Below are 55,856 nucleotides of genomic sequence, written 5' to 3' on the forward strand. Positions count from 1 at the left end.
GGGGTCGACATGACCATCTACACCCTGCGCAACATGGTCGAGCGCTGCTTCAACAAGCTGAAAAACAGCCGTCGGTTGGCAACCCGCTACGACAAAACCGCAGACAGTTTCCTCGGCTTCGTAGACGTTGCCTGCATCAGGCTATGGCTTCGCCATTTGTCAACATGACCTAGCGCTTATGATAGTCTTACTTGACTGCTATACTGCGGCTCTGATCCATGCAATTCCAGCCGATTGCGACGGGCCCGTTTATGAATAAGAATAAGACGTTCGACCTTTTGGAGCGATCCCATTTTCTCCCTTAACCCCTTTTCCCCCATCCCGGCTAGTCTGTGTGCAGGTAGCAGCAGGAAGGTAGGAAAGGTAAAAAAGGTATTAAGGGGGAAAAGCTATATTACAATGACTTAGCTATAGGGGTTATGCCCCTTATTCCCCCTTAATCCCTTTTGTCATTCATCTGAAGCATCAAACAGGTCGATCAGCGTGTAATAGGTGGCGGATCGGCCGTTTGTGGTAATCGTTTCAGAATGGATACGGGGCGGCGACTCTCGTTGCAGCGCCTCAACTGCCTCCTTGACCTGCTTCGCGTTCAGGTTCTTCCGCTGATACTTGTTCGTCACCTTGTTCGCCAGATCGGTATGGCTGACGCGCACCCCGCCCATTGCGTTGATCGCGGCCACCAGTTCATCGCGCAGTTTCTGAGCCTTCAACGCCTCCTCTGCCTGCTCGCCACTGGAGAAGACGAAAAGCACAGTCGCCTCCCAATAATCCATCCACGCATCGGCGGCGTTCAGGTGATCAACGTCAATGCCCTTCTCTCGCTTGAGAAGGGCAAGCAGGGCTAGGGAGCCCGCCGGGCCTATCTCCAGCCATGTCTGGACCGGGTTCCGCAGGTGGACGATGGCAGTGATGATGTGCCCGGCTATCCAGCGCCGTCGCTGGTGCAGGAAGGCCCTGAGCGTCACCGGGGCCTCCTCTTGCGTCACGGACGGGATGAAGGCAGAGCGGTGGCCCAGGATTGCCGTCGCGGGGGGCTAGTGTGGGACGCCCGGCTGCCCATATTGTCATTGCCACCCGGATCTGATGCCTGGCGTGGCTGTCTTTGCACCTGGTGCTGAGGGGCGAAGTCTCCGGCGGGCGTATTTGGCGGTGGTGTTTGGCGGGCGTGTTTGAGCCGGGATGAAAGCACATTCTCCCTGGTGCAAATACACAGAATCCCTGGTGTAAATACACAGATCAGCCCGGTATGGACCGGTCCTTGCAGATATTGGGTAAAATGGCGCGGTTGACGGGGCTCGAACCCGCGACCCCCGGCGTGACAGGCCGGTACTCTAACCGACTGAGCTACAACCGCGCTATCATCCCTGTTCGCATCCGGAAAGCAAGTGGCGCGGTTGACGGGGCTCGAACCCGCGACCCCCGGCGTGACAGGCCGGTACTCTAACCGACTGAGCTACAACCGCGCTTTTGGTCTCTTGCTTTCCCGGCGAACCGGGCGTGGGGGGCTAGATACCTGGGGCTGGGGTCCCCGTCAAGCGGCGGATTGAGGAAATTTCACCATCAGCCCCGCCGCCCGCCTTTTTCCGGCAAAAGTCACTTTTCCGGCGCCGGAATGAATTCGTGATCATCCTGCGGCGGCAGCCGGAAACGGCCATGCGCCCAGTCGCCGGCGCGCCAGGCCTCTTTCGCCGCCTCGATCCGGTCTTTCGACGAGGCCACGAAATTCCACCAGATGTAGCGCGGCCCGTCCATGGTGGCGCCCCCCAGCAACATGATCCGAGCGCCCTGATCGCCGGCCTTTACCGAGACCTGATCGCCGGGGCGGAAAACCAGCATCCTGCCCGCCCCGAATACCTGGCTACCGGAAATGACCTCACCCGTCAGCACATAGACACCCCGGTCTTCATGGTCATCGGGCAGCGGAATCGCGGCGCCGGGCGCCAGCACCGCATCGGCGTAGAAGACCTCGGACGGCATATCGAGATCCATCCGCGCCCCCCAGGCATGGCCGAGGATGAGGCGCACCTGTTTGCCCTCGCCCTCCAGCTCGGGCAGGCGCGATTTGTCGACATGGGTAAATCCGGCGGGGTCATCCTCGCGGTCTTTGGGCACTGCAAGCCAGGTCTGAAGCCCGAACATCGACAGCGGCGCGCGGCGGGCTTCGCCATCGGTGCGCTCGGAATGGGTGATACCATGGCCGGCCATCATCCAGTTCACCGCGCCCGGCTCGATCCATTGATCGGTGCCGAGGCTGTCGCGGTGATGGAGACGCCCCTTCAGCAGATAGGTCACGGTGCCGAGGCCGATATGAGGATGCGGCCGCACGTCGATTCCTTCGCCCGTCAGGAATTCGGCCGGCCCCATCTGGTCGAAAAAGATAAACGCGTTTTCCTCACCATAGCAAGGAATGCTGCGAATACGGCAGAGAAGTTGCATCGGCCGGGGCAATAGAGGCTAAAGCCCGATCGGGGTGGCATCCAGTCTTCAAGCATGCGGATCAGGCAGCCTACGGCAATGTCGTCCGCCACGTCCTGCTCATGGATGAATGTCACCCCGGTGCCTTTCAGCACTGCCATGCGGGCAGTTGCCGCTTCCCCACCGGCCTGTCGGCCGCAAACTAAAGCGCATAAAGCGATTGAAGCAGTGCAAGCCCGGCAGCACGGTCAAGCGCGACCCCAAAGCTTGTCGGGTCAAATGCGTCATCCTTACCGACCAACACCACGTATGATCGCAGGTCTTCCTTCAACCTGCATTCCCCAAGTGGCGTGTCGTTTGAGGTGAAGATCGCCTGTATCCGAGCGCTAGACAAGGATTTTCTGCCGCAAGCGGCACCTGCGGTCGCGCAGACTGCTGGATCTGGACGGATCAGACCGCGAAGCCGCTGTTTCCTTGCCCAGGGGCGGCGTTTTTCAGCGCAGCGGACAGATCTGTCCAGCCGCTTTCGTTCAGTTTGAGCGTGGATCGCGATCATGCGCATAGCGGTGGCGCTCGCAATCGGCGGATAGCGGCGAGGATGGCGCGTACCATCGTGCCGGTGACAGCGACCTCGGCCAGCTGGAAGGTGATGGTGCGGGCGTGACGGACCACACGTGCCCCGATCTTGATCAGCTTCAGTTGCAGGCTGGTCAACGACCAGTCGGCCATGGCCTCGGGCAGCTCGATGCAGCGCAAGAAGGTGGCCAGGTTGTACGCCAGGGCGTGCAGTTGCAGCCGCACCTCATTGTCGCGGAACTTCCGGCACGACAGCCGCGTCCAGCGAAAGGCGTATTTGCCCTCTTTGATGTGCTGCTCGGCGGTGCCGCGCTGGTTGTAGAACCGCACCACCCAGTCCGGCTCCATCGGCAGGTTGGTGACGATGAAGCCGACACGCGGGAACAGTTCGCCCGGATGCCATTCGATCTTGGCGATCACCCGGCGTTCCTTGTCCCAGGACGCCGCCTGATACTCGAATTCCTCGAAGAACCGCTTGACCTTGGTCAGTGACGGCCGCCCGACAGGGCGCGTTAGCCGATGCGCGATCTTGTCCTTGAGGACCGCGTTTGCGGGCAGCCGGATGGCGTAGAAGAACCGCGCTTCTTCCAATCGCTCATAGATCGCCGGGATCGCGTAGGCAGCATCGGCCCGGAAGAACCTGCCACCAAGGTCGCGCTCCGCGTAGCGCGCAATGACGGGGTCGAGAACATCACGCCAGCCATCGGCGCTGTGGACGTTGCCATGGCGCAGGGCGCAGCGTTCCAGCATCCCGAACTGGTTGAACAGAAAGTTGGGGTGATAGCAGCTACAGTCGAAATGGCCATTCCAGGCAGACCCTTCCTGGTCGCCATGGGTCGGGCTGACCGAGCTGTCCATGTCCAGAACGATGTACTTCAGCCCGTTACGGTCATGGAACCGGTCGATCCATTGCCCGTTCAGGTCGGCCAGCGCGGCACGGTTCCCGGCCAGAGCCAGCGTCTCGGTCTCGAACCGTCCCATCTGCGATGCCGAGGCCGCTTGTGCATCGACCGCTCTGCCGCCGACAACTTGGCGCATGACCGGATCGCAGGCGAGACGGTTGGCGTCGTTGACATCCTCGTATCCGGCCAGCCGCCCAAAGACTGATTGCCGGAACAGGCCGTCGAGCCGATGGACCGTGTTCTTGCCAGAGCGAGTATCGCGCAGCGCCGCTGACGCCAAATCGGACAACCCGAGCGCGTCATCAAGCTCGCGCATCACCAGAAGGCCGCCGTCGGAACTGAGCTGCGTGCCGCGAAATTCCAGCCGCACGCGAGGGTCGAAATCCACCCGATCTGCCCGTTGCAAGCCCGCACCCTCTGGGTGATCCATGAAACGCGCCCCTCGCAGCCTTCAACACCATGTTTTATATAGGAAATATAATGGTCAGGACAGCGAAATCAGCGCCTTACTTGGGAAATGTGGGATAAAAGGTCCGACCATCTGCCGCTCGACCGAAGGGAGCGCGCGGCGCACCTCGAACCCGCCCAGATCGCGTGCGCGCGGCACGATGACGGAGGCAATGGAATCGACCTGATCGCCGACAGGGATCGAGGGGTCGAGGGCGGGGTTCCAGCTCATGGCTTGCCTCCTGGGTCTGGTATGATGGTCAGATGCGGTGGTCTGGCGGAATTGCGGTTGGGGGCGTTTCGGCTCCGCCCCGCCTGGTCTCAGAGCAAAGAGTAATCACCTTCCCGCGCCGTTTCACCCCCGGCAAGCTGCGGGAGGGCTGTTCACCCATGCACATCAGCAAGGTTTTTCCGGTCGGGTCATGCAATTCACCGCAGGGCGGGCCAGTCATACCCGCGAGAAAGGCTTGCACCCGCGCCGCGACCGCGTTACGCCCCCGCAAAGGCGGGCGGTTAGCTCAGTTGGTAGAGCGCTTCGTTTACACCGAAGATGTCGGGGGTTCGAGTCCCTCACCGCCCACCATGTTTCCGAGCGTTTTATAATATATTTTACAGTATCTTAGAGCCCCCCCTTCGGGCTTCTGGACATCTTCGGAAATGCCCAGAAGATGTCACGCGGTCACCGCGCGGTCACCGGATTTCGGGACAGGGTGGGCAACCTGGTCACCCGAAATCCGCCCGTCACATCGCGAATCCCATCCCGTTTTCAGCGCCCCCTCCGGTTGAACCCAAGCTGGCATTTGTGCCATTGATCTGATCAAGCTTGAGATGGTGCTTTTATGGAAGTTTTTCTAATCGTTATTCTAATCGGTGCTGTGGCTGCGCTGAAGTTTTCCGGAGGCTTCAGAAAGTCGGGCGGCTACCGTGGCGGGTATAACCGATACAACAGGCGCTCGGACCAGCCAGCTTCGTGGCAGGACCGTCAGAGGCCCGCTGACGGTAAGGTAACGGTCGAAGAACAACTGTCGGCGCTCAGAGCAACCAACATTTCCGCGCGCCGCCCGATCAACAAATCTGCCTACCGCATCCTCGTGATGATTGAGCGCACGCTGAAAGCCGAGGCACCAAGGGCGCGCGTGATGGCAGAGGTTGGCATGGGGGCCTTTCTTTCCACACGAGGCGCAGTCGGCCTGACGACACAGGACAAAATGGCTTTTGGCGCATTCAACGCCAAGCGCGTCGATTTCCTCGTGATCGACGGCTTTGGCGAACCATGCTTTGCTGTCGAGTATCAGGGCAGCGGCCATCATGTTGGTGATACGGCTGCAGCGCGTGATGTACTGAAACGCGAGGCTTTGCGGCTTGGAGGAGTGGAATTGGTCGAGATCCACGCTCACACAAGTGAAGAAGAGCTGCTCGCTCTTCTCACTGGGGCGGTTCGCCGCATGAATACACGCCCGAAGGCCAGAGCCACCGCATAAGTAAACTCACAGGCTGAGCACCAGGTTGACGCGCAGAACCGTGTCCGTGCCTTCCCCGACTTTCGCCAGCGCCGCCACGAAGTCGCGCAGGCCGCTGCCCGTCTTCGGCGCAGCATCGCCTTCAATCTGCCATTCGACAAGCTGCGGCATTGCCAGGGTCACCGTGGCCCAGGTCGCACCGTCGGATTTGGTCTTCGTCATTGTTACGGCTCCTGCTCTGTCTTGATTTATGCCGGAAAATTAGCAGGTTGCCGGGATGGAGCACAAAAAGGGCCAATGCGGTTTGCCGGAGATATGTGGCAGTTCAGGGACAATGGGCTGAGGATGGGGCTCCCCCTCATGCATGAGGCCCTGCGGTGCGCCTACACTGGCTACACGCGCTACACTTGACGGCTATGTCAGCTATGCGGGACAGAGCGGACGGTCGCGCTTTGTGATCGTGGCCACTATCGCAGAATTGAGCTATCCCACGCGATAGCCAATGCAAGACGGAGGTAGGAACTTGGCAGAGCGCTTGACCACAACGACTTTTGAAACGAAGCGCTTCAACATGAGGGCGATTTTGCGTTCCGATGCTAAAGCGCTCTTCGGCACGTTTTCCGACGAAGCTCAGTGCCGATACATGTCTCAGCCACATTTTACGTCGGTTGAGCAATTGGCCGATTGGCTGACTGATAGTGAATGGCCAGGGCGAACATGGGTCGCCATAGACAAGTTAGACGGATCCCTCGCAGGTCGTTATGTCGCATCTCCTGGGCGAGATGATGGGGTTCTGGAACTGGGATATGTGACCACAACTGGTCGGCAGGGTCATGGTGTGGCGACAGAATGCATGACTGCATTGGTCGATCATCTATTTATGGAGGGGGGGGTTCGCCGCCTCTATCTCGAAATTGATGCTGAAAATCTGGCATCGGTTCGACTCGCTGATCGCTTGGGGTTCACATGCGAAGGTTGCCTGAGGCAGCACGAAATAACCCACAAAGGTCTGTGCGACATGCTGGTATATGGCCTTCTGCATACCGAGTGGTTGAACCAAACCTTGCAACAATCGAATGGCTGCTAAGGGCTCAAACCACCATCCTCACCCCATTTCCAGCAGTCGCCCCGCGATCCCGTCGATCCGTTGCCTTTGCGCCAGCGCGTCCAGCCAGTCCGCCGGAATGCTGTCGACACCGTAGCGCGCCCCTGCAATCTGGCCCGCGACTGCCCCGGTCGTATCGGCATCATGGCCGAGATTGACTGCGGTCAGCACGGCATCAGTAAAGCAGCTGCTGCGCTCCACGGCCCAGAGCGCCGCTTCCAGCGTATCAAGGACGAAGCCGGTTGACGGCGGCTCGGTCTCGCTGTGCCGCCGGGCCACGCGCTCGTGGATTTCAGGACAGATCTGGATCGGGACCGTCTCAAGCGCCTCGGCAATCGCGACATCCCATGCCTCGCCCGCGATCAGGCGCGCGATCAGGCGGGCTGTGAAGGCGCAAGCCCATTTCGACAGTTCCGAGGCATGCGTGGCACGGCTTTGCGCTGTAGCGACTGCTCCTGCGTCCCAGTGATCCCGCCAATGGCGGATGGCAGCCGGTGCGACCCGCATAAGCGCGCCATTGCCATCCGAGCGCCCGCCCGGCATCGGCGGCGCAGGATAATCGCCCGTGCGACGGTATTCGCCCAGTCGGTAAAGCGTGTACTGGCCGATGCCGACCGCTTTGCCCGTGCTGCTGTTATCGCCATGCCCTGCCCAGCGACAAAAGCGGTTCAGCATGTCAATCACGTGAAACTCGCGATGCGCCAGCAGGGATTCCGCGAGGCAAAGCGCCATCGCTGTGTCATCGGTCCATGCCCCGGCTGGCAGATCGAAGCGCCCGCCCGCCTGCATGCCGGTGACCGGCGGGAACGAACCACGCGGCAGAAATTCCACCGGTGCGCCGAGCGCATCGCCGACAGCAAGGCCGAGCAGCGCGCCTCGCGCGCGGTCAACAACATCGGTCATCAGTGCCACCATGTTTGTTCAATGCTACTTAAAACACTCGCGCGTAATCAGAGGTGATCTTTGCGGCGGCGACGCGCTGCGGCCAATGAAGCACGATGTTCTTTCATAGCCAAATTGCGCTCCCAATTTTTTTCGGCCTGCCTTCTCTCGTATGCTTCAATCTCGCGCTGTCCGGCCAGATAGTCTGGACCGTAAGGCGGAAGACTATGCTGACGCCGATAATTATCTCTCCACTGCTCTAATGCGATTTGTTTTCTTCGCTCCACTGCAATGCGCCGGGAAGCTTTCTCATCCCGTAATTTACGCTCGGTAAGTTTGCGTCTGTACTCTCGTCCTTCGCGGCGTTGATTGGGCGTCCATTCGATTTCTCCCCAATCTACCCACATGAAGACAAGAAAAACGACTACGATAAGAACGATAAAAAGCATTCCAACTCCTTTACTCGCTCACCGATGCCTTGTGTCGAATTGGGTGATCCCGAGATTTGTCTGGCAGGTGGTGCTTGCCCGTGCCCCGGGAGGATAGCCTGACGCGTAGACCGGGCGGTAAACCGGGGCAGTCACTGCCTGCTGGTGCAGATCGCGCATGGCATTTTGCTGCATCGCCAGCAGCGCGCAGGCTTCCCGGATCCCAGAGCGGCAGGCCTTGACCGGGTCACCGGGCAACGGCTTCCGCTCGACCGGCGGGAAGCAGCCCGACAGGGCCACAGTGGCACCGATCATCAGGTATTTGATAGCCTTCATGTCGGTTTACTCCAAAAATCAGAACTTCACTTCAATTATCTAGGAAATTCAAAGCACAGTCGATTTATACTGTCAATCTATGAAGCCTAATCCGCATCATGGACAGCGATCTCAAACACTTCATCGCCGGGCAGGTCCGCACCGCCCGCAAGGCGCGCGGCATTCAGCAGGCGCGGCTGGCCGAGGCCATCGAGCGCACAGCCGAGGCTATCTCGAATATCGAACGGGCGAAGTCGCTCCCCGCACTCGACACGCTCATGGCGATTGCGAAAGCGCTGGAGGTGCCGCTGCGGGACTTTTTCCCGGAAGGTGATGCGGTCGAGACCAAGAGCCCGAACAGGATGCGGCTGGAGGCCGAGGCCACGGCGCTGCTGCGGGGACTGAGCGATGAGCGCATGAAGATCGCGCTCAGCCAGTTGAAAGCTTTGGGCAGCGCGTGAGGCAGCGCTGAACAGACCTTGACAGCTTGCGTGATTAAAATGAACATTTAGAGAACATACTACCTTCACACCCTGCCGCAGTTCAACTTTGGAGTCGCCCGAATGTTGAAATATATCTACCCGGACGGAACGCACTGCTATCGCGCAATTCATTCTGCTCACGCGGTTTTTCGGAATCCTGAGGGCAAGCTGATCGCGAGAGCCGAGAAGGCTGACCGCTCAGGAATGTATGAGTTCGAGATAAAGGGATTTGAGATATTGGGGCCGGGAGTGGTCTACGACTGATTAGCGCTCAGCGCGCCAAATCAACGCTCCTGACCTGCTTCCCGAGGTCACAACGCCCCCGGTTCGACACATCCTCCTGCGACGCTACACACAGGCGCGCGGCGGGGATGGGGGTATGCATCCACTCTATCAGTGCGCCCGCCCCCGGTATCCCCCTGCTGCATTGCCCATACCCGCGCGGCAGGACTAGGGGGGATGCCCCGGCCTCACGGTGCCACTGTGACCCGCCAGCGCCCATTGGCAAAGATCCCGTCGCAGGCGAGGCACCAGTCGATATAGCCGATCTCGATGCCGAGGATCGCCTCAAGCCGGGCGGCGGGGAGGTCGATCTCGTCGCCGCTCATGGTATCGGTGACACGGTATCGCCGGGGCGCGGAGAGGACCACCGGAGCGCCCTCCCCGCCTGACCCAGGTATGGACCCCGCCCGCATCAGCGCAGGCCCCCGGAGGCCGCGCCATAGGCCTCGTCGAGCAGCTGCAACGCGCCTGCGCCGCCGCGCACGGCTTGGGTATAGTGCCCCAGCGTCACCGCCGGATTGGCATGCCCGGCCAGTTTCGCCACCAGCCCGACCTCGACGCCCTGCGCCTGCAAGGTCGAGACGAAGGAATGCCGGGCACTGTGATGCGTCACATAACGCGCCCCTGCCGCCTTCAGGCCGGGCTGCCAGTATCGCCGCAGGAAATTGCTGTAGAGGATCGCGGAACCGCTTCCCTCGGGCCGCTGCGGCCATGCGCGCTGATGGCCGGGGCCGCAGAAAACCCGGTACAGACGGCCCTCGCGGCGCGGGCAGATCAGCTTCCATTCTAGCAGCATTTTACGCAAAGTCGCGCAGATAGGGATCTCGCGCTCACCGGCTTCCGTCTTCGTCGCAAGCGTCATGCTGCCATCGCGCTCCTGCACCCGGCGAATCTGGATCACTCCGGCGTCGAGATCGACATCCTCCCACAAGAGGCCCAGCTGCTCAGAGGCCCGGACGCCGGTCAGGAAGGGGAAGGCATAGAAGATGCCGCGCGCGGGGTCGGTCTTGGCATGGTCGAGCAGCTGGGCGACTTCTGCGGGATCCAGGATCGACTTTTTCGGCTTCTGCTTCCGGCGCACCAGATTGCTCGGCATCTTCGGCACCGGGACGCCAAAATCCTCCTCAGCCAGCGCGAGGATCGACTTCAGCATGCCCTTGACCTCCTTCGCGCTGAACTCGCCCACCTCCTCGCGCAGCATTGCATGCCAGGCCCGGATTTCGGCAGTGGTGAGCTCGCTGAGCTTCTTCGCGCCCAGCATCTGCAAGACCTTCGCATCGCGATGCGGCTTGACGCCGGTCGCGGTGAACACCGCCCGCTCTTTCGGGCTGCCCTGCAACAGCGGCCCGGTGATCAGGCGGCACAGGATCGTATAGGTCTTGCGGGTCTGGGGCTTGATGTCGGGGGTCTTGACGCCCAGCCAGTGGGCGACCGCCTCGGCCACGGTCGGATTGGCATTCGGATTGAAATAGCGCTGGCCCTTCATCGCGGCGACAATCCGGTCGCGCTCGGCCTCGGCCTCGGCTTTGGTGGCGAAGGAAAGACGGCGCTTTTTGCCGGTCTCGGGGCAGAGCCAGTTGACGGAATGGAGGCGCTGGCGCTGGACCTTGCCCGAGGCGAGCGGGCGCTTGCGGTTCCAGATGCCGAGCCGGACGGTGGTATCGGTCATGGCGGTGTAAGTCCTTGATTGCGGGGCGACTGATCTAAGGAAAACACGCCCGAAGATGTCGCACAATTTATTGAAAACACTCGTGAATATGCGCAGCGGTGACCCTGTGATGACCGCGCACCAGGGCGCGACCGAAGGTGAATGGCAGGCGGGAGGCCGGAAGAGGCCGGAGAGGCATTCCGAGGCCCGTCACAGGTATTCTGGCGGCTCAGCGAGGCCTGTCAGACGGGCCTCAGGGCGACCGGGAGGGCGAGACGAAGGGTGATGTCGTGGGGCTGGATTCCATCGCCATCGACGAAGATGTCAGGGCAGCGGCAGGGCTGAGCGCCAGGGCGACGGCGACACCGCGATCAGGCGACGCCGCCGCCTTCGGGCTCTGATACCCCCCATAATGGTCTGCATGGGGGGCAGGACTGTCGGCAATCAGGGACCCGGAAACACGGGCGCGCGGCAACCGAACGGTGTCATCCTGCCAAGTGCAGATCATGTAGATCGTGTAGATCCGGGCAGACCTCTGGACATGGCCCCGCCCTGATCGACGGCGGGGCCATATAGCGGTCAGAACGGCGGCAAATCCTTCTCCGGATCACCGAGTTCACGCGCCAGAGCAAGACCGGCATCGGAGAGCCGCAGATTGATGATCTGACCGTTTGCGGTGCGCGGCCCGTCATCCACCTCAAGGCCGATTTTGCGCATGCTGGGCTTAAGCCGCTCGATCTTCGACGACAGCGCCGAGGGCGAGGCAGGCAGGCCCTTGCCATGATTACGGCCACGGGCATGCAGCAGGTCGAACAGCTTCCCGAAACGACCGCTGAAGGCGTTGTCAGGCGCATCCAGCAACATTTCCAGCAGGGCAGCCGTCAGCGTGTCATTCACAACCGATTGCGCCATCAATTGCTGCTGCACTTTTTCAAGCACCTCAAAGATTGCACCCGTCTGGAAGCCGGTGGCCGGTTCCGCCGCGAGCAGCCAGTGCGCGGCATCCGCCATTCGGAAGGTTTTCGGTGCCTCCACCTCATTGATGCGCTTGAGCGCCATCGACACGCAGTCATAAAGATAGCCGAGGAAGCCCGGGCTGAGCCGGTCAAGAGCTGCCTGCATTTCACGCTCGGTCTTCCGCTTTTCCGGGCTGATCGCAGTCAGATTGAGCGGGATCGAGCGATCCTGCAAATCTGCGCGCGGCGCGTAGTTGCCGATGCCGTTGAGGATCACCGGACGGCGAAAGACAAACGTTTTTTGCTCATCATCGGTATAGAGCTTACGCGCCGAAAACGCCCCGCCGGTGGCGATGGTGCACAACATATCGGATTGGTCGGGGCTCAGATGGGACAGATTCTCATAGTTCAGCAGCCACTGCCCCTGTGCGTTGATCGCCATATCCTGTTCGCTGCGCGGCATCCGCAGCTTATCAGCGACATTGGGGTCAATGATATCCTTCACAAGCTTGGCCGTATTCGATTTTCCGGACCCATGTTCACCGTGGATCTGCAAGACAAAAAACGGCCCCATCGGATTCAATGCGCTGATACAGAACGCGATCAGCAGGCAGAAATTGACCTGATCCATCCCGAGGAGGTTGCGGAGCTCCTCGGAATCAAAGCCATCTTCCGGTTGCGGCAAGGCCCCAAACGTCCCGTGCGGGCGAATGAAATTCACCGGCACCTCATCCGTAACCGAGTACCCGTCGGCATTGATCCTGATCGCCCGGTTGGTCTCATCACCGAGATCAACGTAGACCTCACCTTGATACCCGGCGACACGGATATGAACCTGCTCGGTCGGGCTGTCGAAGAGCGCCACCGCCTCAAAGTGATCCAGTGCCTCACTGATCGCGGCGCTGGCAGGCGGCTTCCCTGTCTTCCGGAAGTACTGGCGACGCAAATAGCCTCTCAGCGCGTCGCTTTTGACAGGATGGATCATTTGACCACCACCTTTGCCGGGGATCGCACAATAAGTCTCGCCCAGTGAGGTGCGGAACAATCGCATTCCGGTACTTTGAACCGCATCGATGATCTGTTCGGACTGCTTTTTATCACCATCATCAGAGCCGCCACCGCGCAGGTGGAGGCCTTTTGCGACGCCAGAGCGCACCATCTCCGGAAATTCCTTGCCGAGATTACCGGGGTAGTCTTCCGGCAGCAGGCTAATGCCGCTGCCGCAAATCAGATCCTCATCCTGCGTAACAGGCAGGAGTTCGTTTACGAATTTCATCCCCGGCTCATGCGCGGGCGACCCTGCCGTCAGCGCCAAGGCATTGGGGCTGACCAATATCTTGGCCAGCAGGTTCAGTTTTACAGTTTTCATGTTTTCAGACCTCGATGATCGGAAGGTTTTCAATCCCGACCGAAAGCAGCGGCTCGCCAATCCATTCATAGGGGCGCTCCGTGCCGGGGTGGATCGTTGGCGGAATGACGAGGGCACAGCCCTTGCCGAGCAGTTCGCCGACATGGACTTTGCTGCCGTCCGAAGCCTCGATGTCGAAGGCAATTTTAGCCTTCTTCATCTCGCCCCGGATGCGAACAAACCAGGCCATGCCACGGCTGCCAAAGCGACCGCAGCGCGGATTACCCAGCATGAATTGAGCCGCGCGCACGAAGCGGTCGTCATCAATATCGAGCGCAGCAAGCATCGTGCCATCGGGCAAAACCGTGCCGAGGCGCAGGCAGAGCCCCTGATCCGCATATTTGGCGGCCCATTTCTCGTAGATGTCCGGCGGCAGTTCCGCATCCGGCTTGTTCCAGTCCTTCACCTTCGGACCTTTGGTGCCGGGCGTGACGGGGCGGGGTTCGAAACCCGCCTCCTTGTAGGCCCGGTATTCGCTTGCAAAGATCATGGAGGTCACGGCTGCGCCTCCCCGCTCTTCGCGATGGCAGCCAGTACCTCAACGGGGCTGACCAGCAGGCGTTTGTTGAAGACCGCGTAGCTGGGGATGAGACCCAGTTTCACGGCACGGCGCAGAGCATGCGCTTTGATCCCAAGCTGCGCGGCAGCCTTCGGGATCGTCTTAAGTTCACAGGATGATTTCATCATCTGAGCCTCAAACTGAGGCGGAGGCGGAACAAAGCACACGCCCCCGCAAAATTGCGACGGAATGCGCTTCAGCCAGAGACGATGAGCGTCTGTGGTCGATGGTAGCTACCAAAGCTACCCGGGCCGGCGTAGTTGACCAAATTTGACGTATTTAAAGCTTACGTCTGGATGCAGCTTTTCTAGAGCCCTGGCGCGGCTACCGCAACACTACCCCCGTGAGGCACGGATGCAGGGCAACATATTGACGGCCCATTGTCAAGCTGTCCAGATTTTGTGTGCATGATGGATAGGTCGGCATCCCGAGCTCCGCCCGCGCCTACATCGCCTACACTGCCCGCACTTACACGGCTCCACATCGGCCCAGTCTCACGGAAGCACGGTGAAGTCGTGAGCCGAAAATGACGGCGATGTAGGCGATGTAGGCAGTGGAGCGGCTGGGTATGTGAGGCACATAGGGCGGAAAGGGCCCGACGGCGGTACGGCGTGTCGCCCGCAGCAAACCTTAGAAGGCAGTCATCTGAGCGCGGTGCAGCGATCACTCTGCTCCGAGCATCGTGACGGGCGGAACGGCGCAACGAGCGGCCCCATGGAGTTCTTCAGCACCCTGTTAAAAAACTTAGGCTAACCGCAGCCGGGTGCGAGTTAGATCGAGTTTCGAACAGGGATCGTATTCGTGCGAAAACCGCTCCAATCGGTACTTATGATAGGGCCAACTGATCTGAGTGCTCGGCGACGGCATCTTCCTCGAACTCAATGCCCTGACATGGCACCCATGTCCCTAACGATCCTGACTAAGTGATGCGCGGTGTTCAGTTCCCGCCAGCCAGTCGCGTCGCCGCAGGTATCGGTTAGCCCTTCTGCGTTGCGCCACACACGGTCGTCCGCAAAGGAGAAGCCCCTGCCGCTGTACTCCTTCCACTCAATGATCTGCTTGCAGAGTTCCGCCTGAGTGACCGAAATAGACGCGTCTTGATAAACTTGCAGAAAGCGTTTCAACTGAACAGTGTATTGCCCGAGCCCTGACCGGCTAGTCTATGATTTTGAGGTGCCACAGATGCCGCGAGACAAACACTATCAATTTAACTTGCGGCTTCTCCGCCCCGGTCGTACCGCCAACACTGCCTTCGGGCCGAGCTTTTCCCCCGGAGAACCCCGCGAACTCGAACAAAGACCTTGGGAGGGGATTGAAGGCGCATCTCTTTATGTTGGTCAAATATACAGTAATCCACCAAGTTGGGCTGATTTTATTCGAAACCAAAGCCCTGACCTCCCCGCCGATCTTTTCGCCAGCGGTGCAGGCGCTGTGCTTTTCGTTCCTAGCGGAGGCAGAATACTCGCCATCTGTTTTGGCCACGTTCACATAGCATTAAACGACGACGCATTCGTCAGGCAGTTTGGGCTGAAAGTCACGCTTAATTCGGTATCTCGAGAGCATTTGCGAAGCTTGGACACAGCCACGCCGGATGCCGTGACGGTTCAAAAGCGCGTTCAAACCAGTAAGGACAGTGACTTGCAGGCCTTCGGTGTCGATATGTATCGGGACCTCGCTAGAGTTGCGGCAGGTACTCCTAAGAATAGAGATTTTGCGCAGTTTGTGGCCGGCAAAGACGCTCTGAAAATTGTTTCCAAGGACAAACCTGACGAGTTGCAACTACTCTGCGACAGAGTACTGGAAATGTACCTCAGGGACGATTATAAAACGGACTTCTCTTGGATAGACCGCATGCAAGTAGTCTCTGAGAAGGATGTGATCACGCAACTGGACGCAAAACTGTTTGAAGCGTTGGCCAAGTTGCGCGCAGGTGAAGGTGCGGACCTTCACATGTCACCGCCTGAAATTGTGGATTACACTGAGGGAAATCAGCTTCATTATAATGGTTTCGGAAGCAACGGCACAGATTTTCAGAGTTTGTCAATTGATGACTACATTGGCGAATTGAACCGTTGTCAGTTCGAGGGAGAGGTCTTTGAAATAAAAGAGAATCACTACATTTCAGCCAAGAAGAACAATGAAGAGAAATTTGATCAAAAATGGAAGATCTATGATTGCTTTATTTTTGAAACCTCACTCAGAGATGGCGGCAACGCAAGGCACTACGTTCTGTTCTCTGGATCGTGGTACTGTGTCGATCAGGACTTTAAAGTCGAAGTTGATGCGGCGTTTGACGCCCTTGAGAAGGTGAATATCGTAGGGGCAACCCTTTGCTTAAATGAAAGAGATCTGATTGAAAGCCTTGTAAATTCGAGGAATGATCTCCTGAAGCTGGACCAGGAAAAGATTAATCCGAAAGACGTAAAATACGGAAATCTTGAGCCTTGCGATTTTTTTTCCGCGCGACGTGAATTTATCCACCTAAAAGATGGGCACTCTTCAGGATCAATTAGCCACCTCTGGTCCCAAGGAGTTGTGAGCGCAGAAGCGTTCATATCCGACCATGACTTCAAGGTGAAGCTAAGGAGAATTGTAAAAAGCGAGAGCGATAAGAAGGCATCTGGCATCGCCTTTGAGGAACTCTTGCCCATGGCAGCTCAGAAGCCAGTCAGAGCTGATTTTAAGGTGGTGTATGGCATTATGCGGAAGCCATACAAAGATGGCACCTTGGGTCTGCCGTTTTTCTCCAAGGTAAGCCTTCAAGCCGCCGTTAGAAGATTGGAGGAGTTTGGAATTCCTGTGGCAGTGGAACTCATTCAGAAACCTGCTTCAGACGGCGATACCGCTGGAGACGAGTAGATTTTCCCCTTCAATGGCCCCCTAGGCTCCAGACTCATTAACTCTTAAAGCCAGAAGAGGACGGTTGCGGCGAGTGCGATGGCTGAGAGGAAAACGATGGGACACCTGTCGTGAGCCGTTTGGCCACGCGCCTCCAGTCCTTGAGTCTTCCGAACATGATCTCGATGCGGTTTCGACGTTTGTAGCGGCGCTTATCGTATCGAACTGTCTTCTTGCGGGTTTTCCTGCCCGGGATGCAGGCGCTTATGCCCTTGTCTTTCAACGCATCTCTGAACCAATCGGCATCATAGCCCCGATCCGCCAGCATCCAGTCTGCCTTTGGGAAGCTGCGCAGCAGAGCAGCGGATCCGCTGTAGTCGCTGACTGGTCCGGCTGTGACGAACAGGCTGATCGGGCGGCCTTGCGCATCGGCAACGGCATGCAACTTTGTGTTCATGCCGCCTTTGGTGCGGCCGATCAGCCGTCCGAGCCCCCCTTTTTCACCCGCAGGCCCGAGGCCGTGCGGTGCGCTTTGAGGCAGGTCGCGTCGATCATCAGGTCTTCGGAACGGCTGCCTCGGAAGCAAGCCCGTGCATCATCCGGGCAAAAAAACCACGGTCACTCCAACGCTTTCCGCGGTTGTAGAGGGTCTTCGCGGAACCATACTCCCTCGTAGCATCTCGCCACCGCAACCCATTGCGATTCACAAAGATTATGCCGCTCAGGATACGACGATCATCGCCGCGCGGCTTACCGTGGCTTGTGGGAAAGAATGGTGAGAGCCGCGCCATCTGCGGGTCTGTCGGTCAGAACAGGTTGCTCATCAGAAAGGTCTCATCAGACTCTCTGAAGCACGACAAAGAAGGGCAATCAATGGGTCCTGACCCTTCGGAGCTCTAATCCGCCATGCGCGGTGTGGCTACTGACCGCGCACTAGGCGCCAATGTTCCTGCCTTCGCATCGAACCGCTCAAAGTGGCTCTTGTCTTGTTTTTTAGGGGCCTGCCGATATTTCCCCTGCAGACTTTTCGATGCCTATTTTTGGTCATGTCGAGGTAAATCCATTCGGGGAAAAATTGACGACATGGTCGAGTACATATGTTAATCATTAAGATTCCGGCCAGTACCTCTCACACCAATCTTTGGTTTCCTTCGAGAGAGCCCATGGCATGGATTTCGGACCACAGGGGAACTTATCCAAGGCCCCAACAGTATCTTGAGAAATGGAATGCACCTTTGATTTAGCAATATAGAAAACCAACTCTGGATACATGGCTCCGGGCTCAAAAACACCGTTGCAGCCGTCTATTCGGTTTTCGTGCATGCGTTTCGTTTCGGGATCTCCGCGCCTCGGAAAGCAGGGTCTTTTGTATACTGCGATATTTCGGTGGGTCAGTTTCTCAAGTGTTTCGCGCGCTCCATCATGAAATTGATTAACCAGACTTGGAACAATGATGAACCCGTCAGGGGTGGATGCGACTATGCCGCCAATAATGTATTTTTCGCCGAGGCTGATGACGCTTGTTTGGCTTGATATGTAATAGTACCTTTGCGAGCCGGCGAAAAATATCAGCAGCGTTGCGAATCCGAATGTCAACGCTGCGATGGGCTTTCTTGAAACTCCTTCTCCACGATTTTCGTGATAAAATACAAGTGCAAGCAGAAAAACACTCAGTACTAAAAAAATATAAGCTAGGGAATCTAATCCCATAAAGAATACCAAGAATGATATTAATGATATGATCGATGCGAGCACGCGCGAAACAGTTTCATTGCCGAAGATATACTTGGCAGGACTGCATGTGCCAATGAATGTGAGTGACGCAAAACTTATACGGAAAACGATTGCTATCGTTGCTATGCTTATTGCTGCATGAAAGAATACATCCGACATGCTTCCAACGGACAGAAGCCCCCTCAAGGAGCGAGGTATTTGAAAATAGTATCCGAATGAAAAAACTGTTATGGCGCCGAGTAATACGCTTGCTCCCCGCAGGGCGTCCTTTATGTTCTCTGGAATTTTCTGCCATATCGTAAGGATGAATGCTAGCAGTCTGGAAATTGAATTTTCCATTTCTTCCTCCGATCTGTTGCTCTGAATAGCAGTTATACAGTTCACTCGGATTCCAACTGTGTTCAAGTGTTGCTACTGTCCGAACCGAATACTTTGGACTTCTTGGTGATGTCGCGTTGTCGCTGCGGTGCATCGACCGTCCGCTTCCGGGCATGCGGCAACGCAGCATAAGTCGAGTCCGACTGGCGGTTTTGGGCCGTTTAATGCGCATGAAACGCTCCCGCACCTCCTCAGATACTCGCTTCCCAGTTTCTCCCGCGCGCAACTACGCGCAAAACGGTAACCCGGTCCTCATCAACCCTAAAAGCAATGGTCAGGCGGCGCTCAAAACCGATGATACGCAGATCGGGACGAATATCAGTGCGAAGGTGCCCCCTGTCCGAGCCCATACCGAGACGTTGGCAGAACGCTTCCACCCGTTCGAGATACGCCAGGGCGACAACCGGGGATGCTTCGTCTGCGACCCAATCATAAAGCGCCCTAAGATCCCCGGCGGCTTCCGGGGCAAAGACGACCTGACGCTGCTTCACGAGCGTTCGGCCAGCGCCTTTGCATGGCGCTCGCGGATGGAGCCAAATACCTCAGTCGCCGAAAGGGCGCGGCCCGGATCAGCCTCCATTGCGTCATAAACCGGAGCGACCTCTTCGCGGAGCCAGCGCTCAACGGCAGCATTTCGCTCCTGAAGCGCCCGCAGACCTGCACGGACGACCTCGCTAGCCGAAGCATAGCTGCCAGAGGCGACGAGATCGTCGATGAAGGCGGTATGCTCAGGTGGCAGGCTGACAGTGCGCTTTTCGACGGTTGCCATGAAAGAAGCTCCGATATGGTATGGCAAATTCATACCACAAACTGACAACCATGTCATCTGCCTCATGCAGCATTGGCTCACCCGGTCACCATCCGGTCACCTGCACGAAACTGAACCATATTCGACCGCTTCGCACCAAAGTTAACCTTTGCGCTGCGCGGCTGCCCGATTTTCCGCTGTTCAGTTTGCTTTGCTCAGCTTGAATCTGGTGTCATTTCCTGCGATGCGGTGACAATCCAATTTGTGGCTTTACACCGAAGATGTCGGGGGTTCGAGTCCCTCACCGCCCACCATGTATCCCATTGAAATCGCAAAAACCACTTGCATATCAAGGGTTTTGTCCGCTTCACTGTTACAACTCACGTTACAAACGGGGCTGTAATGGCAGGCAAAGTTCGGCATCTCGTGGACCGCGATGGGCGCTATTTCGCCCGACTCGTGGTCCCTAAAGACCTTCGGAAGGCTGTCGGGAAAACCGAACTTCGCGCCCCTCTGGGCGGCGACTACCGGCAAGCCCTGAAACTGCTGCCGGGCGCGGTGGCGCAGCTTCAACACCAAATTGCACAAGCCGAACGGCAAGCGGTTCCGGCGAACAGTGCAGCCAGCCCGGCCCGCTATCCGCTGGCACCGGATCAGATTGCGCTTTCGCACTACCACCAGCGAATGGCCTTTGATGATGAACTGCGGAACGATATTCGTCACTCCTTCGGGTTCGTGGATGAAGTGCTTGTGCAGCGCCTGCGCGATGCAATGGCCGGGAGGGCCACGGAGGCGGAACTGAACGCACTGATCGGGGCACGGCTGGAGAGTTTCCGCGCTGCTGGCAACCTGACCGCGCTTCCCGGTTCCGACGAATGGCGGCAGATCGCCCGCGCCTTGTGTGTGGCTGAATATGAGGCGCTGGCGCGTGTTGCTGAACGCGATGAAGGCGACTTCACCGGGAAGCCGGATCACCCTTTGCTTATGAACGCAAAGCTGAGGCAACCCCATCCCAAGCGCCTGCATCCGACCCGATGCCGCTTGCCCGGTTCTTCACCGAACTGTTCAGCCGCGCCACAAGCTGGCTGCACTGGCCCCCGTCCGAGGTCTGGAACGCTTCTGTGGCCGAGATCGTCACGGCGCTGGAAGCGCAGGCCGAACGCGAACTGCGCCTTGCAGGCATCCCATCCGACAAAGCCAAGCCCGACGAGAATTATACAGCCGAGCGCCTGCGCCAGATCGAGGAACAGGACCATGACCCTGCCTTTGACCGTGAGGCGCTGCGGGCATTTAAAGCGAGGCACCAATGAGAACGATTCACCTTCACGGCAGCTTGGGCCGTGAGTTCGGCCATAAGATCAGGCTGGCGGTTGATACCATCCAAGAGGCGATGGACGCGCTGCAAGCGAACTTCCCCAAGTTCTTCAACACCATCCGCAAAGGTCACTTCCGGGTGATTGTCGGAAAGACACAGAAGAACGGCTTGGAACTGGATGAGGCCATGTTGCCGGGCTTCAAACTTGGCACCCAAGACCTGTTCCTGATCCCGGTTGTCAAAGGGTCCAAGCGTGGCGGCGTGGGTAAGATTATCGCCGGTATCGCGCTGATCGGTCTTTCTGCCTTTGGTGGCGCTGCCCTTGCTGCGCCCTTGCTTGCCGGTGGCACGACCAGCCTTGGCACCATCGCGGGCGCTTTGGGCACCAGCATGTTGCTTTCCGGCGTGGCGACCATGCTGGCCCCGGAAATGAAGGCCGAGGAAACCGAAAAATCTTTCACCATGACCGGCCCGCAAACCACCACCCGCGAGGGCGGTATCATCCCCATTGCCTATGGTGAGGTGATCACCGGCGGCACCATGATTAACGGGGCGCTGAGTATCCAGCACCGCGAGGAAAGCGCCAGCAACGGCGGGCTGTTTGAGAAGTTCCTCGGGAAGTCGCAGTAATGCCAGCGCCGCCCCGCCTCTGTTCCTGCGGCGCCATTGTTCCGGCTGGTGATCTTTGCGCCTGCCAGCGTGACACCATCCGCGCCCGCAAGCGCCGCCATGACGCCAAGCGCCCGAACAGCCGCCAGCGCGGCTATACGCGCCAATGGGAAGCCCTGCGGGCCGAGTTCCTGCGCCTGCACCCGACCTGCGCCTTCTGCGGGGCCGGGGCTGAGGTTGTGGACCATATCCAGCGCCACCACGGCAGCGTGGCGCTGGTGATGAACTGGAACAACCTGCAAGCCCTGTGCAAGCGCTGCCACGATTCCGAGAAGCAACGCCAAGAGCGGGCCAATGTCGGAACGTGACCTGTGGCAGGAAGTGCTTCGCGCAACGGTTGATGATGCTATTCTTGGCCCCGCATCGGTGGAAAAGCCAATTCAAAAGCGCCGCATCTGTAAAGAGGCGCGTGAATATCTGACGATCGCAAGCAAAGACCTTTATACGGTATGCTTTCTTGCTGGCCTTGATTCAGAGGCAGTTATTGACCGGATGAGTCGCAGAATTGCAGAAGCACCATCTATTGATGAAATCGCAGGAAGTCGCCGCAAATCCCGTGCTGTAATGGTAAAACGCATTACAGAGCGCAAGGGAAGGAAGAAGGCCGCGACATACACATTCAACGGTGAAACCCTCACCGCAAGAGAATGGTCGCAAAAAACGGGCATCCTTGCTTCCACTATCTCGGGCCGAATTGATTCCGGCTGGCCCGTATCTGATGCCCTGACATTATCGGTTGGTGATGGAAGGCGCAGAAGTGTCAGGTATTCCAATGTGCGAAACCAGCCGAGGCGCACCCGATCAGACGTTAGAACCTACACCCATAACGGCGTAGCCCTTACGCTGAATCAATGGGGTGAGCGCCTGAATATCAACCCTCAAACACTGCAATCCCGTCTCCGGGCAGGCTGGACTATGGAAGAGACCTTTGGAACCTCACGCGAGTAAGGGCTTGCCCGCATTGGACAGGCTGCCTCTGTCCGTGAGCGTGGCCGGCTGCCGCGCCTCTTTACCCATGAGGGCCAGACCCTTACCATCCGGCAATGGGCCGAGCAGACAGGTATCAAACAACAGACCATTGAGAAGCGGTTGCGTTCCGGATGGCCTGTTGCTGATGCTCTTACGCCCGGTGACAATCGTGGAAGGCACAAAAAGGGCTGGCCGGTGGAGGATGTGTTGCGGGTGGCGTGAAAGTTCCTAATTGACCGACACTTCACATGGATATTTCCCGAAGGCGTTGTTCAAGGTAATTATCTATATTAGGTCTGTTTCCATCTCGAATCATTTCAAGCATGTGAATAATATCTGAGTCTTCAAATACAATCATATATCCTCGACCATCAATCGCCGTATCCTTGCATCCGGCAATTATCCTTTCTCTGTTGTCCATGGAACGGCACATCAAAATTCCGAAGAAACCTCTTCGAACGTTGAACCGGCCTTGAAGCTGATCAAGCTCCGGGTTTGCTAAGTTCTTCGTGTAATTTTTGCACTCGACAAAGACTGACTGAGCGCGTGTCTGAGGCGCTTGCAATCTCCGAAAAAAGAACCCTGAATCGGACGAATTATTGTAAACTATATCAACTCTTTTTCTGCCATCATGTATTTTCGCCTCCCGAACAGGAGCCGAAATTTCTGGATGAAATATGAATGTTAATAGGCCGATGCAAAGTCGGTGATATATATCTGCATTTGCATCGCCGACGGGTATTTCTCCCAGTCTGTCAATTAGAGCCTGCGAAAAAGCCGACTCGTTAAATCCTTCATCAAGCTGCGAGTTTTCGAGCGGGCCTTTCGCCCCTTTTAAGTTTTTATATCGCTCCAGAACTTCCGGATGATCCCTCACAAAATCTGCCAAGTCGTCCTTTATGAATGGGTGAACTTCCTTCACTGACTTTTTGGTTACGCGCCTGCTGCCGTTCTTGAAAACCTCAACAAGCGCACCACCAGCATTAAGATACTAGGCCTGCAGAAACTCTAACATGTAGTGGTTGTAGAATTCTTGAGAGTCCAAGCTTAGTCTATATCGCACGGCAGCTTTGGGGACTAACAGAATAGGCTTTGCCCCGTGATGTGCAGACTCAAAGGAGAAGATCGCCAATTCAATTCATCTGGGTTCCAGATCGGTCCAGTTGCTCTGGTGATCTGCACCGGAATGTCAAGTAAATCACACTATTGGCGTGTGTATTCTGCAAGTGCCCCTCTTATAATGTTGGTGGTAAGATCGGAAATGGTATCTCGACCCACGCCATGTATGAATAGCTCGGCTTCTGATATATCTTCAAGAAGCCCGGTCTGATAGGCTCGACTGCGCACCAATGCTCCCGCTAGAAGTGCGGCTCGGTCATCACCGACACCTGCACCTCGCGGTCGCCCTTGAGATTGGCCTAGTCTCGTTTCATTTGGTTCTCGCAAATGACCAAGAAGATGGTCCACTCGCCGACGGTTATCTGCGCGAAGCTGGTTCAACACCTCTGAGAAGAACGAGCGGATAAGATCGCCACATGTAGCAGACCAATCATCATCTCGAATCTGTATTGCGTATGGACAAATATAAAGCTGCGTATCGGTGTTGAGTTCGACATCAACGAAGTCGAGTTCTGCTTGTGTCAGTCCTAAACGAAAGTGCTCTGAGAACTTCGGCATCTACACCCCTTGCGTAATACTCGCAACCCAAACGGGTTTTCCTGATTCGTGCAAGCCTATCGAAAATCGCGAACGGATGTGGGAGGGGGTATCCCTAAATATCCGCCCCTTTCAGGGAACCGGCGTGTGGTCCTTCGCGCAAGATACGCCGGAATATAACTTTTCACGATTCACACGCCTGACGGGTAGTGTTATATTATAACAGTTGATGCTGTTATGAGTGCTGCCATGTCCGTTCCCCTTGCCCTGATCCGGGCGCATCTGAATCTTGACGACGACCGCGACCCCGAACTTCTGACCCATTACGCCAATGTCGCGGCGATGTGGGTGGCGGCTTATACCGGCCAGCCCTTCACCGCTGACAACGCCCTGATGGTGCAGGCCGCGCTTCTCTTGGTGGCGCACCAGTATGAGGCCCGCGAGGCTGTCACCTTTGCCAACACCTATCAGCTTCCGTTCGGCGTCCATGATCTGCTGTCGCCTCTGAAAGACCGCGTGACGGGCTACCGGCCCGAGCCGGAGGCAGCATAATGGCCCGCTATGTCCAAGGGTCTGATGCCCTGAAACGGAAGCTGGCAGCGCTTCCTGCTGCTGTCGCGGCTGCCCTGAACCCCGCCCTGAAACGCTCTGCCGAGGAAGTGGCAGCCGATGCCCGGGCCTTGGCCGAGGCATCACGGCGCACCGGCAGCCTTGCGGATTCCATTGATGCCACCGGCCCCGGCGAGACAACGCCAGCCTATGCCGCCAACGGTGGCAGGCGCACCGCCGAGGACGGGCAGGCTTTCGTCACCGCTGGCAGCCCTGACGCCCGCCACGGGCATCTTGTGGAGTTCGGCACCAGCGAACGCCAGCACAAGGACGGCACCAGCACCGGCACCATGCCCGCCGAACCGTTCCTGCTGCCCGCGTGGCGGCTGAACATGACCCGCGTGAAGAACCGCCTGCGCCGCGTGATCCGCTCAGAGGCGAGGAAGGCGGCAGGCCAATGATCTTTGATGCCACGCTTTCCCTTCAAACGCTGATCGGTGACATGCTGGCTGCTGATCCCCGGATCATCGCCCATGTCGATCCGGTGAACATCCGCGCCGGTTCGATCCGGCCCGATAACCTGCCTGCAATCGTCCTGGCACCCGCCCGCGTGTCCTTCCTTGGTCATGCTTCGGGCGGCTATGTCATGGCCGAGGTCCGCATGATGCTGCACCTCTGGGCCGTGGAGGATGGTTCCACGGTGGCGCAGGCGGTGGCTGGTGCTGCGATGCTGGCGCTTATGGATGCACCCCGGCCTGATGGCTTCGCCATTGACAACTGGCAGCGCCCGGAATTGGTCTGGATGCGCGACCCTGCGCCAGAGCGCACCTATACGCATGGCACGATTGCCTTGCGGGCGGTGCTGCGGTGGAGGGCCGAGTGATGCAGGCTGGTAAACTTCAACACGCCATTGAACTGCAACGCCTTTCGGAAATCCTGCATTCCTTTCAGACACCCCGCGCGGCACAAATGCCGAAGCCGGCAGCGCCACCGAAAGCGGCGATTTCGCGCGTGGTCGGTGCCCTGCCCTGTCCCGGTGACTGCCCCCTCGGTGACTGGCCCGCCTCGGTGATTGACCCCGCCCGCACCAATGGATAGGGACTTGCGCGACAATGAGCAGCCGGAACCGGAGAGGGCTTTCAGCATGGCACAGGGCAGCACTGCGGGCAGCACCACTCCGCAAAGCTTTCAGGAAATCATCCTGCGGCTGCAGAATTACTGGGCCGACAAGGGCTGTGCGATCCTGCAGCCCTATGACATGGAGGTCGGCGCCGGCACCTTCCATCCGGCCACCACGCTGCGCTCGCTTGGCACCAAACCCTGGGCTGCGGCCTATGTGCAGCCCTCGCGCCGCCCGACGGATGGCCGCTATGGCGAGAACCCGAACCGCCTTCAGCATTATTACCAGTATCAGGTCATCATCAAACCGAGCCCCGCAAACCTGCAGGAACTGTATCTCGGCAGCCTGAAGGCCATCGGGATCGACCTTGGCCTCCATGATATCCGCTTTGTGGAAGACGACTGGGAAAGCCCGACGCTTGGCGCCTGGGGGCTGGGCTGGGAGGTCTGGTGCGACGGGATGGAGGTCAGCCAGTTCACCTATTTCCAGCAGGTCGGCGGCCATGACTGCAAACCGGTCTCGGGCGAGCTGACCTATGGTCTGGAACGCCTTGCCATGTATGTGATGAATGTCGGTCACGTCATGGATATGCCCTTCAACAGCCCGGACGCGCCGATCCCGCTGACTTACGGCGATATCTTCCGCCAGACCGAGGAAGAATATTCACGCCATAATTTCGACGGCGCCACCACCGGGATGCTGTTTCGTCATTTCGAGGATGCCGAGGCCGAATGCCAGCGCCTGCTCGATTTCCCGGCCCTGGACCCGAAGACCGGCAAGACCATCATCATGGCGCATCCGGCCTATGATCAGACCATCAAGGCGAGCCACCTCTTCAACCTGCTCGATGCGCGCGGCGTGATTTCCGTGACCGAACGTCAGGCCTATATCGGCCGCGTCCGGGCGCTTGCGAAGAAATGCGCGGATGCCTTCCGCCAGACCGAAGCCGGTCGCGATGCGGCAGAGCCTGACGCGGTTCCGGCCTGATGCGCGATGGCCTGTTTTCCGACAGCCTCTGGCCCGAGCCTGGTATCGCAACCGGCCGGCGGGGCGGGGCCATGCAGGATCACCGCATGCTCGGGGCCAGCGGCAGAGGGCAGCAGCGCCCGGATCAGCAGCAGGCGGACATGCCTGCGGCAACCGGCACGACCCTTGTGGGTTTTCAGTTCACCGACCGTCCCCAGGTGAAAGACAACAGCCCCGCCGCCGCAGGTTTCCTGTTTCGCGATGAGGCAAAGACCGCGCCGGAGCGGCGCCTCCCGGTCCCGCCCCAGGCTTTAGCCTGGCCCAAAGATATCTGCCGCGATGCGCAGACAAGGGGCCGGCAGCGCAGCGTGTTGTTCAGCCATGACAGCGGCCCCCGGGTCAGCCGCTATCAGATTCCTGCCGGATCCCCCCCGGCACAATACCCCCTCCATCACACAGGAGATGCGGAGTGAATGTCGGTAAAATCGCAGCGGGAGGTCTTCTGGTGACAGGTCTGGTCGCAGGCGTCCTGATGTATTGGCTCCAGGTCTATGCCTTTTATGAGCCGGTGGCCTTCGGCCCGGGTGAGACCGAGATCCGGCTGACGCCGCTTGGATCGGAACAGCCCGAGGTGATCGTTGCGGAAAATGTCGAGGGGATCGACGCTGAAAGCTCGCCTTTGCGTTTCCGCGCCTGTTTCACCACGCCGCTGTCGCAATCCATGCTGACCGAGACCTACCGCATCTATGACAAGCCGGTGCCGCTGAACGGGCCGGGCTGGTTCTCCTGCTACAAAGCCGATGAGATCGGCCATGCGCTGGAAACCGGCGAGGCGCTGGCCTTTCTGTCAGAGACCGGCATCCATCCCGGCGTCGACCGCGTGGTCGCCGTCTTCGCCGACGGGCGTGCCTATGCCTGGCATCAATTGCAGCCCGAGACCGCCGAAGGTCCCTGACGCCTGCCCCTGACATCGGGACCTTGCCGGCGCATCTCCAGCCGTAAACCGGTGCCTTTTCTGCCTTGTTTGTTGCACATCAACTGTCGATAGTGCCGCCAACTACAAAGAAGCGAGCAGCGAAATGTCAGATCAGTCCACTTCGGAAGGCGATAAACAGCGCCGCAAAGAAGAGAAAAAAGAAGGGAAATTCGCCCGCGCCCGTGCCGCCGCCGAAGCCTCGGCCGGTGGACAACTGGAGCTGCGCGACGGCTATGCCCTCTACCAGTATCCCGATTACGACACCTATCGCGAGGTGCAGTCGCAGGGCAACAAGGCCAAGCTCAAGGCGCAGTTTGTCCGTGAAAGCCATATTCAGCTTCTGGCCGATATCGTGCTGAAAAATGCGCCAGAGCCGGATTTCGGCCTCTGCCACGGCACCAGGCGCGGCGCCGAGCAAAGCTGGTTCCGCACCCATCTGGGCAGCAAGGCGCGGGTGATCGGCACCGAAATCTCGGACACCGCGACCCAGTTCCCCGACACGCTGCAATGGGATTTCCATGATGAGAATCCCGACTGGGAAAGCCGTGCCGATTTCGTCTATTCCAACTCCTGGGACCATGCTTTCGATCCGCTGAAAGCCTTTGGCGCCTGGATCAAAAGCCTCAAACCCGGCGGGCTTTTGCTGCTGGACCACACGCGCGGCCATTCACCCAAAACCGCCGATGCGCTTGATCCTTTTGGCATTTCCCTGGAAAAGCTGATTTCGATGATCACCGAGGCCTTTGGCGATCAGGGCGAGATTCAGCCCGTCTTCGACTCTGGCAAAGTGAACCCGGAATATGCTGCCTCTGTTGTGATCTTCCGCAAGAATGGTTAGGGACTGCGGCACTGACAAAACACGGTGCCGCCATGCCAGACCTGCTGATCGAACTGTTTTCCGAGGAAATCCCGGCGCGGATGCAGGCCGGTGCCCGTGAGGCGCTGAAAAAACTGGTGACAGATGGCCTTGTCGAGGCCGGTCTCACCTATGGCGGCGCCGGGGTTTTCTCGACGCCGCGCCGCCTGGTGCTGGCGCTGGAAGGGCTCTCGCCCGCCAGCCGCCCCGTCAGCGAGGAACGCAAAGGTCCGAGAACCGATGCCCCCCAGGCCGCGCTGGACGGTTTCCTGCGCTCGACCGGGCTGAGCATCGACCAGCTGGAAAAACGGGCCGATAAAAAGGCCGAAGTCTATTTCGCCGTGGTGAAAAAGCCCGGCCGCCCGGCGGCGGAGATTGTCGCCAAAGTGCTGGAAAGCACGATCCGCAATTTCCCCTGGCCGAAATCCATGCGGTGGGGCGCAGGCAGCCTCCGCTGGGTGCGCCCGCTGCATTCGATCCTCTGCATCCTCTCGGATGAATCGGGCGCTGGCATTGTGCCGCTGACGGTCGGCGGCATCCCCTCGGGCGATACCACGCGCGGCCATCGTTTCATGGGGCCGGAGGCCTTCACCGTCACCTCCTTCGAGGATTACGCCGCGAAACTGCGCCGCGCAAAGGTGATGCTCGACCAGGCCGAGCGCGAAGAGGCCATCGCCCATGGCGCGAAGAACCTCGCCTTTGCCGCCGGTCTGGAGGTGGTCGAAGACCGCAGCCTGCTCACGGAAATCGCCGGCCTTGTCGAATGGCCGGTGCCGCTGCTGGGCCAGATCCCCGAGGCCTTCCTCGGCCTGCCCGCCGAAGTGCTGCAAACCTCGATGAAGGAACATCAGAAGTTCTTCTCGGCCCGCAACCCGAAGACGGGCCGGATCGAGGGCTTCATCACGGTAGCCAATATCGAGACCCCGGATGATGGCGCGACCATCCTCGCCGGCAACCTGAAAGTGCTGACTGCGCGCCTCTCGGATGCGCGTTTCTTCTGGGAAAACGACCTGCGGGTGGCGAAGACAGGTATGGCGGAATGGGCCGAGGGTCTGACCCATGTGACCTTCCAGTCGAAACTCGGCTCGCAATCCGACCGCATCAACCGCATCGCAGCGCTGGCCCGCGAGATCGCGCCGCTGGTCGGTGCCGAACCCGATCAGGCCGAACATGCCGCGCGCCTCGCGAAACTCGACCTGCGCTCGGCCATGGTCGGCGAATTCCCCGAGCTGCAAGGCGTGATGGGCCGCTACTACGCGCTGGAAGCAGGCGAACCCGAAGCCGTCGCCAACGCCGCCCGCGACCACTATTCCCCCCTCGGCCCCTCCGACGCCGTCCCGTCCGAGCCGGTCTCCGTCGCCGTGGCGCTGGCCGACAAACTCGACACCCTGACCGGCTTCTGGGCCATCGACGAAAAGCCCACCGGCTCCAAAGACCCCTTCGCCCTGCGCCGCGCCGCCCTTGGCGTGATCCGGCTGGTGCTGGGGAACGGAGTTCATCTCGACCTGCTCAATATCCTCGACAACCAAATCACCCCTTGGCTCCTACATGAGCATAATCGGGAGATTTGGGAGCAGCAAAACTACGAGGACCAGATCGCAAGATACTTGGGCATATCTCGCGAATTCCTGGACGAAACGATGCGCAAGACGGGTAGGATCAGAAATAGCGAAACCCATCCCGAGGAGTTCAGAGAGATATTTTCGACGATAAACTGGGGTGAAATTGACCTGTTTTCGAAGCAATCCCGTGACCTCCTCGCCTTCTTCCACGATCGCCTGAAAGTCTTCCTCAAAGACCAGGGCATCCGCCATGACGTGATCGACGCCTGCTTGGCCATGCCCGGGTCAGACGATATCACGCTGCTCGTCAAACGCGCCACCGCCCTCTCGGACACGCTGAAAACCGAAGACGGCAAGAACCTTATCCAGGGTTACAAACGCGCCAACAACATCCTCACCCAGGCCGAGGCCAAAGACGGAGTAGAATATTCCTTCGGCCCCGATCCGAAACTGGCCGAAACCGATCAGGAACGCGCCCTCTTCACCGCTCTCGACCAGGCCGAGGCCAAAATCGCCCCCGCGATGAAGGAAGAAGACTTCGCCACCGCCATGCAGGCCATGTCAAAACTGCGTGCCCCCATCGACGCCTTCTTCGACACCGTCCAGATCAACGCGGAAAACCCGATCATCCGCAGGAACCGCCTCAACCTCCTGCACCGGATCCGCGAAATCTGCTCCGGCACCGCCGATCTGACCAAAATCGAAGGCTGACCCCTTCCTCTTGACCCAAATACTCCCCGGGGGTGCGGGGGCGGGAAGCCCCCGCCCCGGCCGGCCAGAGATCACACCGCTTGCACCGTGGAAAATCCGGCCTATTCTGCCAGCCGTGCGAGGAGTGCTGCAGTGCAGAAACAAGTAAAGATCACCGCCTTTTCGGAAATCACCCCTTCCGCCCCGGTCACGACCGAGGAACATGGGTGGAAAGCCAAATGCCTCCAGCGCCTCGTGCGGCTGGACCTGCCGGTGCCGCAATCGGTTGCCCTGCCCGCCAGCACCATCCGCGCCCTTGCGCAAGGCCAGGCGGTCGATGCCGGCGCCATCCTCTCGCATTTCGGTTCCGGAACCGGCGGCGCGCTGGTCTCGGTCCGCGCCTCGCCCGCCAATCCCGACTGGGGCGGGCCGGCCACCATCCTCAATATCGGGCTGAACGCCGCCCGTCATGCGAGCCTCGTTGAGACCCATGGCCGGGACGCCGCCGATGCGCTCTGGTGCCGCTTCATCCAATCCTATGCGATCCATGTCGCCCGGCTCGATCCGGATATGTTCGAGGATGTCCCCCCCGGCCCCGATGCGCTGCGCGAGCTGCGCCGGCTCTATGAATATGAGACCGACGAGCCCTTCCCCGAAGACCCCGCCCGCCAGCTTTCCGAAGTGCTGCGCTCGATGGCCCGCGCCTGGGAGGGCACCTCGGCGCGCCTCTTGCGCTCGGCCAAAGGGGCGCCGGAGGACGCCGCCCTAGGTCTTGTCGTGCAACAAATGGCGCAAGGGATCGGCCAGGGCATTTCCGGCTCGGGCGTGATCCAGTTCGTCGATTCCGTCACCGGGCTCAGCCGCGTCACCGGCCGTTATCTTGGCCAAAGCCAGGGCCGCGACGCGCTGGCCGCCCGCGAGGCGCTTTACCTGACCCGCGACCCGCGCGGCCCCTCTCTGGAGGAGGAAGCGCCTGGAATCATGCTCGAACTCGTCCGCATGGGCGCCGCCTGCCGGGTGAAGCTGCGCGAAGAGATGCAGATCGAATTCACCGTCGAAGACGGGCGGCTTTCGGTGCTGGATGCGGTGCGGGTTGCGCGCTCGGCCCGGGCCGGGCTGAAGATCGCCGTGGCCCTGGCCGAAGACAGCGTGATCCCGAAATCCGAGGCGGTGCTCAGGGTTGAGCCCCGTGCCCTTTCGGAACTGCTGCACCACCAGGTCGATCCGCAGGGCTTGCGCGATGTGATCTCGAACGGCATTGCCGCCTCGCCGGGGGCTGCGACCGGCCGCCTCGTCTTCACCTCCGAGGCCGCCCAGGCTTCGGCCGCCAGAGGCGAGGATTGCATCCTGGTGCGCCGCGAGACCGCGCCCGAAGACATTCGCGGCATGCATTCTGCGGTCGCCGTGCTGACCGAACGCGGCGGCATGACCAGCCATGCCGCAGTGATCGCGCGGGGCCTTGGCCTGCCGGCCGTGGTCGGCGCCTCTGATCTGCGCCTTGACGGCAAGGACAAGAAACTGACTGCCCGCGATGGCCGCATCTTCCGCGAGGGTGATATCGTCACCATCGACGGCTCGCGTGGCGAGGCGCTGGCAGGCGCCGCCGGGATGCTGCCGCCGGCGCTGGATGAAAGCTTTCACCAGCTGCTGACCTGGGCCGATGAATTCCGCGATATCGGCGTGCGTGCCAATGCCGACACCCCCTCTGACGCCGCCACTGCGCGCAAGTTCAATGCCGAAGGCATAGGGCTGTGCCGCACGGAACACATGTTCTTTGACGAAGACCGTTTCACCGTCATGCGCGAGATGATCTTCGCCGATACGAGCGCCGACCGCGCCTCGGCGCTGTCGCGGCTCCTGCCGATGCAGCGCGAGGATTTCCTGCAGCTTTTTGAGATCATGCAGGGCCTGCCGGTCTGCATCCGCCTGTTTGACCCGCCCTTGCACGAATTTCTCCCCGCCACGCGGGAGGGGCTGCGCGAACTGGCCGAGGCGCTTGACCGCCCGCTTTCCGAGGTCACCCGCCGCGCCGAGGCTTTGCGCGAGGTGAACCCGATGCTGGGCATGCGCGGCGTGCGGCTGGGCGTGGTGCTGCCCGAGATCTACGACATGCAGGCCCAGGCGATATTCGAGGCCACCATCGAGAGCGCCAAGCGCGGCGCGGTGGTGGTGCCGGAAGTGATGATCCCCCTTGTCTCGGCCAAACGCGAGGTCGAGCTGGTGCGCACCCGCATCGACGCGGTCGCCGCCGCCGTGCGCACCCGCGCCAAGGCCGATTTCGACTATAAGCTTGGCGTCATGGTCGAGACCCCGCGCGCCTGCCTGCGCGCGGGCGAGATCGCGCAGCATGCGGGCTTTCTGTCCTTCGGCACCAATGACCTGACGCAGATGACTTACGGGCTGTCGCGCGACGATGCCGGGCGCTTTATGAACACCTATGTGCAGCAGGGCGTCTTCCCCGAAGACCCGTTCCATATCCTCGACCAGGACGGAGTCGGCGAACTTTTGCTGATTGGCGCCGCGCGGGGGCGGGAAACCCGCCAGGACCTCAAACTCTCGATCTGCGGCGAGCATGGCGGCGACCCGCTTTCGATCGCCTTCTGTCGCCTGGCGGGATTCGATTACGTCTCCTGTAGCCCCTACCGTGTGCCGATGGCGCGACTCGCAGCCGCCCATCTGGCTCTTGGGGACCATGTGGATAACTGAAATCAAACCACAATATCATGTGGTTGTCGCGCGTTGTTAAGGAACTGGATGCAATTTGTCGGCATTAATCCGCCGAGCTCAACGAATATCTTGTGACCAATTCGCAACAATACTGGACCGATGGTCCGTGATTCGCCTACTCAACCCGCTTGTCGACCGGTGGCGGCCACAGTTTTGGCCAAAGCCGCGTTTTTGGTGCCCAACGGTGTCTGGTTAAATCCACGCTTGGGGTAACAGAGCAGGAAGCCGAATATGAAACGCTCAGGGAATGTGCTGGCAGCGGTCGCCGTGACCGCCACCGTCGCCCTCACCCAGATGGCTGCCCCGATGGCAGCCCATGCAGATGTCACCCGCAGTGACATGAACAAGCCCCGTCTGACCATCGCGGATGAGATGGGGCAGATCCTCGGCAGCGAGAAATCGCGGCTGAACGCGTTTTCCGGCCAGCCGATCGGCACGCCGAAAACGGTGGCGAAAGCCGCCGCTGCGTCTGAACCGGCCAGCAAGGTCGTGACGAGGAAAAAGACCGCGAAAGTGGTGCGCCCGGGCGAGAGCCCTGCCCCGGCAGCAGCCAGCGCCGACCCGGTCCCGGTCCCGACCGAAACCCGCAGCGTGGTCAAAGCGACCGCCGCCGGCAATGTCCGCGTGATCGAGGAGGTCGTCTCGGAAACCGTGGTCGACACGCCCGAGGGCCGCAAGATCCGCCGGGTTATCAGGAAAACAACGGTTAAAACCACCGCCGGCTCTGGTATGGTGGAAACCGCCAGCGCAGTGGCGCCGCAGCCGGCAGCGCCAGCGCCCGACGCGTCGCGCCTGCGCTATGACATGGGCTGGCTCATGGCGCAGCCGGTGGCGCAAAGCGGCCGGGAATGGCAATGCCTGACCGAGGCGATCTATTTCGAATCGCGCGGAGAAAGCCTAAAGGGCCAGTTCGCCGTGGCCGAAGTGATCCTGAACCGGCGCGACAGCGGCCTTTACCCGGCTTCGGTCTGCGGCGTGGTGCGCCAGGCCGGCGGCGGCGGCTGCCAGTTCTCTTACACCTGCAACGGCACGTCCACGACAATGCGCGACGGCGATGCGCGCGAGGTGGCGGGCCGCATCGCCTCGGTGATGCTGTCCGGCGCGCCGCGTGATCTGACGGCGGGGGCGACCCATTTCCACACCCGTGGCGTGAAACCCTCGTGGTCGAAACGCTTCGCCCAGACGACGGCCATCGGCTCGCATCTTTTCTACCGCCAGCCGGGCGTGCGGGGCTGACCCCATCCGCCAGGATGCGGCAGAAGTCTTTTTCCTGATGGTCAAAAGGCTTGGGATCGGCGTGCGGGGCTGCTAGGGATTTGCCTCAGGCAGTTCTGCCGCCCGCGCCCAGCCACCGGAAGAGGCCGCATCACCATGACCACCAGCGACAGCGCCCTCGCCTTCGCCCATCCGCAGGAACGCGCCGAGGCCTCGGCCAGCGCCGATCCGCGCGACCGGATCAGCCTGCGGGACCATATCGTCGAGGCCGATATCGGCGCTTTCCAGAAGGAACGCGGCCATAAGCAGCGGCTGCGCTTCAACATCGTGATCGAGGTGCGCCCGACGCCGCAGCCGCTGGAGGATGATGTCGACCGCATCCTCTCCTATGACCGCATCACCGAATCCATCGCGACCGAGCTTGCGACCGAGCGGCTGAACCTGCTGGAGACGCTGGCCGAACACCTGGCCGAACGGCTTCTGGCCGAGCCCCAGGCGATGCGCGCCTTCATCCGGATCGAAAAGCTGGATGTCGGACCCTATGCGCTTGGGGTCGAGATCGTGCGCTCCAGGGCCGAGGTGCCGGTCAGGGACGGCGAGGATGCGGTGCATCCGCTGGTGGTCTTTTTCGACAATGCGATGATCCATGCGCCGGATCTGTCCGCAAAGATCGACGCCGTGCTGGCGCCCGGTCAGCCGGCGATCTTCTGCGTGGGCCTGCCGGACCTGCCCCGGCCGCAGACCGGCCACCGCCCGACGCAGCACCGCGTCGATCTTCTGGCCATTGAACAGAATGCCTGGGTGCTGGCCGCCCGCGATCCGCGCTGTGTGGTGGTATCGTCGAGGACCGAGATCGACTGGGCAATCAAACGCGGGCGTTCCGTGGTCTGGGCGCCCTCGAAACTGGTGCTTGACGCGGTGGATGGCCCCCAGGCCCGCGACCCGGTGGCGCTGGCCTTGTGGCTGGCCGAGGAAATGGCGGCCTCGCGCCTCGTTCTTCACGGCGATGTTTCAGTTCCGGCGGGAAGCCGCATCCCGGCGGTAAAGGGCTGACGCCCCCGCTTGTCAAATCAGGGGCTTCGGGGGCAGAACCCGCAAACCCTTTTGCGGAGCCCTTGATGCCCTTGCGCCTGCCCGAGCCCGACCAGATCCTGCGCCCGCTGCCGCGCAGCGGTGTGACAGCAGGCGGCGTGTCCGCTCAGCCGCTGGCCGGGTCGCGGCATCTGTGGTGGAACTCGGCCAGCCTGCTGGCCCGCGGTCGCGCCACCGAGGAACGGCCCGCCCCTCTCACAGGGACCACCCGGCTGGCGATCAGCGCGCCGCGCGCCGATTTTTGCGGCCTCAGCCTCGACCGGCCCCGGATCATGGGGATCCTCAACCTCACCCCGGACAGTTTCTCGGATGGCGGCCGCCACAACGCGCCCGAAGCGGCCGTCGCCCGCGCGCAGGAGATGATCCGCGACGCCGAGATCCTTGATATCGGAGGCGAAAGCACCCGTCCCGGCGCGCAGGAAGTGCCGGTGGAAGAGGAAATCGCCCGCACCGCACCGGTGATCCGCGCGCTGCGCGAGGCCGGGATCACCACGCCGATCTCGATCGACACCCGCAAAGCCGCCGTGGCCGAGGCGGCGCTGGATGCCGGCGCCGATATCGTCAATGACGTGACCGCTTTGCGCTTTGACCCTGATATGGCGGCGCTGGTCGCGAGCCGGGGCGTGCCGGTGGTGCTGATGCATTCGGTGGCCACGCCCGAGACGATGCAGAAACACGCGGTCTATGAGGATGTGCTCTGGTCGGTGCGCGACCATCTTTACGAGCGCGTCGCGGCGGCGCTGAAAGCCGGGATCCGGGCCGGGAACCTGATCCTTGATCCCGGTATCGGCTTTGGCAAGACCACTGCGCATGACCTGCGGCTGCTGCGTGAACTGGCGGCGTTCCATGATTTCGGCCTGCCGCTGCTGCTGGGCGCCTCGCGCAAGAAATTCATCGGGGCGCTGACCGGGGCGGCGACACCGGCCGAGCGGGTGACCGGATCGGTTGCGGTGGCTTTGCAGGGCGCGGCGATGGGCGCCCATATCCTGCGCGTCCATGACACAAGAGAAACCCGGCAGGCCCTGTCCATCTGGCAGGCCATCCAGGGCAATTACGACGAGGCCTGAGGGTGTGACGCCAGAAGGTGAGAAGCCTGAGTGCGAGGCCCGGAAACGAGGATTTACCATGACGAAAAAGCTTTTTGGCACTGACGGGGTGCGGGGCCGCGCCAATACCTGGCCGATGACGGCCGGGATGGCGCTGAAGCTCGGTGCGGCTGCCGGGCGCTATTTCCGCCGCGACGGATCGGCGGCGCATCGGGTGGTGATCGGCAAGGATACGCGGCTTTCCGGCTATATGCTGGAAAACGCCCTGACCGCCGGGCTGACCTCGACGGGGATGAATGTGCTGCTTCTCGGCCCGGTGCCGACGCCGGGGGTCGGGTTCCTGACGCGCTCGATGCGCGCCGATCTGGGGGTGATGATCTCGGCCAGCCACAATCCGCATGAAGATAACGGCATCAAATTCTTTGGCCCGGACGGGTTCAAGCTCTCGGATGAGGCCGAGGCCGAGATCGAAGCCATGGTCGAGGGGGAGATCCAGCTGTCCCAGGCCAGGAATATCGGGCGCGCGAAACGGATCGAGGATGGCCGCGGGCGCTATCAGGAATTCGTCAAGACCTCTTTCCCGGCGGGGCTGCGGCTTGACGGGCTGAAAGTGGTGGTCGATTGCGCCAATGGCGCCGCATATCGCGCCGCGCCCGAAGTGCTGTGGGAGCTGGGCGCCGAGGTGATCCCGGTGGGTGTCTCGCCCAATGGCACCAATATCAACGAGAACTGCGGCTCGACCCATCCTCAGACCGCGGCCGAGGCGGTGATCACCCATGGCGCCGATCTGGGCATCGCGCTGGATGGCGACGCGGATCGGGTGATGATCCTTGACGAGAACGGTGTCGTCGCGGATGGCGACCAGTTCATGGCGCTGCTGGCCAGCCGCTGGGCGGCGGATGGGCGGCTCAGGGGGGGCGCGCTGGTCGCAACCGTGATGTCCAATCTTGGGCTGGAGCGGTTTTTGGAAGCCCAGGGCCTCAGGCTTGAACGCACCGCCGTCGGCGACCGCTATGTGGTCGAGCGGATGCGCCAGGGTGGCTTCAACCTTGGCGGCGAGCAATCGGGCCATATCGTGATGACCGATTACGCCACCACCGGCGACGGGCTGGCGGCGGCTTTGCAGTTCCTCGCCGAGATGGCGCGCTCTGGTGAAAAGGCGTCAAAGCTGGCACATCAGTTCGAAACCGTGCCGCAGCTTCTGAAGAATGTCCGCTATACCGCAGGCACGCAGCCGCTGGAGGATGACCGCGTCAAAGCCGTGATCGCCGCCAGTGAGCAGCGCATCAACGGCAAGGGGCGCATCCTGATCCGCAAATCCGGCACCGAGCCGCTGATCCGGGTGATGGCGGAATGCATCGACCCCGGCCTTTTGACCGAAGTGGTCGATGAGATCGCCGATACGGTGGCAAGCCTGGGCTGATCTTTGCGGGGGCGCCTCGCCTCCGGTCTGCCTGACTGGTATTCGCGCCCCCTTTGCGCCAGGGTGGCGGCGGAATACCGGACAGGAGGTCAGGATGACCCTTTTCACCCCGCTGCGCGCCGCGCTCTTTGCCACTTCCCTGCTGACGCCGGGCCTTGTCTTCGCCGAAGGCGAGCGCCCCGAGACAGTCATGCTGGGCGAGTATGAGATCGGCACCCGCGACAATGCCGATTTTGGGGCAGATCTTACTGCCAATGGCGAGGTTCTGCTGTCCAGCGGGCTGATCTTTCTGGATGGAACGGTCGAGGTCGCCGGCCAGACCGTGGTGACCGGCCTGGCCGGGCCCGGCGGCAATGCCTGCGATGGCACCCCCTTTGTCGTCTCGCTGAAAGACGGCAAGCCCGTCGCCGACGGCCCGGTCGACAGCTGCCGCTGGTTCGAGATGACCCTGCAGCCCGATGCGCTGATCTTCCACACCGATGCCTTCCCCGGCACCCCGGCCGAGATCTGGACCTGGACGCCGGTTTCCGGCCTCACCGAGGCCAGCCCGGAGGAATTCACCCCCAAAGCCGGCCAGGGCTGGGAGGATTTCGGCAGCCTTGCCGGGGCGCATCCGGTCGATGCGCTTGGCTTTGCGCCGGTCTATCAGGAAATGCGCGCCGGCATGAACCCCGGGGACTGGGACGGCCTCACCGCCATTCTCAGCGGGCTTGGCTCGGGCGATCTGGTGGAGAAGGGATATCGCGGCTCGGCCTGCACCAAATTCGTCTGCGAACAGGAATGGGCGGTTCTGTGGATCGACCAGGCCAGCCAGAAAGCCTTTGCGATGTGGAAAGCCGAGGCCGATGAGATGCCGAAAACCTGGCCCGCCGATCCCGGCGGCTGGCCGGACTGGGTGGGCGAGGATGCCGCCGCCTCGGCCACAGGCGCCAACTGATGCAAAAAGGGCCGGAGCAATGCTCCGGCCCTTTTCAGCCCTGGCACCCCGTTCAGACCTCTTTGCGGCCCGAAGCGATGATGCAGATCAGCGTGATCACCGAGGCCGCCAGCAGGTAATAGCCGACATAGGCCATGCCGTAATGCGTCTGCAGCCAGGTCGCGGCATAGGGCGCCAGCGAGGCACCGAAGATGCCCGCAAAGTTGAAGGTGATCGACGATCCGGTATAGCGCACCTTTGTCGGGAAGGGCGCCGCCAGCGCCGCCCCGATCACGCCGTAAGTCAGCCCCATCAGGAACATGCCCAGCGTGACGAAGACATAGATCGAGCTTTCATCCGCAGCCGAACCCTGCATCAGCGGCCCGAGGAAGAACGAGAACACCCCGATCAGCACCGTCACCACGATCAGGAAGCTGTAGCGCCCGACGCGGTCAGCGATCTTGCCCGCGATCGGGATCGCGATCCCGAAGATCACCGAGCCGAAGATCTGGATCAGCAGCGCATCCTTGAACGGAATGCCCAGCGTCTTGATGTTGTAGCCCAAAAGCCAGGCCGAGCAGATGTAGAACAGCACAAAAGTCACCAGCGCCACGAAGGTGCCGAGGAACAGGCTGCGCTTGTGGTTTTTGAACACCTCGGCGACCGGCACCTGAACGCGCTCTTCCTTCTCGACCGCTTTGGCGAATTCCGGGGTTTCCGAGATCGACATCCGCACCCAGAGACCCAGCACGATCAGGAAGATCGAGGCAAGGAACGGCAGGCGCCAGCCCCAAGCCATGAACTGCTCTTCCGAGATGAAGTGGAGCAGGATCCAGAAGAAGCCCGATGACAGGAACAGGCCCACCGGCGCGCCCAGCTGCGGGAACATGCCATACCAGGATTTCTTGCCCTCGGGCGCGTTTTCGGTGGCCAGCAGCACCGCACCGCCCCATTCGCCCCCAAGACCAAAACCCTGACCAAAGCGGCACAGCGCCAGCAGCAAGGGGGCTGCCACGCCGATCTGCGCATAGGTCGGCAACATGCCGATGATGACGGTCGAGACGCCCATGGTCAAAAGCGCCGCCACCAGCGTCGCCTTGCGGCCGATGCGGTCTCCGAAATGGCCGAACACGATGGCGCCGAAGGGGCGCGCGAAGAAGGCGATGGAGAAGGTCGCGAAAGAGGCCAGCAGCGCCGTCATCGGGTCAGAACCCGGGAAGAACAGCGCCGGGAAGACCAGCACGGCGGCGGTGGCATAGGCGTAGAAGTCGAAGAACTCGATGGTGGTGCCGATCAGGCTCGCCAGCAGCACGCGGCGCGGCGAATTCTTCGGCCCTTCGGCGGCGCTTGCGCCGGCCAGAGTGGTGTCAGACATGTCTCAATCCGGGTAATTTTGTTTCACAGGCGGCTCGCTTTTCGCAATCCGCGCCAGGTGGTGGCGGTAACGGTTTGTCAACATCTGTTAAAGGCGCAAAGCGCAGGTGACTGTCCGGGTTGCGCGGCGCGCATGGCTCGCCCCCGATCCGCCGCAGGCAGGCACAGGCAGGCTCCGGCAGGCTCGGGCAATCCGACCCTATGGCCATGATCACCGCGTCAACACAAAGAGCGCGGCCAACAGGATAAAGGTCACGATAAAGGCGATATCCCCCGGCGGAGGGGCGGCGGCCCACCATTCCGGAAGAAGGTGGCCCGGAAAACCATCCTGCATTCCCGCGCTCCTCCCGTCTGACACCAAAGGCGGCAGCGGCCAATCCGGCCCGAGACGGAACGTCTCGGACTGCACCTCAAAGCCCAGCCCTGCGAACAGCCGCGCCAATGCGATATTTCCGGCCCAGACATCCGCGGTCAGATTGGTTGTATCCTTCGCCCCGGCCAGATCCACCACGCTTTGCACCAGGACGCGACCGATTCCCTGCCCGCGAAACTCAGGCATCACCGCAATATCACAGATCACAATTTCAGCCCTGGCCCCGCGATGTGAGCTGGCACGAAACCAGATATAGCCGGGAAAGCGGTCCTCATCAAAGGCGGCCAGGATCTCGCGGCTTTCGGCCAGGTCATTGCCCTCTTCACCCAGGAAACTGCGCAAGATCCCCGGAACAAAGCTGGTTTCATACATATCGAGCGCAAAGGCCCAGGGGCTGGCGGGCCAGATGCTCTGCCATCGTCAGACGGCACAATGCCAGTATATCCTCGGCCACCGATGCGGTGGCGGGCCTGATCGGTGGCGGCAAGGCGCTCCCGTCCGAAAGAAAAAGGGCGCCGGATCTCTCCGGCGCCCCTTTGGTCTGCGATCAGTTGCGGGCCTTGTCGACCATTTTGCCCTTGGAGATCCAGGGCATCATCTCGCGCAATTTCGCACCGACCTTCTCGATCTGATGCTCGTCATTGGCGCGGCGCGAGGCTTTCAGCGTCGGCTGCCCAACGGCATTTTCCAGCATGAAGTCGCGAACGAACTTGCCTTGCTGAATGTCTGCCAGCACTTCTTTCATGCGGGCCTTGGTCTCGTCATATTTCAGAATGCGCGGGCCGGTGACGTATTGGCCGTATTCTGCGGTGTTCGAGATCGAGTAATCCATATTGGCGATGCCGCCTTCATAGATCAGGTCGACGATCAGCTTCACTTCGTGCAGGCACTCGAAATAGGCCATTTCCGGCGCGTAGCCGGCTTCCACGAGGGTCTCGAACCCGCAACGGATCAGCTCGACCAGACCGCCGCAGAGCACGGCCTGCTCGCCGAACAGGTCGGTTTCGCATTCTTCGCGGAAGTTGGTCTCGATCACGCCCGAACGACCGCCACCGATGGCCGAGCAATAGGACAGGCCGATTTCCAGCGCCTTGCCCGATGCGTTGGTGTGAACGGCCACGAGGCAGGGCACGCCGCCGCCTTTGGTGTACTCGCCGCGCACGGTATGGCCCGGGCCTTTCGGCGCCATCATAATGACGTCAACGCCGGCTTTCGGCTCGATCAGGCCGAAATGCACGTTCAGACCATGGGCGAAGGCAATCGCCGCGCCTTCACGGATATTCTCGTGAACGTATTTCTTGTAGGTTTCAGCCTGCAGCTCGTCGGGCATGGTGAACATGATGACGTCAGCCCAGGCAGCCGCTTCGGCAATGCCCATGACCTTGAGGCCTTCGCCTTCGGCTTTCCTGGCCGAGGGCGAGCCGTCACGCAGCGCGACGACAAGGTTTTTCGCACCCGAATCGCGCAGGTTCAGCGCATGGGCATGGCCCTGGCTGCCATAGCCGAGGATCGCCACTTTCAGGTTCTTGATCAGGTTCACATCGCAGTCGCGATCATAGTAAACGCGCATAACAGCACTCCCTTGCTGAAGATGGCGGCAGAATAGGAATATTTTTTGCAGGCCGCGTTCAAAATTCACCCCGATCAATGCTGGATGAATATTTTCATTCTCAATTTTACCAATATGTGAAATGATCATGCGATGACTGTGACACTTGACGATACCGACCGCCGCATCCTGCGCCATTGGCTGGCCGAGCCCGATCTTGCCCGGGCCGAGCTGGCGACGCGCGCCGGCGTGACGCAGGCAACGCTCTGGCGCCGGGTGGAGCGGTTGCGCGAGGCCGGCATCCTGCGCGGTGAGACGCTGGTGATCGACTGGCGCGCGCTTGGCTATGAGGTGGAAGTGTCCCTGCGCTTCACCCTCGACAAGACCGATCCGCGCGCCTTTGACGATTTCACAGAGGCCGCCCGCGCCGTGCCAGAGGTGCTGGCGATCGAGACCTTCCTTGGCCGTGTCGATGTGCGGCTGAACGTGATCGCGCGCGACATGCTGCACTGGACCGAGGTTTACCGGGAAAAAATCCTTGCCCTGCCCCATATTTCAGAAGTTGATGCGCTGATGCTGATTTCTACCATCAAGGATGACAGCGCATTGCCGCTGTAATGCATCATTCTTCACACAGGCTTAACCCGATCCCCCACAGAATGACATTTTGAAACAGGAGACCTTTATGCTCGGATCCGCCCTTCGCATCGCGCTTTGTGCCCTTGCGCTTCAGATCCCTGGCATCGCCGCGGCAAAGATCGGGGTAAAGCTCGGCGCGCCCTGGGATGGCAAATCCGTCCCCGCCGGGCAGCAATGCGCGCTTGATGGCGGCAAGGGCGGCACCCCGCCGATGCAGGTAAGCGGGCTGCCGGAGGGAGCTGCGATGGTGGTGCTTTCCTTCAACGATCAGAGCTACAAGCCGCTGTCAAAGGGCGGCGGGCATGGGCAGATCGGCTTTGCCGTCTCGGGAAAACAGGCCAGCCTTCCCTCGGTGCCGGGGATGACGAAAAAACTCCCGGGCGGTGCGACGGTGGTAAAAAAGGCAAAATCCAAAGGGAAATACGCCTCGCCCGGATATCTTCCGCCCTGTTCCGGCGGCAAGGGTCACAGCTATACCGTCGATGTGACGGCGCTGGATGCCAAAGGCAAAGCGCTTGAAAGCGTGACCATCGGCATCGGGCGCTACTGAGGCCCTGGGCGGCGTTTCGGGAAAGAAAGCGGCATGGCGGCAGCAGAACTCGACGACAGTGACCGCGCCATCCTGCGCGAACTGGTGGGCGACGCGACCAGTGGCGCGGGTGAGATCGGGCGACGGCTCGGTCTGTCGCAGCCCGCCACCTGGCGACGGATCCGGCGGCTGGAAGAGGCCGGGGTGATCAAAGGCCGCCGGGTCGAGGTCGACCGCGCCAGCCTCGGCTTTGGCGTGACGGTGTTTCTGGGCATCAAACTGGCAACCAGGGGCCGCGTCAGCCTGGAAGATTTCGAACGCGCCGCCACCGCCATCCCCGAAGTACAGATGGTGCAGCATGTGCTGGGCCTTTTTGATTACCGCCTGCGCGTCGTCGCCCGCGATCTGGCGGATTTCGAACGTGTGCTCAGACGCCGGGTGATGACGCTGCCCGGCGTCGGCAATGTCGAGGCCAATGTGGTCCTGACCGAGGAGCGTCGGCCCGGCCCTTTCGGCTAACTCTGCACTGGCTAAGCCCGGCGCGCAGCGCTAGCGTCGCCCTGCCACAGGAGGAAAGCCATGAAACTGCCGCATGACCATATCGACCCCGAGGGCCTTGAGGAATTCTCGGTCGTTTTCACCGACCGCTCGCTGAACCATATGTCGGCGCGGTTCCGGCAGGTGATGCGCGATGTCTCGACCTGGCTTGGCGAGGTCTATAACGGCTCGGCGGTGGCGCTGGTGCCGGGCGGCGGCACCTATGCGATGGAATCGGTTGCCCGGCAATTCGGGCGCGGCCGGGCGCTGGTGATCAGGAATGGTTTCTTCTCCTTCCGCTGGAGCCAGATTTTCGACATGGGCGGCTTCGCGCAGGAGGTGCAGGTTGCGATGGCACGGGCTGCCGGGAATGGCGCGACCTCTCCCTTCGCGCCGCCGCCGGTCGAGGAAGTCGCCGCGAAAATCCGCGAGATGCGCCCCGATGCGGTCTTTGCCCCGCATGTTGAAACCGCCTCCGGGATCATCCTGCCCGATGACTATATCCGGCAGATCGGCGAGGCCGCGCGCGAGGTGGGCGCGCTCTTTGTGCTCGATTGCATCGCCTCGGGCACGATCTGGGTCGATATGGCGGCACTGAATGTCGATGTGCTGATCTCGGCGCCGCAAAAGGGCTGGTCCTCCTCGCCCGCCGCCGGGATCGTGGTGCTGGGCCCGCGCGGCGAGGAACGGCTGGCCACCAGCGATTCCAACAGCTTCGCGCTGGATCTTAAGAAATGGCGCGCGATTATGAAAGCCTATGAGGATGGCGGCCATGCCTATCACGCCACCATGCCCACCGATGCGATCCTCGCCTTCCGCGATGCGATGAAGGAGACCCGCGACATGGGTTACGCCGCCGCGAAAGAGGCGCAATGGGAGCTTGGGCGCAAGGTCCGCGCCGGGCTGGCCGCGCGCGGCATCCGCTCGGTCGCGGCCGATGGCTATGCGGCCCCCGGCGTGGTGGTCAGCTATACCGAGGATCCGGCCATCCAGAACGGCGCCAAATTCCGCGCCGAGGGCGTGCAGATCGCCGCCGGTGTGCCCCTGCAGATCAATGAGGGCGAGGCCTTCCGCAGCTTCCGCCTCGGGCTTTTCGGCCTCGACAAGCTGAAGGATGTCGACGGCACGGTGGCGCGGCTGACCCGCGCACTGGACAAGGTGATCTGACGGATCAGGGGGCCGCAAGGCCCCCTTTTTTTCAGCTTTTCAGCCCGGTCTCACGCAGCAGACCGCGCCGTTTGGCCTCGTAATAATAGCCCTTGGCATACCACATCTCGGCCCGGTCCTGGCTGCCATCCGAGACCATCCAGGCGCCGCGCAGATATTTTCCGGCATATTGCAGATTGGTCTCGGCATTCAGCAGCCCCTCGGGCGCGCCTCTGTAGCCCATGGTCTTTGCCGTCTGCGGATGGATCTGCAACAGCCCGTAATAGGGCCCGTTGCGCGCCGCCGGATTATAGCCGCTTTCGCGCTTGATCATCCGGTGCAAAAGGCTTTCGGGGATTTCGTGGATCGCGGCATATTTGCGGATCAGCGCCCGCATCTCGGGCGTCTCACCCGCATTCAGCCCCTGCGCGGGCGGCGGCTCGGCCTGGGCGGGTTTGCGGCGCCCACAGGCGGCAAGGCCCAACGGCGCGACAAGGGCAAGGGCAAGCAAAGCGCGGCGATCCGGTCGCATCCTGGGGGCCTTTGGCAAGGGGGGCGCCGGGCGAAGACCCGGCAGCTTTCGCGCGGGTGTAAGCCCTGGCCCCGCTTCCGGCAAGAGGCCGCCCGGGGCCCGCATCAGGACCGGCAGAGTGCCGCCCGCCCCCATTGTCATGTCCATGTTTCACTCAGCCGCCAGGAAGGGGGGACCCCATGGTGGCCTTACAGTCACCAGGGGGTTGCACAGGGGTCGCGCCCATATATAGTCGGCTCGTCCGGAACCGTGGGAGGATAGCGGAATGCCTGTCTTCAGGCCCTGCCCTTCCCCGCCGGACCGACCGGGCCAAATGCGGTGCGGCCAGACCAGCTGAAGGCAGGAGCCGACGGAGATGGAAGGCAGAAGCAGAGCTCAGTTCGTGGCACAGGCCGGTTCTCCGGCGGCGCCCGTGTTCCCTGCGGCTTTCCGCCCGTGCCCTGGCACTGTGCCGCAATATCCGGGCCAGAGCTGGCCGCAACCCGATGGCAGCCGGCAGAGCCGGAGCAGCCACCGATCCTTTCCCCGATATATCAGGGCGCGTGCAGGTCACGCGCCTTTTTCTTTTTCTCCCGCCGGCAATGCCGGCATTCTTACCACCGCTGGCAATGCCGGCATTCGTACCACAGCCGGCAATGCCGGCATTCGTACCACAGCCGGCAATGCCGGCAATCCTGCCACCGCCGGCATTGCTGGCACTTGTTCCGTCCGGACAGCGAGGCTCCGGCCGGATGTCAGAGAGTAGCAAAAGATGGCGATACAAACCCTTGTCCTGAATTCGGATTTCCGCCCGCTTTCGTGCAATCCGCCCTCCTCCTGGCACTGGAAGGATGCGGTGACGGCCATCATCCTGAACCGGGTTAGCCTTGTGGCCGAATATGACCAGGTGGTGCGCTCTCCCAGCGTGACGATGCGGGTGCCGAGCGTGGTGGCGCTGAAGCAATATCAGCGGCTGGATGGCTGGCCGGCCTTTACCCGCTTCAACATCTATTGCCGCGATAAATGGCTCTGCCAGTATTGCGGCCGGCGGTTTTCCTCGGACGCGCTGACCTTCGACCATGTTCAACCGAGGTCTCGCGGCGGCAAGTCATCCTGGGAGAATATCGTCGCCGCCTGCGCCCCCTGCAACCATCGCAAGGCGAACCGCACCCCCTCCGAGGCCGGGATGAAGCTCCTGCGCCCGCCTTACACTCCCACCCGCCGCGAACTGGTCATGGCCGCCCCCCGCTACCCGCAATCGGACGTGCATCACAGCTGGCTCGACTTCCTCTATTGGGACAGCGAGCTGGAAAGCTGACCGGCGCTCCCGTGGATGTTTTGTAAAACACACCATAACCTGCATTCCCCAAGTGGCGTGTCGTTTGAGGTGAAGATCGCCTGTATCCGAGCGCTAGACAAGGATTTTCTGCCGCAAGCGGCACCTGCGGTCGCGCAGACTGCTGGATCTGGACGGATCAGACCGCGAAGCCGCTGTTTCCTTGCCCAGGGGCGGCGTTTTTCAGCGCAGCGGACAGATCTGTCCAGCCGCTTTCGTTCAGTTTGAGCGTGGATCGCGATCATGCGCATAGCGGTGGCGCTCGCAATCGGCGGATAGCGGCGAGGATGGCGCGTACCATCGTGCCGGTGACAGCGACCTCGGCCAGCTGGAAGGTGATGGTGCGGGCGTGACGGACCACACGTGCCCCGATCTTGATCAGCTTCAGTTGCAGGCTGGTCAACGACCAGTCGGCCATGGCCTCGGGCAGCTCGATGCAGCGCAAGAAGGTGGCCAGGTTGTACGCCAGGGCGTGCAGTTGCAGCCGCACCTCATTGTCGCGGAACTTCCGGCACGACAGCCGCGTCCAGCGAAAGGCGTATTTGCCCTCTTTGATGTGCTGCTCGGCGGTGCCGCGCTGGTTGTAGAACCGCACCACCCAGTCCGGCTCCATCGGCAGGTTGGTGACGATGAAGCCGACACGCGGGAACAGTTCGCCCGGATGCCATTCGATCTTGGCGATCACCCGGCGTTCCTTGTCCCAGGACGCCGCCTGATACTCGAATTCCTCGAAGAACCGCTTGACCTTGGTCAGTGACGGCCGCCCGACAGGGCGCGTTAGCCGATGCGCGATCTTGTCCTTGAGGACCGCGTTTGCGGGCAGCCGGATGGCGTAGAAGAACCGCGCTTCTTCCAATCGCTCATAGATCGCCGGGATCGCGTAGGCAGCATCGGCCCGGAAGAACCTGCCACCAAGGTCGCGCTCCGCGTAGCGCGCAATGACGGGGTCGAGAACATCACGCCAGCCATCGGCGCTGTGGACGTTGCCATGGCGCAGGGCGCAGCGTTCCAGCATCCCGAACTGGTTGAACAGAAAGTTGGGGTGATAGCAGCTACAGTCGAAATGGCCATTCCAGGCAGACCCTTCCTGGTCGCCATGGGTCGGGCTGACCGAGCTGTCCATGTCCAGAACGATGTACTTCAGCCCGTTACGGTCATGGAACCGGTCGATCCATTGCCCGTTCAGGTCGGCCAGCGCGGCACGGTTCCCGGCCAGAGCCAGCGTCTCGGTCTCGAACCGTCCCATCTGCGATGCCGAGGCCGCTTGTGCATCGACCGCTCTGCCGCCGACAACTTGGCGCATGACCGGATCGCAGGCGAGACGGTTGGCGTCGTTGACATCCTCGTATCCGGCCAGCCGCCCAAAGACTGATTGCCGGAACAGGCCGTCGAGCCGATGGACCGTGTTCTTGCCAGAGCGAGTATCGCGCAGCGCCGCTGACGCCAAATCGGACAACCCGAGCGCGTCATCAAGCTCGCGCATCACCAGAAGGCCGCCGTCGGAACTGAGCTGCGTGCCGCGAAATTCCAGCCGCACGCGAGGGTCGAAATCCACCCGATCTGCCCGTTGCAAGCCCGCACCCTCTGGGTGATCCATGAAACGCGCCCCTCGCAGCCTTCAACACCATGTTTTATATAGGAAATATAATGGTCAGGACAGCGAAATCAGCGCCTTACTTGGGAAATGTGGGCATAAATCTCACCAAAGCGGGGTTTGTGGTGCATGAAATGACGCATCGGATTCACATTTTGCCGGTTTTCGGCAAAAGATATACCTATTTAAGGTTCGCAGCGAAATGTAAGGGAAGGAAGTGAAGCGTAACCGCTTGGCTCCCACTGCCTGACTCAGCCGATGCTACAACCTGTAGGGGACATGCGTAGGCGGGTTGTTAGCGCCTTCAAGAATGTCGGTTCCCTCGGCTTCGTCGCCCGGACCCTCGACGAAGATTGCGATCTGCACGAAGCAGTCCTAATCAAAGATGACCTCATCTACGGCACGATCGTCACCGTCCATGCTGGTCAACACGAGGCATCACCGCGCTTATCGATGACGGCATCATCGAGCGGAAGGACATGCTGCTCACTGCTGCTGGTGCCGCAGACGCGACATGGAGTAAGTTCTTCCAACAGTTCGATTCACACCGTCCGGTTATTGAATGCTTCAAGGCCAAGGCGTCCGCATTGCCAAGCGGACGGTGAAGGTGGCACTTATTTATATGGTTATACCCAAGTCGGGGGCAGATTTCCCCGTCAACGAGCTCTGCGATGATGCCGCCGAAATGCTTATCGACAACTCTGATCATACTCTCTATTTTTCGGATTGATCCGCTGAAAAATATTAAAATTAACAGGATTGGATAAAAATCCACCGATGGATATGAATCATAGGTATCGACGGTAATCGTTGCTCACCGATTCACCCTCATTCAGGTGCTTCAGCACCGCACCAACCGAACGTGCCGCCCTAATGGGAATTGGTAGGTGCTGGTTCATCTGGGTTGAGTTCCAGTTTATTTTTTAACGAAAAATTTCCTCCGCCAACTGCTCTATCGTGCTGTCTCCGCCTGGGTGGAGGCAAATTAGAAGTGGGTTCGGGTCGTATGCTCCTGGGCAGGTTCCATAATATAGTATGCTGCCAGTCATATAAAGAATTCCATTTTTTCCAATCTCAACGTAGGTTCCTCTCATAACCGGGTAATCGCCATAGCGGAGAACGCGAACGTCATAGGGTTCTTGCACCCACACAAGATCTCGGAATTCAATGCCTTCGGCGTCTAAAGCCTCAAAAATGCCATCTGCCTCCTCCTCGCGAAAACGCGATGTCTTCATCACCACAACGCGGGCTGGCGTTGCTCTATGATGTGCTCTGTAAGCCGAAAGAACGCTCTCGACCAAACTACGAGCATCTTCTTGGGTCATATAGGAGTGGCGGCCTCGGCTCTCGGTGTGGGCACGCTTTCCCTTTAGGATGAAGCCTCGACCACGCTCATCGAACATTTGTGCAGCACTTGTGAAGAGCTGCTGCCCGCCGACCTCCCTGTAAAAGCTTACACCCACGTAGCAAGCCGTGTATTCCGCTTCGCGAGGTAATCGTCGCCAAGGAATGCGGCCGCTGCCCTTGTAGTAAAGCGTGGTCTTTAGGTTCCAGGTCCGGTCTGCGAGTGACTGAATGTCACGAGAGCAGCTCTCTTTCACTTTTCTTGAGACCTTGCCCAGAAGCGAACGAACGTGCGCCGCACGACGGGAAGGCCGAGCTGTTCGCCGCACAGTTGAAACATGTCACCGGGCAGCGCTGCCATGGTGTTGGTTGCGATATCACGCGCATTGGTGCCGGTGAGTTCGGCCAGGACCAGGCCAGCGCTCGACGGGCGATATCTCCCCGGCTCGAAGGCATCTGACAGCCGAAAGTTATGATCGGCCATCAGTTTGAGCAGGTCGAACGCCTTGACCTGGTCGGGGACATGCAATTCGGCAAGAACAGCATTATGACGGCGGCAGACGACTACGGGGCGCAACAGCCAAGACCAGCGAAGGCGCGCCGCGAACGGTCTGACGAAACATCAGGGGGTCAAAATTGCTCGCCGATACACAGCGAAAAGGCAACGGATCGACGGCATCGCAGGGCGGCTGCTGGAAATGGGTTAGAGTGGGACGAGTAGTTCAAAGCAGCTCTTGGCCAAGCACGGCATCTGGATTACCCAAGCCTCATGGCTGTTACACTCATCTCACTTCGTGATCTGGCAGAGGCGCGCTTCGATGACATCATCGATGTGCGGTCGCCGTCAGAGTTTGCCGCCGATCATCTGCCGGGTGCGGTCAATTTGCCTGTCCTGGATGATGAGGAACGTGCCCGTGTCGGCACCATCTATAAGCAGATATCGCCCTTTGATGCGCGCAAACTGGGGGCTGCGCTGATTTCGCGCAATGTCGCGGGGCATCTTGAGGGGCCACTTGCCGACAAACCGGGCGGCTGGCGGCCCCTGATATATTGCTGGAGGGGCGGACAGCGTTCGGGTTCCATGGCCACGATCCTGTCTCAGATCGGCTGGCGGGCCGAGATTGTTCACGGCGGCTATAAATCATGGCGCGGACTGGTTGTCAGAACGCTGGAAGCGGATCCTCCGGCGCGTGTTATCCTGCTCGATGGCAATACCGGCTCCGCCAAGACAGAGCTTCTTCACCTTCTTGCGGTGCGTGGCATTCAGATCATCGATCTTGAGGGGCTTGCGAACCACAGGGGATCGCTCTTCGGCAACCGGGGGCCGCAACCATCGCAGAGGATGTTCGAGGGCAGGCTCGCGCAGGTTCTGGCGGATCTGGACCCCACGCGCCCGGTGGTGATCGAGGCGGAAAGCTCGGCCATCGGCCAGTGCCAGATTCCGGCACGGCTCTGGAAAGCGATGTGCGGCGCGGCGAGGATCGAGGTGCAGGCTCCGGCAGATGAGCGCGCCCGCTATCTTGCCCGCACCTATGCCGAGCTGACGGCCGCCCCCGACAGGCTGGCAATGACAATAGATCAGCTGCGTCCATTTCATTCGGCGGAACATATTGCCGAATGGCATATCATGGCTGCGCGCTCGGATTATGTTTCTCTCGCTGAATCTCTGATCTTAGCCCATTACGATCCTCGCTATGCGAAGCACCGGGCTCGAAGCGGTATTTCCCGTCAGGTCGTCTTTACTGAAAACCTCGATGCGGCCAGGCTGATTTCAGCAGCAGACCGGCTGACTGCGGAAGTGCTGCGCGCGTAGACGGTACAGGCGCATCGTAACCATACTCAACCGGCCTCGAAGGAATGCAGATGATACCTCAAACGGTTCTTATTGGGCTTGTCGTCGCACTTGTTGGATATTTCTTGCAGCAAAGAGCGTGGAAGCATACAAAAAAGGAATAAATAAGACAAAAAGAGTACGAAGCATGCATGGCGATTATATCATCACTTTCCGAAGCCGCAGACAAAAGAATATCCACCATTGAAGTATTTTTATCACAAGTAAATCGAAAAACGAACAATGATGAATCGCGAAAAATTTATAGCGATTCGGTACAGCAATGAATGTACTCATTCTCATCATTTAAGTCGAAAATATTTCACCATTTTGGTCAAAATAAAATGCTCGAATTCGAGAACACCATCCATAGAATAATTCAGGAAGTTAGCGATATCATATTGAGAACTGACAGACTGGGGAAGGAAAACCTCAGCTCCAAAGATCTGCCGGAACACAAACAAGCTTCCAGAAAACTCAGCGTTACGAGGCGCTCCGCCTATAATTTCTTAACTACCCTCGACACAATGACAGCCGAAGAAAAGCAGGAAGATTTGCACTTTATGATAATATTTATGCAGGTCGGATTGACTTAATATCAAAAACCTATCTCATCCAACGGCTCTTGGGTATTCGATCATAACCCTCAATAGCAATCCCCATCCGATAGCTTACCCTTGACGCCCATCCTGGAGCGATAACTCTTGCAATTTCAATTATTTCCATAGGATCACTTGCCGGATACCCCCTAGATGACTCATAGGCCTTCCACACAGCCTTTGGAAATGGAAGTGGGAATAGTGATGCTACAAACGCAGCTTGAACCTTGTTAAGGCGTGATGCATTCAAATTAAATATCTTAAGAGCCGAAATTTCGCAACCCTCAATACGATACCCCAAGTATGCATTATGAATATAGTAATTAAAAGTACTTTTCTTCGAAACATGCATTCCCAATAAAATCGCAAGAATAATTTCACGAAGTTTTCGCGAAACTGTACGCTCATATCTTCCAAGTGATATCCTTACCACCTGCTGATCAATCGTGCTAATTCCGCTTATCTTCCCGCGAAAAATCAGGCGGCGAATTGCCCTTATTCTTGATCGAAACTCGAATCCTTTATGCTAAAAAATCGCCTGCCCTCCAAACATAACGTTGCAACTTCAAAGTTTGTCAAATCGACATCGAAGGCCGATATGGAGTGACCACAAGACCAAGAATTATCGATACTGTCAGAAATATCTATTTTTATGTTATCTATATTCACATTGAGGGAAATAAGGAAATTTTTAATTCCCAATTTTACGATTGGACCGCGAATACTGCTTTCACGCAATCTCAATCACGCACCTCATATGAGTATTGACCTAGTCTCGACTACTGAATTTACGAATTCCTCACAAAAATAACTCCTTCACTTCAATATGCAAGGTCGATAGCAGGAAGTCATGGTGACGACGCCCACGACGAACTAAAGAAGGCGCAATCTAACGCCGTTGCTTTCTGAAGGGCCCCATCCACGGGGCAGCTCACTCTTTGCTACGACCGTACAGTCGCCACCGGCAATGTCGTTGCAAACACACTATGGTGCATCTGCCGCCACGAGAAGCCCCTAGAGCAAAATCTGACCAGGCCATCGATTCCGCCCCTAAAAAATTTCAATTTTTTTGACGAATCGTTCAGATTCCGACACGCGCCAGCGCGCCGGAGTCCATCATACATTACCATACAAAAAGACCCGCCTTACCATACATGGAGGCGGGCCTTCTTTTCTAAGCGCTTTGTTTTACTAGAAAAAACCAAGCGAAAAAATGGTGGGCGATAACGGATTTGAACCGCTGACATCTTCGATGTGAACGAAGCGCTCTACCGCTGAGCTAATCGCCCGATGGGGGGCTTTTAGCTATCCTCTCCGGCATCTGCAAGGGCCTCTTTGCCCCCTGCCTCTTTCTTTTGGCCAGCGTTTTTCACTTTTACGGTCAGCACCGCCCCGCCGGTTTTATCCGCCGATTTCACCACCTTGAGCCTGCCAAGCCCGGGCAGGTTCAGCTCTTCCCCGGCGGCCAGTGCGGCGCCCAGAACGGCCAGTACCGCCTCGGACACTTCGCGCTGCGTCTTTTTCGGAGCGTCGCTCTGTTCCGCGACCCGCACCAGCAGCTCTTTCAGCTTGATCCCCGAGGATTTCACTCTGGCCTCCGGCGCGGTCGTGGTGTCCGCGGCCCCCTCTCCCTCCGGCGCGGCCGGCGCCTTCATCGCAGGGCTCGCCTTCGGTTTCGCCGGAGTTTTACGCGCTGGCATGGCCAATTTCCCGCATATGTTACAACTGAGCCGAGCTTAGCCGCCCGCCTTGCCGCTTGCCATTGAAATTGCCATGGCGCGCCAACAAAACGGCGCGGCAGGGGGGCCTGCCGCGCCGCATCTGCTTCAGCCGTTCAGGGCTGTGATCAATGGGCGACCTGGGCGCGGTCGCTGCCTGCAGCCGCGCGGGCGGCGGCGGCGGCTTCCTCGGCGGCCTCGTCCCAGTCAACCGGCTCGGGCTGACGGGTCAGGGCGCGCGCCAGAACCTCGCGCACATGGGTCACCGGCACGATCTCCAGCCCCTCTTTCACATTGGCCGGGATCTCGGCGAGATCCTTCTCGTTTTCTTCGGGGATGAACACCGTGCGGATGCCGCCCCGAAGTGCCGCGAGCAGTTTCTCTTTCAATCCACCGATCGGCATTGCATTACCGCGCAAGGAAACTTCGCCCGTCATCGCGATATCCTTACGGACCGGAATACCAGTCAGCGCCGAGACAATCGCCGTCACCATCGCAAGCCCGGCCGAGGGACCGTCCTTCGGCGTCGCCCCGTCCGGCACATGGACATGGATGTCCACAGTGTCGAATTTCGGCGGCTTGATGCCGAGTTGCGGGCTGATCGAGCGCACATAGGAAGACGCCGCGTCGATGGATTCCTTCATCACATCGCCGAGTTTGCCGGTCGTCTTCATCCGCCCCTTGCCAGGGAGTTTCAGCGCCTCGATATGCAAGAGATCGCCGCCCACGGAGGTCCAGGCCAGGCCGGTCACCACGCCGACCTGATCCTCTTTCTCGGCCAGACCGTAGCGATACCGTTGCACACCGAGATAGTCCTCGGATTTCGCGGGCGTCACATCGACGGATTTCGACTGGCCTTTCAGGATCTCGGTCACCGCTTTACGCGCCAGTTTCGCGATCTCGCGTTCCAGATTCCGCACCCCTGCCTCGCGCGTGTAATAGCGGATAACATGGTTCAGCGTCTCATCGGGAACCGCAAATTCGCCTTTCTTCAGACCATTCGCCTTGATCTGCTTCGGCAGCAGATATTGCTTCGCGATCTCGCGTTTCTCGTCTTCGGTATAACCCGAAAGCGGGATGATCTCCATCCGGTCCAACAGCGGCCCCGGCATGTTGTAGGAATTCGCCGTGGTGATGAACATCACGTTCGAGAGGTCATATTCGACCTCCAGATAGTGGTCCACGAAGGTGCCGTTCTGTTCCGGATCCAGCACCTCCAGCAGCGCAGATGCCGGATCGCCCCGGAAATCCTGGCCCATCTTGTCTATTTCATCGAGCAGGATCAGCGGGTTGGTGGTTTTCGCCTTTTTCAGCGCCTGGATGATCTTGCCGGGCATCGAGCCGATATAGGTCCGCCGGTGACCGCGGATCTCGGATTCGTCGCGCACACCGCCAAGCGAGATGCGGATGAATTCACGACCCGTGGCTTTCGCGACCGAGCGGCCAAGCGAGGTTTTCCCCACGCC

At 60.0% G+C, this 55,856-nt stretch carries 56 protein-coding genes, 4 tRNA genes and 3 pseudogenes (1 of these 63 cut by a window edge); 31 read left to right on the top strand and 32 right to left on the bottom strand.

Annotated elements, in window-relative coordinates:
• On the top strand, positions 1-168 hold a 168-nt coding region (locus DRF71_RS06570; RefSeq protein WP_157970990.1), incomplete at its 5' end, for a transposase.
• A gap of 281 nt (positions 169-449) precedes the next feature.
• Here the strand turns inward: DRF71_RS06570 and DRF71_RS06575 are convergent.
• The 6 genes from DRF71_RS06575 to DRF71_RS06605 all read right to left on the bottom strand — a co-directional run bounded on the left by DRF71_RS06575 (position 450) and on the right by DRF71_RS06605 (position 4,572).
• On the bottom strand, positions 450-965 hold the full coding sequence (locus tag DRF71_RS06575; protein ID WP_157970950.1) for a hypothetical protein: 516 nt from the start codon (positions 963-965) through the stop codon (positions 450-452).
• Positions 966-1,277: 312 nt separating this feature from the next.
• Positions 1,278-1,354: transfer RNA gene (locus DRF71_RS06580), tRNA-Asp, on the bottom strand.
• A 32-nt stretch (positions 1,355-1,386) separates the two neighbouring features.
• Positions 1,387-1,463 (bottom strand) — tRNA-Asp (locus DRF71_RS06585).
• Positions 1,464-1,593: 130 nt separating this feature from the next.
• Positions 1,594-2,436 (bottom strand): pirin family protein, encoded by an 843-nt coding sequence (locus DRF71_RS06590; protein ID WP_112309653.1) that lies wholly within the window; start codon positions 2,434-2,436, stop codon positions 1,594-1,596.
• 531 nt (positions 2,437-2,967) lie between these two features.
• Complete coding sequence (locus DRF71_RS06600; RefSeq protein WP_006473457.1) at positions 2,968-4,323, bottom strand: IS1380-like element IS1247 family transposase; 1,356 nt, start codon at positions 4,321-4,323, stop codon at positions 2,968-2,970.
• 54 nt (positions 4,324-4,377) lie between these two features.
• The gene (locus DRF71_RS06605; protein WP_112309655.1) at positions 4,378-4,572 is read right to left on the bottom strand and encodes a hypothetical protein; all 195 of its coding nucleotides are present in this window, start codon (positions 4,570-4,572) and stop codon (positions 4,378-4,380) included.
• A gap of 275 nt (positions 4,573-4,847) precedes the next feature.
• On the opposite strand from DRF71_RS06605, the gene DRF71_RS06610 reads away from it, so the two are divergent.
• Positions 4,848-4,923, top strand: a tRNA-Val gene (locus tag DRF71_RS06610).
• A 256-nt stretch (positions 4,924-5,179) separates the two neighbouring features.
• Entirely contained in the window at positions 5,180-5,821 is a 642-nt protein-coding gene (locus tag DRF71_RS06615) for a DUF2726 domain-containing protein (protein ID WP_112309656.1), read from the top strand.
• 6 nt (positions 5,822-5,827) lie between these two features.
• Here DRF71_RS06615 and DRF71_RS06620 read toward each other — a convergent pair whose 3' ends face one another.
• Entirely contained in the window at positions 5,828-6,022 is a 195-nt protein-coding gene (locus DRF71_RS06620; RefSeq protein WP_112309657.1) for a hypothetical protein, read from the bottom strand.
• A gap of 301 nt (positions 6,023-6,323) precedes the next feature.
• Here DRF71_RS06620 and DRF71_RS06625 point away from each other — a divergent pair, with 301 nt between their 5' ends.
• Positions 6,324-6,887 (top strand): GNAT family N-acetyltransferase, encoded by a 564-nt coding sequence (locus DRF71_RS06625; protein WP_198672081.1) that lies wholly within the window; start codon positions 6,324-6,326, stop codon positions 6,885-6,887.
• 18 nt (positions 6,888-6,905) lie between these two features.
• On the opposite strand, the gene DRF71_RS06630 is transcribed toward DRF71_RS06625, so the two are convergent.
• Genes DRF71_RS06630 through DRF71_RS06635 form a run of 3 tightly spaced genes read right to left on the bottom strand, consistent with a single transcriptional unit; the run spans position 6,906 to position 8,551 of the window.
• Positions 6,906-7,808 carry an ADP-ribosylglycohydrolase family protein gene (locus DRF71_RS06630; protein ID WP_157970951.1) on the bottom strand — a complete coding sequence of 301 codons (903 nt, stop codon included), beginning with the start codon at positions 7,806-7,808 and terminating at the stop codon, positions 6,906-6,908.
• Between the two features lie 47 nt (positions 7,809-7,855).
• Positions 7,856-8,236, bottom strand: coding sequence for a hypothetical protein (locus tag DRF71_RS27260; RefSeq protein WP_157970952.1), 381 nt, complete (start codon positions 8,234-8,236; stop codon positions 7,856-7,858).
• Between the two features lie 18 nt (positions 8,237-8,254).
• A complete protein-coding gene (locus tag DRF71_RS06635; RefSeq protein WP_112309660.1) occupies positions 8,255-8,551 on the bottom strand; it encodes a hypothetical protein in 297 nt (98 codons plus the stop codon).
• Positions 8,552-8,649: 98 nt separating this feature from the next.
• On the opposite strand from DRF71_RS06635, the gene DRF71_RS06640 reads away from it, so the two are divergent.
• Both DRF71_RS06640 and DRF71_RS06645 read left to right on the top strand, forming a co-directional pair.
• On the top strand, positions 8,650-8,991 hold the full coding sequence (locus DRF71_RS06640; protein WP_112309661.1) for a helix-turn-helix domain-containing protein: 342 nt from the start codon (positions 8,650-8,652) through the stop codon (positions 8,989-8,991).
• A 102-nt stretch (positions 8,992-9,093) separates the two neighbouring features.
• On the top strand, positions 9,094-9,276 hold the full coding sequence (locus tag DRF71_RS06645; RefSeq protein ID WP_112309662.1) for a hypothetical protein: 183 nt from the start codon (positions 9,094-9,096) through the stop codon (positions 9,274-9,276).
• Between the two features lie 206 nt (positions 9,277-9,482).
• On the opposite strand, the gene DRF71_RS27265 is transcribed toward DRF71_RS06645, so the two are convergent.
• The 6 genes from DRF71_RS27265 to DRF71_RS06675 all read right to left on the bottom strand — a co-directional run bounded on the left by DRF71_RS27265 (position 9,483) and on the right by DRF71_RS06675 (position 14,989).
• Positions 9,483-9,662 (bottom strand): hypothetical protein, encoded by a 180-nt coding sequence (locus DRF71_RS27265; RefSeq protein ID WP_157970953.1) that lies wholly within the window; start codon positions 9,660-9,662, stop codon positions 9,483-9,485.
• 44 nt (positions 9,663-9,706) lie between these two features.
• Positions 9,707-10,963 carry a tyrosine-type recombinase/integrase gene (locus DRF71_RS06650; RefSeq protein WP_112309663.1) on the bottom strand — a complete coding sequence of 419 codons (1,257 nt, stop codon included), beginning with the start codon at positions 10,961-10,963 and terminating at the stop codon, positions 9,707-9,709.
• 558 nt (positions 10,964-11,521) lie between these two features.
• Positions 11,522-13,267, bottom strand: a complete 1,746-nt coding sequence (locus tag DRF71_RS06660; RefSeq protein WP_112309665.1) for a hypothetical protein — start codon at positions 13,265-13,267, stop codon at positions 11,522-11,524.
• Between the two features lie 4 nt (positions 13,268-13,271).
• Positions 13,272-13,796, bottom strand: a complete 525-nt coding sequence (locus DRF71_RS06665) for a bifunctional DNA primase/polymerase (RefSeq protein ID WP_112309666.1) — start codon at positions 13,794-13,796, stop codon at positions 13,272-13,274.
• Between the two features lie 5 nt (positions 13,797-13,801).
• Entirely contained in the window at positions 13,802-13,993 is a 192-nt protein-coding gene (locus DRF71_RS06670) for a hypothetical protein (protein ID WP_112309667.1), read from the bottom strand.
• A 750-nt stretch (positions 13,994-14,743) separates the two neighbouring features.
• A complete protein-coding gene (locus tag DRF71_RS06675; RefSeq protein WP_112309668.1) occupies positions 14,744-14,989 on the bottom strand; it encodes a beta family protein in 246 nt (81 codons plus the stop codon).
• A 58-nt stretch (positions 14,990-15,047) separates the two neighbouring features.
• On the opposite strand from DRF71_RS06675, the gene DRF71_RS06680 reads away from it, so the two are divergent.
• Entirely contained in the window at positions 15,048-16,724 is a 1,677-nt protein-coding gene (locus DRF71_RS06680) for a DUF6119 family protein (RefSeq protein ID WP_112309669.1), read from the top strand.
• Between the two features lie 44 nt (positions 16,725-16,768).
• Here the strand turns inward: DRF71_RS06680 and DRF71_RS06685 are convergent.
• The 4 genes and pseudogenes from DRF71_RS06685 to DRF71_RS06695 all read right to left on the bottom strand — a co-directional run bounded on the left by DRF71_RS06685 (position 16,769) and on the right by DRF71_RS06695 (position 19,584).
• Positions 16,769-17,494, bottom strand: a pseudogene (locus DRF71_RS06685) (IS5 family transposase).
• A gap of 316 nt (positions 17,495-17,810) precedes the next feature.
• Positions 17,811-18,776 carry a hypothetical protein gene (locus DRF71_RS27270; RefSeq protein ID WP_157970955.1) on the bottom strand — a complete coding sequence of 322 codons (966 nt, stop codon included), beginning with the start codon at positions 18,774-18,776 and terminating at the stop codon, positions 17,811-17,813.
• A 230-nt stretch (positions 18,777-19,006) separates the two neighbouring features.
• Positions 19,007-19,306, bottom strand: a complete 300-nt coding sequence (locus tag DRF71_RS06690) for a type II toxin-antitoxin system RelE/ParE family toxin (protein WP_112309670.1) — start codon at positions 19,304-19,306, stop codon at positions 19,007-19,009.
• The gene (locus tag DRF71_RS06695) at positions 19,303-19,584 is read right to left on the bottom strand and encodes a type II toxin-antitoxin system ParD family antitoxin (RefSeq protein WP_112309671.1); all 282 of its coding nucleotides are present in this window, start codon (positions 19,582-19,584) and stop codon (positions 19,303-19,305) included. The genes DRF71_RS06690 and DRF71_RS06695 overlap by 4 nt, the downstream gene beginning before the upstream one ends.
• A gap of 381 nt (positions 19,585-19,965) precedes the next feature.
• On the opposite strand from DRF71_RS06695, the pseudogene DRF71_RS29220 reads away from it, so the two are divergent.
• The 5 genes and pseudogenes from DRF71_RS29220 to DRF71_RS27285 form a co-directional block, all read left to right on the top strand.
• Positions 19,966-20,097, top strand: a pseudogene (locus DRF71_RS29220) (DUF6538 domain-containing protein); the annotation flags it as partial.
• Between the two features lie 500 nt (positions 20,098-20,597).
• On the top strand, positions 20,598-20,873 hold the full coding sequence (locus DRF71_RS27280; protein ID WP_157970957.1) for a hypothetical protein: 276 nt from the start codon (positions 20,598-20,600) through the stop codon (positions 20,871-20,873).
• Complete coding sequence (locus DRF71_RS06705) at positions 20,870-21,508, top strand: tail assembly protein (protein WP_112309672.1); 639 nt, start codon at positions 20,870-20,872, stop codon at positions 21,506-21,508. Before DRF71_RS27280 ends, DRF71_RS06705 begins: the two co-directional genes overlap by 4 nt.
• The gene (locus tag DRF71_RS06710; protein WP_112309673.1) at positions 21,508-21,855 is read left to right on the top strand and encodes an HNH endonuclease; all 348 of its coding nucleotides are present in this window, start codon (positions 21,508-21,510) and stop codon (positions 21,853-21,855) included. Before DRF71_RS06705 ends, DRF71_RS06710 begins: the two co-directional genes overlap by 1 nt.
• Positions 21,842-22,495: a hypothetical protein gene (locus tag DRF71_RS27285; RefSeq protein ID WP_157970958.1), complete on the top strand. Its 654-nt coding sequence runs from the start codon at positions 21,842-21,844 to the stop codon at positions 22,493-22,495. Before DRF71_RS06710 ends, DRF71_RS27285 begins: the two co-directional genes overlap by 14 nt.
• A 265-nt stretch (positions 22,496-22,760) precedes the next feature.
• Here the strand turns inward: DRF71_RS27285 and DRF71_RS27290 are convergent, their stop codons facing one another.
• Both DRF71_RS27290 and DRF71_RS27295 read right to left on the bottom strand, forming a co-directional pair.
• Positions 22,761-23,405 carry a hypothetical protein gene (locus DRF71_RS27290; protein ID WP_157970959.1) on the bottom strand — a complete coding sequence of 215 codons (645 nt, stop codon included), beginning with the start codon at positions 23,403-23,405 and terminating at the stop codon, positions 22,761-22,763.
• A 314-nt stretch (positions 23,406-23,719) separates the two neighbouring features.
• The gene (locus tag DRF71_RS27295; protein ID WP_157970960.1) at positions 23,720-24,193 is read right to left on the bottom strand and encodes a hypothetical protein; all 474 of its coding nucleotides are present in this window, start codon (positions 24,191-24,193) and stop codon (positions 23,720-23,722) included.
• A 228-nt stretch (positions 24,194-24,421) separates the two neighbouring features.
• Here DRF71_RS27295 and DRF71_RS06715 point away from each other — a divergent pair, with 228 nt between their 5' ends.
• The 13 genes from DRF71_RS06715 (at position 24,422) to DRF71_RS06780 (ending at position 39,331) form a co-directional block, all read left to right on the top strand.
• Positions 24,422-24,724 (top strand): head-tail connector protein, encoded by a 303-nt coding sequence (locus DRF71_RS06715; protein WP_112309674.1) that lies wholly within the window; start codon positions 24,422-24,424, stop codon positions 24,722-24,724.
• Positions 24,724-25,182, top strand: coding sequence for an HK97-gp10 family putative phage morphogenesis protein (locus DRF71_RS06720; RefSeq protein WP_112309675.1), 459 nt, complete (start codon positions 24,724-24,726; stop codon positions 25,180-25,182). The genes DRF71_RS06715 and DRF71_RS06720 overlap by 1 nt, the downstream gene beginning before the upstream one ends.
• Positions 25,179-25,604 (top strand): tail completion protein gp17, encoded by a 426-nt coding sequence (gene gp17, locus DRF71_RS06725; RefSeq protein ID WP_232831333.1) that lies wholly within the window; start codon positions 25,179-25,181, stop codon positions 25,602-25,604. The genes DRF71_RS06720 and gp17 overlap by 4 nt, the downstream gene beginning before the upstream one ends.
• A 261-nt stretch (positions 25,605-25,865) precedes the next feature.
• Positions 25,866-26,828, top strand: a complete 963-nt coding sequence (locus DRF71_RS06730) for a glycine--tRNA ligase subunit alpha (RefSeq protein WP_112310045.1) — start codon at positions 25,866-25,868, stop codon at positions 26,826-26,828.
• A gap of 511 nt (positions 26,829-27,339) precedes the next feature.
• Positions 27,340-27,762, top strand: a complete 423-nt coding sequence (locus tag DRF71_RS06740) for a DUF6446 family protein (RefSeq protein WP_408634527.1) — start codon at positions 27,340-27,342, stop codon at positions 27,760-27,762.
• Between the two features lie 124 nt (positions 27,763-27,886).
• Positions 27,887-28,621, top strand: coding sequence for a class I SAM-dependent methyltransferase (locus tag DRF71_RS06745; protein WP_112309678.1), 735 nt, complete (start codon positions 27,887-27,889; stop codon positions 28,619-28,621).
• Positions 28,622-28,653: 32 nt separating this feature from the next.
• On the top strand, positions 28,654-30,912 hold the full coding sequence (gene glyS / locus DRF71_RS06750; protein ID WP_112309679.1) for a glycine--tRNA ligase subunit beta: 2,259 nt from the start codon (positions 28,654-28,656) through the stop codon (positions 30,910-30,912).
• Between the two features lie 132 nt (positions 30,913-31,044).
• Positions 31,045-33,597, top strand: a complete 2,553-nt coding sequence (locus DRF71_RS06755) for a putative PEP-binding protein (protein WP_112309680.1) — start codon at positions 31,045-31,047, stop codon at positions 33,595-33,597.
• Between the two features lie 252 nt (positions 33,598-33,849).
• On the top strand, positions 33,850-34,854 hold the full coding sequence (locus DRF71_RS28465; protein WP_232831334.1) for a cell wall hydrolase: 1,005 nt from the start codon (positions 33,850-33,852) through the stop codon (positions 34,852-34,854).
• A gap of 135 nt (positions 34,855-34,989) precedes the next feature.
• Positions 34,990-35,886, top strand: coding sequence for a dihydroneopterin aldolase (locus DRF71_RS06765; protein ID WP_112309681.1), 897 nt, complete (start codon positions 34,990-34,992; stop codon positions 35,884-35,886).
• 65 nt (positions 35,887-35,951) lie between these two features.
• Positions 35,952-36,992: a dihydropteroate synthase gene (gene folP, locus DRF71_RS06770; RefSeq protein ID WP_112309682.1), complete on the top strand. Its 1,041-nt coding sequence runs from the start codon at positions 35,952-35,954 to the stop codon at positions 36,990-36,992.
• A 58-nt stretch (positions 36,993-37,050) separates the two neighbouring features.
• Positions 37,051-38,394, top strand: a complete 1,344-nt coding sequence (glmM, locus tag DRF71_RS06775) for a phosphoglucosamine mutase (protein WP_112309683.1) — start codon at positions 37,051-37,053, stop codon at positions 38,392-38,394.
• Positions 38,395-38,488: 94 nt separating this feature from the next.
• The gene (locus DRF71_RS06780; RefSeq protein ID WP_112309684.1) at positions 38,489-39,331 is read left to right on the top strand and encodes a hypothetical protein; all 843 of its coding nucleotides are present in this window, start codon (positions 38,489-38,491) and stop codon (positions 39,329-39,331) included.
• 52 nt (positions 39,332-39,383) lie between these two features.
• Here DRF71_RS06780 and DRF71_RS06785 read toward each other — a convergent pair whose 3' ends face one another.
• From DRF71_RS06785 to ilvC, 3 genes are all read right to left on the bottom strand, one after another.
• Positions 39,384-40,685, bottom strand: coding sequence for an MFS transporter (locus DRF71_RS06785; protein WP_112309685.1), 1,302 nt, complete (start codon positions 40,683-40,685; stop codon positions 39,384-39,386).
• A 210-nt stretch (positions 40,686-40,895) separates the two neighbouring features.
• A complete protein-coding gene (locus DRF71_RS06790; RefSeq protein ID WP_112309686.1) occupies positions 40,896-41,429 on the bottom strand; it encodes a GNAT family N-acetyltransferase in 534 nt (177 codons plus the stop codon).
• A 175-nt stretch (positions 41,430-41,604) separates the two neighbouring features.
• On the bottom strand, positions 41,605-42,627 hold the full coding sequence (gene ilvC / locus DRF71_RS06795; protein ID WP_112310047.1) for a ketol-acid reductoisomerase: 1,023 nt from the start codon (positions 42,625-42,627) through the stop codon (positions 41,605-41,607).
• A gap of 132 nt (positions 42,628-42,759) precedes the next feature.
• Between ilvC and DRF71_RS06800 the strand changes: the two genes are divergently transcribed.
• The 4 genes from DRF71_RS06800 to DRF71_RS06815 all read left to right on the top strand — a co-directional run bounded on the left by DRF71_RS06800 (position 42,760) and on the right by DRF71_RS06815 (position 45,478).
• The gene (locus DRF71_RS06800) at positions 42,760-43,224 is read left to right on the top strand and encodes an Lrp/AsnC family transcriptional regulator (RefSeq protein WP_112309687.1); all 465 of its coding nucleotides are present in this window, start codon (positions 42,760-42,762) and stop codon (positions 43,222-43,224) included.
• A gap of 67 nt (positions 43,225-43,291) precedes the next feature.
• Complete coding sequence (locus DRF71_RS06805) at positions 43,292-43,795, top strand: YbhB/YbcL family Raf kinase inhibitor-like protein (protein ID WP_112310048.1); 504 nt, start codon at positions 43,292-43,294, stop codon at positions 43,793-43,795.
• A gap of 33 nt (positions 43,796-43,828) precedes the next feature.
• Positions 43,829-44,293 (top strand): Lrp/AsnC family transcriptional regulator, encoded by a 465-nt coding sequence (locus DRF71_RS06810; RefSeq protein ID WP_112309688.1) that lies wholly within the window; start codon positions 43,829-43,831, stop codon positions 44,291-44,293.
• Positions 44,294-44,353: 60 nt separating this feature from the next.
• Positions 44,354-45,478, top strand: a complete 1,125-nt coding sequence (locus DRF71_RS06815) for an aminotransferase class V-fold PLP-dependent enzyme (RefSeq protein ID WP_112309689.1) — start codon at positions 44,354-44,356, stop codon at positions 45,476-45,478.
• 31 nt (positions 45,479-45,509) lie between these two features.
• Here DRF71_RS06815 and DRF71_RS06820 read toward each other — a convergent pair whose 3' ends face one another.
• The gene (locus tag DRF71_RS06820) at positions 45,510-45,989 is read right to left on the bottom strand and encodes a transglycosylase SLT domain-containing protein (RefSeq protein ID WP_112309690.1); all 480 of its coding nucleotides are present in this window, start codon (positions 45,987-45,989) and stop codon (positions 45,510-45,512) included.
• Positions 45,990-46,740: 751 nt separating this feature from the next.
• Between DRF71_RS06820 and DRF71_RS06825 the strand changes: the two genes are divergently transcribed.
• The gene (locus DRF71_RS06825) at positions 46,741-47,286 is read left to right on the top strand and encodes an HNH endonuclease (protein WP_112309691.1); all 546 of its coding nucleotides are present in this window, start codon (positions 46,741-46,743) and stop codon (positions 47,284-47,286) included.
• 259 nt (positions 47,287-47,545) lie between these two features.
• On the opposite strand, the gene DRF71_RS06830 is transcribed toward DRF71_RS06825, so the two are convergent.
• Both DRF71_RS06830 and DRF71_RS27300 read right to left on the bottom strand, forming a co-directional pair.
• Positions 47,546-48,901 (bottom strand): IS1380-like element IS1247 family transposase, encoded by a 1,356-nt coding sequence (locus DRF71_RS06830; RefSeq protein WP_006473457.1) that lies wholly within the window; start codon positions 48,899-48,901, stop codon positions 47,546-47,548.
• A 1,594-nt stretch (positions 48,902-50,495) separates the two neighbouring features.
• Positions 50,496-50,819, bottom strand: coding sequence for a hypothetical protein (locus DRF71_RS27300; protein WP_157970961.1), 324 nt, complete (start codon positions 50,817-50,819; stop codon positions 50,496-50,498).
• A gap of 192 nt (positions 50,820-51,011) precedes the next feature.
• On the opposite strand from DRF71_RS27300, the gene mnmH reads away from it, so the two are divergent.
• Positions 51,012-52,055 carry a tRNA 2-selenouridine(34) synthase MnmH gene (gene mnmH, locus DRF71_RS06845; RefSeq protein WP_112309693.1) on the top strand — a complete coding sequence of 348 codons (1,044 nt, stop codon included), beginning with the start codon at positions 51,012-51,014 and terminating at the stop codon, positions 52,053-52,055.
• A gap of 624 nt (positions 52,056-52,679) precedes the next feature.
• Here the strand turns inward: mnmH and DRF71_RS29370 are convergent.
• The 4 genes and pseudogenes from DRF71_RS29370 to lon form a co-directional block, all read right to left on the bottom strand.
• Positions 52,680-53,186: pseudogene (locus DRF71_RS29370) on the bottom strand (transglycosylase domain-containing protein); the annotation flags it as partial.
• Positions 53,187-53,886: 700 nt separating this feature from the next.
• Positions 53,887-53,961 (bottom strand) — tRNA-Val (locus tag DRF71_RS06860).
• Between the two features lie 12 nt (positions 53,962-53,973).
• Positions 53,974-54,372, bottom strand: a complete 399-nt coding sequence (locus DRF71_RS06865) for an HU family DNA-binding protein (RefSeq protein ID WP_112309696.1) — start codon at positions 54,370-54,372, stop codon at positions 53,974-53,976.
• 146 nt (positions 54,373-54,518) lie between these two features.
• Positions 54,519-55,856, bottom strand: the 3' portion of a protein-coding gene (gene lon / locus DRF71_RS06870; protein WP_112310049.1) for an endopeptidase La. It continues 1,068 nt past the right edge of the window; only the last 1,338 of its 2,406 coding nucleotides appear in the window; the start codon falls outside the window, past its right edge; its stop codon occupies positions 54,519-54,521.

Source organism: Pseudogemmobacter bohemicus (assembly GCF_003290025.1).
In the GTDB taxonomy this organism is placed as follows: Bacteria; Pseudomonadota; Alphaproteobacteria; order Rhodobacterales; family Rhodobacteraceae; genus Pseudogemmobacter; species Pseudogemmobacter bohemicus.

Coding starts and splice junctions, on each gene's coding strand:
- DRF71_RS06590 (WP_112309653.1), bottom strand. CDS start 2,436: ATGCAACTTCTCTGCCGTATTCGCAGCATTCCTTGCTATGGTGAGGAA.
- DRF71_RS06600 (WP_006473457.1), bottom strand. CDS start 4,323: ATGGATCACCCAGAGGGTGCGGGCTTGCAACGGGCAGATCGGGTGGAT.
- DRF71_RS06605 (WP_112309655.1), bottom strand. CDS start 4,572: ATGAGCTGGAACCCCGCCCTCGACCCCTCGATCCCTGTCGGCGATCAG.
- DRF71_RS06615 (WP_112309656.1), top strand. CDS start 5,180: ATGGAAGTTTTTCTAATCGTTATTCTAATCGGTGCTGTGGCTGCGCTG.
- DRF71_RS06620 (WP_112309657.1), bottom strand. CDS start 6,022: ATGACGAAGACCAAATCCGACGGTGCGACCTGGGCCACGGTGACCCTG.
- DRF71_RS06630 (WP_157970951.1), bottom strand. CDS start 7,808: ATGACCGATGTTGTTGACCGCGCGCGAGGCGCGCTGCTCGGCCTTGCT.
- DRF71_RS27260 (WP_157970952.1), bottom strand. CDS start 8,236: ATGCTTTTTATCGTTCTTATCGTAGTCGTTTTTCTTGTCTTCATGTGG.
- DRF71_RS06635 (WP_112309660.1), bottom strand. CDS start 8,551: ATGAAGGCTATCAAATACCTGATGATCGGTGCCACTGTGGCCCTGTCG.
- DRF71_RS06640 (WP_112309661.1), top strand. CDS start 8,650: ATGGACAGCGATCTCAAACACTTCATCGCCGGGCAGGTCCGCACCGCC.
- DRF71_RS06645 (WP_112309662.1), top strand. CDS start 9,094: ATGTTGAAATATATCTACCCGGACGGAACGCACTGCTATCGCGCAATT.
- DRF71_RS06650 (WP_112309663.1), bottom strand. CDS start 10,963: ATGACCGATACCACCGTCCGGCTCGGCATCTGGAACCGCAAGCGCCCG.
- DRF71_RS06660 (WP_112309665.1), bottom strand. CDS start 13,267: ATGAAAACTGTAAAACTGAACCTGCTGGCCAAGATATTGGTCAGCCCC.
- DRF71_RS06665 (WP_112309666.1), bottom strand. CDS start 13,796: ATGATCTTTGCAAGCGAATACCGGGCCTACAAGGAGGCGGGTTTCGAA.
- DRF71_RS06670 (WP_112309667.1), bottom strand. CDS start 13,993: ATGATGAAATCATCCTGTGAACTTAAGACGATCCCGAAGGCTGCCGCG.
- DRF71_RS06680 (WP_112309669.1), top strand. CDS start 15,048: ATGCCGCGAGACAAACACTATCAATTTAACTTGCGGCTTCTCCGCCCC.
- DRF71_RS27270 (WP_157970955.1), bottom strand. CDS start 18,776: ATGGAAAATTCAATTTCCAGACTGCTAGCATTCATCCTTACGATATGG.
- DRF71_RS06695 (WP_112309671.1), bottom strand. CDS start 19,584: ATGGCAACCGTCGAAAAGCGCACTGTCAGCCTGCCACCTGAGCATACC.
- DRF71_RS27280 (WP_157970957.1), top strand. CDS start 20,598: ATGCCGCTTGCCCGGTTCTTCACCGAACTGTTCAGCCGCGCCACAAGC.
- DRF71_RS06705 (WP_112309672.1), top strand. CDS start 20,870: ATGAGAACGATTCACCTTCACGGCAGCTTGGGCCGTGAGTTCGGCCAT.
- DRF71_RS06710 (WP_112309673.1), top strand. CDS start 21,508: ATGCCAGCGCCGCCCCGCCTCTGTTCCTGCGGCGCCATTGTTCCGGCT.
- DRF71_RS27285 (WP_157970958.1), top strand. CDS start 21,842: ATGTCGGAACGTGACCTGTGGCAGGAAGTGCTTCGCGCAACGGTTGAT.
- DRF71_RS27295 (WP_157970960.1), bottom strand. CDS start 24,193: ATGCCGAAGTTCTCAGAGCACTTTCGTTTAGGACTGACACAAGCAGAA.
- DRF71_RS06715 (WP_112309674.1), top strand. CDS start 24,422: ATGTCCGTTCCCCTTGCCCTGATCCGGGCGCATCTGAATCTTGACGAC.
- DRF71_RS06720 (WP_112309675.1), top strand. CDS start 24,724: ATGGCCCGCTATGTCCAAGGGTCTGATGCCCTGAAACGGAAGCTGGCA.
- gp17 (WP_232831333.1), top strand. CDS start 25,179: ATGATCTTTGATGCCACGCTTTCCCTTCAAACGCTGATCGGTGACATG.
- DRF71_RS06730 (WP_112310045.1), top strand. CDS start 25,866: ATGGCACAGGGCAGCACTGCGGGCAGCACCACTCCGCAAAGCTTTCAG.
- DRF71_RS06740 (WP_408634527.1), top strand. CDS start 27,340: ATGTATTGGCTCCAGGTCTATGCCTTTTATGAGCCGGTGGCCTTCGGC.
- DRF71_RS06745 (WP_112309678.1), top strand. CDS start 27,887: ATGTCAGATCAGTCCACTTCGGAAGGCGATAAACAGCGCCGCAAAGAA.
- glyS (WP_112309679.1), top strand. CDS start 28,654: ATGCCAGACCTGCTGATCGAACTGTTTTCCGAGGAAATCCCGGCGCGG.
- DRF71_RS28465 (WP_232831334.1), top strand. CDS start 33,850: ATGAAACGCTCAGGGAATGTGCTGGCAGCGGTCGCCGTGACCGCCACC.
- DRF71_RS06765 (WP_112309681.1), top strand. CDS start 34,990: ATGACCACCAGCGACAGCGCCCTCGCCTTCGCCCATCCGCAGGAACGC.
- folP (WP_112309682.1), top strand. CDS start 35,952: ATGCCCTTGCGCCTGCCCGAGCCCGACCAGATCCTGCGCCCGCTGCCG.
- glmM (WP_112309683.1), top strand. CDS start 37,051: ATGACGAAAAAGCTTTTTGGCACTGACGGGGTGCGGGGCCGCGCCAAT.
- DRF71_RS06780 (WP_112309684.1), top strand. CDS start 38,489: ATGACCCTTTTCACCCCGCTGCGCGCCGCGCTCTTTGCCACTTCCCTG.
- DRF71_RS06785 (WP_112309685.1), bottom strand. CDS start 40,685: ATGTCTGACACCACTCTGGCCGGCGCAAGCGCCGCCGAAGGGCCGAAG.
- DRF71_RS06790 (WP_112309686.1), bottom strand. CDS start 41,429: ATGTATGAAACCAGCTTTGTTCCGGGGATCTTGCGCAGTTTCCTGGGT.
- ilvC (WP_112310047.1), bottom strand. CDS start 42,627: ATGCGCGTTTACTATGATCGCGACTGCGATGTGAACCTGATCAAGAAC.
- DRF71_RS06800 (WP_112309687.1), top strand. CDS start 42,760: ATGACTGTGACACTTGACGATACCGACCGCCGCATCCTGCGCCATTGG.
- DRF71_RS06805 (WP_112310048.1), top strand. CDS start 43,292: ATGCTCGGATCCGCCCTTCGCATCGCGCTTTGTGCCCTTGCGCTTCAG.
- DRF71_RS06810 (WP_112309688.1), top strand. CDS start 43,829: ATGGCGGCAGCAGAACTCGACGACAGTGACCGCGCCATCCTGCGCGAA.
- DRF71_RS06815 (WP_112309689.1), top strand. CDS start 44,354: ATGAAACTGCCGCATGACCATATCGACCCCGAGGGCCTTGAGGAATTC.
- DRF71_RS06820 (WP_112309690.1), bottom strand. CDS start 45,989: ATGCGACCGGATCGCCGCGCTTTGCTTGCCCTTGCCCTTGTCGCGCCG.
- DRF71_RS06825 (WP_112309691.1), top strand. CDS start 46,741: ATGGCGATACAAACCCTTGTCCTGAATTCGGATTTCCGCCCGCTTTCG.
- DRF71_RS06830 (WP_006473457.1), bottom strand. CDS start 48,901: ATGGATCACCCAGAGGGTGCGGGCTTGCAACGGGCAGATCGGGTGGAT.
- mnmH (WP_112309693.1), top strand. CDS start 51,012: ATGGCTGTTACACTCATCTCACTTCGTGATCTGGCAGAGGCGCGCTTC.
- DRF71_RS06865 (WP_112309696.1), bottom strand. CDS start 54,372: ATGCCAGCGCGTAAAACTCCGGCGAAACCGAAGGCGAGCCCTGCGATG.